62 protein-coding genes and 2 pseudogenes (2 of these 64 running past the window's edge) are annotated in these 55,147 nt (G+C 69.5%); 48 read left to right on the forward strand and 16 right to left on the reverse strand.

What is annotated here, in order from left to right; genetic code table 11:
• Together AZE13_RS34015 and AZE13_RS34020 are read right to left on the reverse strand one after the other, a co-directional pair.
• Positions 1-1,251 carry the 5' portion of a recombinase family protein gene (locus AZE13_RS34015; RefSeq protein ID WP_147264662.1) on the reverse strand. 327 nt of this gene lie to the left of the window's left edge, so only the first 1,251 of its 1,578 coding nucleotides appear in the window; its start codon is at positions 1,249-1,251; its stop codon lies beyond the left edge, outside the window.
• A 607-nt stretch (positions 1,252-1,858) separates the two neighbouring features.
• A complete protein-coding gene (locus AZE13_RS34020; RefSeq protein ID WP_079123989.1) occupies positions 1,859-2,311 on the reverse strand; it encodes a helix-turn-helix domain-containing protein in 453 nt (150 codons plus the stop codon).
• A 449-nt stretch (positions 2,312-2,760) separates the two neighbouring features.
• Between AZE13_RS34020 and AZE13_RS14425 the strand changes: the two genes are divergently transcribed.
• The 39 genes and pseudogenes from AZE13_RS14425 to AZE13_RS14605 all read left to right on the forward strand — a co-directional run bounded on the left by AZE13_RS14425 (position 2,761) and on the right by AZE13_RS14605 (position 32,572).
• Positions 2,761-2,976: a hypothetical protein gene (locus AZE13_RS14425; protein ID WP_066930987.1), complete on the forward strand. Its 216-nt coding sequence runs from the start codon at positions 2,761-2,763 to the stop codon at positions 2,974-2,976.
• A gap of 84 nt (positions 2,977-3,060) precedes the next feature.
• A complete protein-coding gene (locus AZE13_RS14430; RefSeq protein WP_079123990.1) occupies positions 3,061-4,140 on the forward strand; it encodes an ERF family protein in 1,080 nt (359 codons plus the stop codon).
• On the forward strand, positions 4,137-4,736 hold the full coding sequence (locus AZE13_RS14435) for a hypothetical protein (protein ID WP_066930989.1): 600 nt from the start codon (positions 4,137-4,139) through the stop codon (positions 4,734-4,736). Before AZE13_RS14430 ends, AZE13_RS14435 begins: the two co-directional genes overlap by 4 nt.
• 163 nt (positions 4,737-4,899) lie before the next feature.
• Entirely contained in the window at positions 4,900-5,790 is an 891-nt protein-coding gene (locus AZE13_RS14440) for a hypothetical protein (RefSeq protein WP_066930991.1), read from the forward strand.
• The gene (locus AZE13_RS14445; RefSeq protein WP_066930993.1) at positions 5,790-6,494 is read left to right on the forward strand and encodes a hypothetical protein; all 705 of its coding nucleotides are present in this window, start codon (positions 5,790-5,792) and stop codon (positions 6,492-6,494) included. Before AZE13_RS14440 ends, AZE13_RS14445 begins: the two co-directional genes overlap by 1 nt.
• Complete coding sequence (locus tag AZE13_RS14450) at positions 6,491-6,931, forward strand: hypothetical protein (protein ID WP_066930995.1); 441 nt, start codon at positions 6,491-6,493, stop codon at positions 6,929-6,931. Before AZE13_RS14445 ends, AZE13_RS14450 begins: the two co-directional genes overlap by 4 nt.
• Positions 6,928-7,119, forward strand: coding sequence for a hypothetical protein (locus AZE13_RS36340; protein WP_147264663.1), 192 nt, complete (start codon positions 6,928-6,930; stop codon positions 7,117-7,119). Before AZE13_RS14450 ends, AZE13_RS36340 begins: the two co-directional genes overlap by 4 nt.
• A 57-nt stretch (positions 7,120-7,176) precedes the next feature.
• Positions 7,177-7,596, forward strand: a pseudogene (locus AZE13_RS14455) (single-stranded DNA-binding protein); the annotation flags it as partial.
• Positions 7,597-7,724: 128 nt separating this feature from the next.
• Positions 7,725-7,982 carry a hypothetical protein gene (locus AZE13_RS14460; RefSeq protein ID WP_066930999.1) on the forward strand — a complete coding sequence of 86 codons (258 nt, stop codon included), beginning with the start codon at positions 7,725-7,727 and terminating at the stop codon, positions 7,980-7,982.
• Between the two features lie 94 nt (positions 7,983-8,076).
• A complete protein-coding gene (locus AZE13_RS14465; RefSeq protein ID WP_066931001.1) occupies positions 8,077-8,853 on the forward strand; it encodes a hypothetical protein in 777 nt (258 codons plus the stop codon).
• A gap of 144 nt (positions 8,854-8,997) precedes the next feature.
• Positions 8,998-9,405, forward strand: a complete 408-nt coding sequence (locus AZE13_RS14470) for a hypothetical protein (protein ID WP_066931003.1) — start codon at positions 8,998-9,000, stop codon at positions 9,403-9,405.
• Between the two features lie 98 nt (positions 9,406-9,503).
• Positions 9,504-10,193 carry a hypothetical protein gene (locus tag AZE13_RS14475; protein WP_066931005.1) on the forward strand — a complete coding sequence of 230 codons (690 nt, stop codon included), beginning with the start codon at positions 9,504-9,506 and terminating at the stop codon, positions 10,191-10,193.
• A 66-nt stretch (positions 10,194-10,259) separates the two neighbouring features.
• Positions 10,260-11,039: a hypothetical protein gene (locus tag AZE13_RS14480; RefSeq protein WP_066931007.1), complete on the forward strand. Its 780-nt coding sequence runs from the start codon at positions 10,260-10,262 to the stop codon at positions 11,037-11,039.
• Between the two features lie 66 nt (positions 11,040-11,105).
• Positions 11,106-12,107, forward strand: a complete 1,002-nt coding sequence (locus AZE13_RS14485) for a DUF2637 domain-containing protein (RefSeq protein ID WP_066931009.1) — start codon at positions 11,106-11,108, stop codon at positions 12,105-12,107.
• 124 nt (positions 12,108-12,231) lie between these two features.
• Positions 12,232-12,738, forward strand: a complete 507-nt coding sequence (locus tag AZE13_RS14490) for a helix-turn-helix domain-containing protein (RefSeq protein WP_066931010.1) — start codon at positions 12,232-12,234, stop codon at positions 12,736-12,738.
• Entirely contained in the window at positions 12,738-13,970 is a 1,233-nt protein-coding gene (locus AZE13_RS14495; protein WP_066931011.1) for a PBSX family phage terminase large subunit, read from the forward strand. The genes AZE13_RS14490 and AZE13_RS14495 overlap by 1 nt, the downstream gene beginning before the upstream one ends.
• 18 nt (positions 13,971-13,988) lie before the next feature.
• Entirely contained in the window at positions 13,989-15,467 is a 1,479-nt protein-coding gene (locus tag AZE13_RS14500) for a phage portal protein (protein WP_066931414.1), read from the forward strand.
• Positions 15,468-15,485: 18 nt separating this feature from the next.
• The gene (locus AZE13_RS14505; RefSeq protein WP_066931012.1) at positions 15,486-16,220 is read left to right on the forward strand and encodes a DNA-methyltransferase; all 735 of its coding nucleotides are present in this window, start codon (positions 15,486-15,488) and stop codon (positions 16,218-16,220) included.
• 28 nt (positions 16,221-16,248) lie between these two features.
• Positions 16,249-18,477 carry a phage minor capsid protein gene (locus tag AZE13_RS14510; RefSeq protein WP_079123992.1) on the forward strand — a complete coding sequence of 743 codons (2,229 nt, stop codon included), beginning with the start codon at positions 16,249-16,251 and terminating at the stop codon, positions 18,475-18,477.
• Positions 18,478-18,488: 11 nt separating this feature from the next.
• Positions 18,489-18,656: an Rmf/CrpP fold protein gene (locus AZE13_RS36880; protein WP_181690345.1), complete on the forward strand. Its 168-nt coding sequence runs from the start codon at positions 18,489-18,491 to the stop codon at positions 18,654-18,656.
• Between the two features lie 93 nt (positions 18,657-18,749).
• The gene (locus AZE13_RS14515) at positions 18,750-19,385 is read left to right on the forward strand and encodes a hypothetical protein (protein ID WP_066931016.1); all 636 of its coding nucleotides are present in this window, start codon (positions 18,750-18,752) and stop codon (positions 19,383-19,385) included.
• Between the two features lie 15 nt (positions 19,386-19,400).
• A complete protein-coding gene (locus AZE13_RS14520) occupies positions 19,401-20,315 on the forward strand; it encodes a N4-gp56 family major capsid protein (protein WP_066931018.1) in 915 nt (304 codons plus the stop codon).
• A gap of 3 nt (positions 20,316-20,318) precedes the next feature.
• Positions 20,319-20,714: a hypothetical protein gene (locus AZE13_RS14525; protein WP_066931021.1), complete on the forward strand. Its 396-nt coding sequence runs from the start codon at positions 20,319-20,321 to the stop codon at positions 20,712-20,714.
• Positions 20,708-21,031, forward strand: a complete 324-nt coding sequence (locus AZE13_RS14530) for a hypothetical protein (RefSeq protein ID WP_066931023.1) — start codon at positions 20,708-20,710, stop codon at positions 21,029-21,031. Before AZE13_RS14525 ends, AZE13_RS14530 begins: the two co-directional genes overlap by 7 nt.
• A complete protein-coding gene (locus AZE13_RS14535; RefSeq protein ID WP_066931025.1) occupies positions 21,028-21,375 on the forward strand; it encodes a hypothetical protein in 348 nt (115 codons plus the stop codon). Before AZE13_RS14530 ends, AZE13_RS14535 begins: the two co-directional genes overlap by 4 nt.
• On the forward strand, positions 21,375-21,806 hold the full coding sequence (locus AZE13_RS14540; protein ID WP_066931027.1) for a minor capsid protein: 432 nt from the start codon (positions 21,375-21,377) through the stop codon (positions 21,804-21,806). The genes AZE13_RS14535 and AZE13_RS14540 overlap by 1 nt, the downstream gene beginning before the upstream one ends.
• A 9-nt stretch (positions 21,807-21,815) precedes the next feature.
• Positions 21,816-22,334 (forward strand): phage tail tube protein, encoded by a 519-nt coding sequence (locus tag AZE13_RS14545; protein ID WP_066931029.1) that lies wholly within the window; start codon positions 21,816-21,818, stop codon positions 22,332-22,334.
• On the forward strand, positions 22,334-22,822 hold the full coding sequence (locus AZE13_RS14550) for a hypothetical protein (protein ID WP_066931031.1): 489 nt from the start codon (positions 22,334-22,336) through the stop codon (positions 22,820-22,822). The genes AZE13_RS14545 and AZE13_RS14550 overlap by 1 nt, the downstream gene beginning before the upstream one ends.
• Positions 22,823-23,049: 227 nt before the next feature.
• Entirely contained in the window at positions 23,050-25,464 is a 2,415-nt protein-coding gene (locus AZE13_RS14555) for a phage tail tape measure protein (RefSeq protein ID WP_066931033.1), read from the forward strand.
• A gap of 18 nt (positions 25,465-25,482) precedes the next feature.
• Positions 25,483-26,385 (forward strand): phage distal tail protein, encoded by a 903-nt coding sequence (locus tag AZE13_RS14560; protein ID WP_066931035.1) that lies wholly within the window; start codon positions 25,483-25,485, stop codon positions 26,383-26,385.
• A gap of 14 nt (positions 26,386-26,399) precedes the next feature.
• Complete coding sequence (locus tag AZE13_RS14565; RefSeq protein ID WP_066931037.1) at positions 26,400-27,443, forward strand: hypothetical protein; 1,044 nt, start codon at positions 26,400-26,402, stop codon at positions 27,441-27,443.
• Entirely contained in the window at positions 27,425-28,543 is a 1,119-nt protein-coding gene (locus AZE13_RS14570; RefSeq protein ID WP_309302190.1) for a hypothetical protein, read from the forward strand. The genes AZE13_RS14565 and AZE13_RS14570 overlap by 19 nt, the downstream gene beginning before the upstream one ends.
• Positions 28,543-28,791, forward strand: coding sequence for a hypothetical protein (locus AZE13_RS14575; RefSeq protein WP_066931041.1), 249 nt, complete (start codon positions 28,543-28,545; stop codon positions 28,789-28,791). The genes AZE13_RS14570 and AZE13_RS14575 overlap by 1 nt, the downstream gene beginning before the upstream one ends.
• On the forward strand, positions 28,788-29,243 hold the full coding sequence (locus AZE13_RS14580) for a hypothetical protein (protein ID WP_066931043.1): 456 nt from the start codon (positions 28,788-28,790) through the stop codon (positions 29,241-29,243). Before AZE13_RS14575 ends, AZE13_RS14580 begins: the two co-directional genes overlap by 4 nt.
• 7 nt (positions 29,244-29,250) lie before the next feature.
• The gene (locus AZE13_RS39020) at positions 29,251-30,615 is read left to right on the forward strand and encodes a collagen-like protein (RefSeq protein WP_147264664.1); all 1,365 of its coding nucleotides are present in this window, start codon (positions 29,251-29,253) and stop codon (positions 30,613-30,615) included.
• Between the two features lie 33 nt (positions 30,616-30,648).
• Positions 30,649-30,888 carry a hypothetical protein gene (locus tag AZE13_RS14590; protein ID WP_066931047.1) on the forward strand — a complete coding sequence of 80 codons (240 nt, stop codon included), beginning with the start codon at positions 30,649-30,651 and terminating at the stop codon, positions 30,886-30,888.
• A 69-nt stretch (positions 30,889-30,957) separates the two neighbouring features.
• Entirely contained in the window at positions 30,958-31,986 is a 1,029-nt protein-coding gene (locus AZE13_RS14595) for a peptidoglycan-binding protein (RefSeq protein ID WP_066931049.1), read from the forward strand.
• Between the two features lie 65 nt (positions 31,987-32,051).
• Positions 32,052-32,318 carry a hypothetical protein gene (locus AZE13_RS14600; protein WP_066931052.1) on the forward strand — a complete coding sequence of 89 codons (267 nt, stop codon included), beginning with the start codon at positions 32,052-32,054 and terminating at the stop codon, positions 32,316-32,318.
• On the forward strand, positions 32,315-32,572 hold the full coding sequence (locus tag AZE13_RS14605) for a hypothetical protein (RefSeq protein ID WP_066931054.1): 258 nt from the start codon (positions 32,315-32,317) through the stop codon (positions 32,570-32,572). Before AZE13_RS14600 ends, AZE13_RS14605 begins: the two co-directional genes overlap by 4 nt.
• A 60-nt stretch (positions 32,573-32,632) precedes the next feature.
• Here the strand turns inward: AZE13_RS14605 and AZE13_RS14610 are convergent, their stop codons facing one another.
• Complete coding sequence (locus AZE13_RS14610; RefSeq protein ID WP_066931055.1) at positions 32,633-32,848, reverse strand: DUF397 domain-containing protein; 216 nt, start codon at positions 32,846-32,848, stop codon at positions 32,633-32,635.
• Entirely contained in the window at positions 32,845-33,681 is an 837-nt protein-coding gene (locus AZE13_RS14615; protein WP_066931057.1) for a helix-turn-helix domain-containing protein, read from the reverse strand. Before AZE13_RS14615 ends, AZE13_RS14610 begins: the two co-directional genes overlap by 4 nt.
• Positions 33,682-33,786: 105 nt before the next feature.
• Between AZE13_RS14615 and AZE13_RS14620 the strand changes: the two genes are divergently transcribed.
• The 5 genes from AZE13_RS14620 to AZE13_RS14645 all read left to right on the forward strand — a co-directional run bounded on the left by AZE13_RS14620 (position 33,787) and on the right by AZE13_RS14645 (position 36,632).
• Complete coding sequence (locus AZE13_RS14620; RefSeq protein ID WP_066931059.1) at positions 33,787-33,978, forward strand: hypothetical protein; 192 nt, start codon at positions 33,787-33,789, stop codon at positions 33,976-33,978.
• A 199-nt stretch (positions 33,979-34,177) separates the two neighbouring features.
• Positions 34,178-34,402 carry a hypothetical protein gene (locus tag AZE13_RS14625; RefSeq protein WP_066931060.1) on the forward strand — a complete coding sequence of 75 codons (225 nt, stop codon included), beginning with the start codon at positions 34,178-34,180 and terminating at the stop codon, positions 34,400-34,402.
• 460 nt (positions 34,403-34,862) lie between these two features.
• On the forward strand, positions 34,863-35,072 hold the full coding sequence (locus AZE13_RS14635; RefSeq protein WP_066931064.1) for a hypothetical protein: 210 nt from the start codon (positions 34,863-34,865) through the stop codon (positions 35,070-35,072).
• Positions 35,073-35,143: 71 nt separating this feature from the next.
• Positions 35,144-36,157, forward strand: coding sequence for a radical SAM/SPASM domain-containing protein (locus AZE13_RS14640; RefSeq protein WP_066931066.1), 1,014 nt, complete (start codon positions 35,144-35,146; stop codon positions 36,155-36,157).
• A 109-nt stretch (positions 36,158-36,266) separates the two neighbouring features.
• On the forward strand, positions 36,267-36,632 hold the full coding sequence (locus AZE13_RS14645; RefSeq protein WP_147264665.1) for a hypothetical protein: 366 nt from the start codon (positions 36,267-36,269) through the stop codon (positions 36,630-36,632).
• Between the two features lie 240 nt (positions 36,633-36,872).
• On the opposite strand, the gene AZE13_RS14650 is transcribed toward AZE13_RS14645, so the two are convergent.
• On the reverse strand, positions 36,873-37,787 hold the full coding sequence (locus AZE13_RS14650; RefSeq protein WP_220127576.1) for a DMT family transporter: 915 nt from the start codon (positions 37,785-37,787) through the stop codon (positions 36,873-36,875).
• 251 nt (positions 37,788-38,038) lie between these two features.
• Here AZE13_RS14650 and rarD point away from each other — a divergent pair.
• Positions 38,039-38,773: pseudogene (gene rarD, locus AZE13_RS14655) on the forward strand (EamA family transporter RarD); the annotation flags it as partial.
• Positions 38,774-38,808: 35 nt separating this feature from the next.
• Here the strand turns inward: rarD and AZE13_RS14660 are convergent.
• The 4 genes from AZE13_RS14660 to AZE13_RS14675 all read right to left on the reverse strand — a co-directional run bounded on the left by AZE13_RS14660 (position 38,809) and on the right by AZE13_RS14675 (position 43,818).
• Positions 38,809-39,792 (reverse strand): ABC transporter permease, encoded by a 984-nt coding sequence (locus tag AZE13_RS14660; RefSeq protein ID WP_079123993.1) that lies wholly within the window; start codon positions 39,790-39,792, stop codon positions 38,809-38,811.
• Positions 39,779-40,846 carry an ATP-binding cassette domain-containing protein gene (locus AZE13_RS14665; RefSeq protein WP_079123994.1) on the reverse strand — a complete coding sequence of 356 codons (1,068 nt, stop codon included), beginning with the start codon at positions 40,844-40,846 and terminating at the stop codon, positions 39,779-39,781. Before AZE13_RS14665 ends, AZE13_RS14660 begins: the two co-directional genes overlap by 14 nt.
• A gap of 173 nt (positions 40,847-41,019) precedes the next feature.
• Positions 41,020-42,318, reverse strand: coding sequence for a LolA family protein (locus AZE13_RS14670; RefSeq protein WP_066931072.1), 1,299 nt, complete (start codon positions 42,316-42,318; stop codon positions 41,020-41,022).
• A 486-nt stretch (positions 42,319-42,804) separates the two neighbouring features.
• Positions 42,805-43,818, reverse strand: coding sequence for a polyprenyl synthetase family protein (locus tag AZE13_RS14675; RefSeq protein WP_066931074.1), 1,014 nt, complete (start codon positions 43,816-43,818; stop codon positions 42,805-42,807).
• Positions 43,819-44,732: 914 nt separating this feature from the next.
• Between AZE13_RS14675 and fahA the strand changes: the two genes are divergently transcribed.
• The 3 genes from fahA (at position 44,733) to AZE13_RS14690 (ending at position 47,637) form a co-directional block, all read left to right on the forward strand.
• Positions 44,733-45,959 carry a fumarylacetoacetase gene (fahA, locus tag AZE13_RS14680; RefSeq protein ID WP_066931075.1) on the forward strand — a complete coding sequence of 409 codons (1,227 nt, stop codon included), beginning with the start codon at positions 44,733-44,735 and terminating at the stop codon, positions 45,957-45,959.
• Positions 45,956-46,603, forward strand: a complete 648-nt coding sequence (locus AZE13_RS14685) for a GOLPH3/VPS74 family protein (RefSeq protein ID WP_066931077.1) — start codon at positions 45,956-45,958, stop codon at positions 46,601-46,603. Before fahA ends, AZE13_RS14685 begins: the two co-directional genes overlap by 4 nt.
• A gap of 548 nt (positions 46,604-47,151) precedes the next feature.
• The gene (locus AZE13_RS14690) at positions 47,152-47,637 is read left to right on the forward strand and encodes a hypothetical protein (RefSeq protein WP_066931079.1); all 486 of its coding nucleotides are present in this window, start codon (positions 47,152-47,154) and stop codon (positions 47,635-47,637) included.
• Positions 47,638-47,777: 140 nt separating this feature from the next.
• Here the strand turns inward: AZE13_RS14690 and nuoN are convergent, their stop codons facing one another.
• The 7 genes in view from nuoN to nuoH are tightly spaced (at most 12 nt apart) and all read right to left on the reverse strand, a layout consistent with a single transcriptional unit that may run on beyond the window.
• Positions 47,778-49,430: an NADH-quinone oxidoreductase subunit NuoN gene (nuoN, locus tag AZE13_RS14695; protein ID WP_066931081.1), complete on the reverse strand. Its 1,653-nt coding sequence runs from the start codon at positions 49,428-49,430 to the stop codon at positions 47,778-47,780.
• Positions 49,427-51,085: an NADH-quinone oxidoreductase subunit M gene (locus AZE13_RS14700; protein ID WP_066931083.1), complete on the reverse strand. Its 1,659-nt coding sequence runs from the start codon at positions 51,083-51,085 to the stop codon at positions 49,427-49,429. Before AZE13_RS14700 ends, nuoN begins: the two co-directional genes overlap by 4 nt.
• A 3-nt stretch (positions 51,086-51,088) precedes the next feature.
• Complete coding sequence (nuoL, locus tag AZE13_RS14705) at positions 51,089-52,972, reverse strand: NADH-quinone oxidoreductase subunit L (RefSeq protein ID WP_066931085.1); 1,884 nt, start codon at positions 52,970-52,972, stop codon at positions 51,089-51,091.
• 12 nt (positions 52,973-52,984) lie between these two features.
• On the reverse strand, positions 52,985-53,284 hold the full coding sequence (gene nuoK, locus AZE13_RS14710) for an NADH-quinone oxidoreductase subunit NuoK (RefSeq protein ID WP_066931087.1): 300 nt from the start codon (positions 53,282-53,284) through the stop codon (positions 52,985-52,987).
• Positions 53,281-54,147, reverse strand: a complete 867-nt coding sequence (locus tag AZE13_RS14715; protein WP_066931089.1) for an NADH-quinone oxidoreductase subunit J — start codon at positions 54,145-54,147, stop codon at positions 53,281-53,283. Before AZE13_RS14715 ends, nuoK begins: the two co-directional genes overlap by 4 nt.
• The gene (nuoI, locus tag AZE13_RS14720; protein WP_181690346.1) at positions 54,144-54,722 is read right to left on the reverse strand and encodes an NADH-quinone oxidoreductase subunit NuoI; all 579 of its coding nucleotides are present in this window, start codon (positions 54,720-54,722) and stop codon (positions 54,144-54,146) included. The genes AZE13_RS14715 and nuoI overlap by 4 nt, the downstream gene beginning before the upstream one ends.
• On the reverse strand, positions 54,715-55,147 hold the final stretch of the coding sequence (gene nuoH, locus AZE13_RS14725) for an NADH-quinone oxidoreductase subunit NuoH (RefSeq protein ID WP_066931093.1). The gene runs 956 nt beyond the window's last position; only the last 433 of its 1,389 coding nucleotides appear in the window; its start codon lies off the right edge, out of view; its stop codon occupies positions 54,715-54,717. The genes nuoI and nuoH overlap by 8 nt, the downstream gene beginning before the upstream one ends.

Genomic DNA, 55,147 nt, shown 5'->3' on the forward strand with positions numbered 1-55,147 from the left:
GCCGGCCTGCACCTTGAGCAGCCGCGCGTCGAGCTGGGCTTTGACTTTCTTCAGGTCTGGCTTTCCTTCCTCCACTTCCGGTAGCGGTGCAGGATTGGCGTCGACCTCGCCAGCAACGCTCTGCAACCATTCGTAGGTCTTCTCTTCCGCATACGAGCGCCGAACATAGGCACCAGTGCAGGAACGATCCCGTTCGTACGCCTTACAGCGGTACTTGTTTGACGTATCGCCAGCATTGAAAACGCCGGCCCGCGATGCCTCGCATACGCCACACCAAGTCAGCCCAGCGAGAGGGTACTTAGGTTGGCGCGCTCTTGGCGGCGTCTTCTTGGTCCGCTCGCGTGCGAGTAGGTACGCGTCCCAGATGGCTTTAGCTTCTTCGGCCTGTTCCTCTTCGCCCTTCTCCTCTCCTTCTTTGGGCAAGCCGATGAGCGGTTTGTGCGCTCCGGGTATGTGGATGTAGTGCGCCCGCTTCTTGCAGGGCTCTTCGAGCCCTTGGCAGGTGTCGGGCCGGTGGACGTGCAGCAGGCCGGCCGCAAAGCCCGAGTCCATGTACCAACGCAGCGACTCATGTGTCCAGGGCTTGCCGCGGGTGTTCTTGTACCCGTTGTGGTTGAGCCAGTTGGTGAGTGGCATGTACCCCTCGCCGTTGACGTACCGCAGGAAGAGACCGCCGTACGCTGGCCCTGCGTCGTTGGGTTCGTATCGCTCTTCTTGTGGCTTGTCGTCGGGGCCGATGCGTCGATGCCACGTGTACCCGGCACGCCGTCCGCCCGCGGCGGGCAGTCCGTGCTCGCGCCGCCAGTCGTGGGTTTCTTTCCACTGCTCGCCGGCGCGGTCGGACTCGAACGCTGCGACCTCGAACAGCATCCCGCGGTGGAACTTTCCCGCCGCCGTAGTGGCGTCGACTTCTTCGGTAGCCGATTGCAACTCGCCGCCAACGCGGTTGACTCGGGCGAGGTTGATGGCAACGCCGTGTCGTGTGCGGCCAAATCGGGAGTACTTCCAGACGGCTATTTCCCGGGCTTCTTGCTTCTCGACGGCGACGATGGCTTCCATGATCCGTCGTTTGAAGTTGCGGCCGGTCTTGTCAAGGTCGGGGATCCAACGAACGATGATCCGGTTGTGGCGGCGCGCCCATTCGAGAATGGTTTTCTTCTGTAGTTCTGGGCTGATCTTCTCCTCTCGCCAGGTTGAAACCCGTATGTACCCGATGGCGGGCACCGGTTCCTGTGAGGTGATGGTGCTCACCAGTGACAGGCGTGGTGTCAACTCGCCTTCCTCCCTTGGGGATTGAATGCGGGTAGTACCGCCGACGCTCGGCCGCGGTTCGCGGCCGGCGTCGGACGCCTTGTGTGGGGTGGGGGGAGATGTGGGGGGAAGCGCAGCTTACGAAATGGTCCAGAGGGAGGGGCCGGCGTGCTGGATGCCGAGGCGGTAGCCGTCGCGGTAGGCGCGTTCTGCTGCGTGTCGACGTTGAGTGATAGCGATAGCGGGTACCGCAGCGCACAACACGGCGAGTCCCGACCGCGTGACGTTGCGACGGGGGGTGGGCAAGCAGGCGCTGGCCCCCACCATCGCAGCGCCGACTGCTGCGGCCGTGATCGCCGCTGCTGCGACCCGCTTCTCGTTCTTCAAGTCGTCGATCCTCCCCAGATCTGTGTGTCGCTCAACCGTTGTTCCCTGGGCTGCACGAGGGGGGTGCCTCTTCGTGGACCAGGGAAGATCGAGCCGTTATCTGACCTACGCGGCGCCTTGTGGCGATCTTGGTGGGTCTGACACACAGTGTGCTGTACCGGTCTGACATCCGCGGCTGGATGTCCTGACGGCGCATCACTCGGTCTTTGCTCGGTTGGCCTTATCTGTCGTTATCCGTACTGTTTTGCGCCTCTTGACGCTGCATTTCCGTGACGAAGGTCACGAAGAGCTGTAGGCGCTGCTGGTCGGTGATGCCGAGTAGCAGCGCCGCTTCTTCGGCCGTGATCCGGCGGCCACCCTCGGCTGGCGGCGCGGTGCGGGTGAGCTCTTCCTCGGTCGCCCACCCGGAGCGCACGAGTAGCTCGCCGAGCGATACGCCGAGCGTTGGCGCCATCGCCGCGAGCACGTCGGGCCGCGGGACTGATACCTCGTTGATGATCCGGGAGACGGTTGCGGACGACACGCCGGCCCTCTTGGCAAAGTCGCCTCGGCCGCCGCTACGTGGCCCGGATACGTCGTACCCGAGGGCCGTGAGTCGATCTGAGAACCAGCGCGCGAACTCGCGCAGACCCCCCTCGGGTGTGTTCTTTCTTTCCTGTTCGTTCCTTCGCATGGATGCAATCTACCTAGCCAGAACGCAACATGCCGCATCTTGACGGATTACTAACGCGCACTTTGCTGGCCAGAAAACACCATGTTCACCTCTTCGTGGACATATGGGCAGCATACATGGGGTAGCCGGACGCGCACTGGAGATATTCGGGGATAGGTCACAGCAGCTAACTTTCTTGCCAGAACGCAATCAGTAGGGTTACGTTCCTTCTCGTCAGAACGTAAGGACGACGACCAGGGGGCACCCATGCACTACGACCATGCGCGCCTACTTGCTGCAATGAACGCAGCGGGCGACACCGACGGCGCCCGGGCCGCTCGGCGGCTGGACGTTCACCCGGCCACCGCTTGGCGGTTGCGCGTCGGGCGCAGCCAGCCCAGTACGCGCACTCTTGCCGCCATTGAGCGCGCGTACGGACTCACCGCTAGTGACCTGTTCCGGAGTGCGGCATGAGCAGTGACGCCGTTCGGATGTTCGCCATCCGTAGCGCCGCGCAGCAGCTCGCCGCCGGCGTCGCGCTGCGTGAGTCCAAGAGTCCGGCGGAGGCTGCCCGGGACGCCTGGTATCCGGGGCATCGCCTCGGGTCCGTTGAGGCCATCGAGGCGCACATACGTGCAGATCGCGCGCGCCGCCGGGCGGCCGTCGAGCCCCTGGTCGCTGCCTGAAACGTAGCTGGGGCGCCTTGACGGCGCCCGGGCGGCACACACCCACCCATTAGCTTTCTCTCAAGAAAGAAACGTCGAGGTTTCATGACTCTCGCCCTCTCTGAGCAGCCGACCACCCCCGCCGCGCTCACTCCTGCTGCCTACAGCGTTCCCACCCCCGCCGGAGCGGCGCATGTCCAATACATCCCCGCTCCGCACGGCGCGCCGGCTGACGCGCCCCGGGTGTTCACCGTGATCAACGCCGTCATGCGCGACACGGTCCCGGTCGGCAAAGACCAGGTGAACGCCCAGCAGCGGTACAAGTTCCGTGGCATCGATGACCTGATGTCGGCTGTTGCTGGGCCGATGCGCATGCACGGCTTGTTCATCCTGCCCGAGGTTGCCGAGCAGTCCGCCGAGCGTCGCGGCGAGAAGATGACCACCGTTCGGCTCACGATGCGCTACTACCTGTACGGGCCGGCCGGGGATGCGCTGGTTGCCACGGTGCCGGGTGAGGCCGCCGATTTCGCGGACAAGGCGACCAACAAGGCGATGTCGGCGTCGATGAAATATCTCCTGTTGCAGGTCCTCATGATTCCCGTGGATGCGCGCAGCATCGACGACGGCGACCGCGACCACCCCGCCGAGCCGACCGAGCAGCAGCGCGCCGAGCGGGCCGCGCAGCAGCGCCGCCGAGCCGAGCGCCAGCAGCCGCGCGGGCAGCGTTCCCAGCAGCTGCGCCGCAGCAGCCGCGCCGAGGCGGGACCGTGGGAGCAACCGCCCCAGCAGGCCCCGGTCGGCCCTCCGCGTGACTTCCTGGCCGAGGCGACCGCGGCGCCGAGCCCCGAGGCGTTTGCCACGGTGCGCGCCGCCGCCGTCGAGGCCGGCGCCCCGGCGGACTACCTTGCCCGCCTCGACGCGATCGCCGCGCAAAAGCGCACCGCCGCCCAGCAGCCGCAGCGCCCTCGCGAGCCGCAGCCGTCCAGGCCCGACCAGGAACGCGCCGCCCTGCTCGGGGAGATGTACGACGCCGCCCGGGCGGCCGGGCTGGTCGACAACGCCGAGGCCGATGAGACGTTCGCCAACCGGTACGGGCTCCAGCCCGGCGAGGCCAGTAGCGATCAGCTGCGCGAGATGCGCGATGACCTGCTCGACCACGCCCGCGCCGCCGGGGGTGCCCAGTGAACGGCGCCGAGCAGCACGTCGAGTCGTTGCGTGATCTCGCCGTCGAGGCCGCCGCGTTGAAGCTGCTGGCCGAGCGTGTTGCCGCAGCACAGAAGGACGTACGCCAGCGCACGCAACTCGCCCTTGACGCCGCCGCCGAGCGTGACGGGGTTGAGCGCGTGACCGCCACCCTGCCAACCGGTGAGACCGTCGCCACGATCGGGCTACGCAAGGGCGAGACCGGCCCCGTCGTCGTCGACGAGGACGCGTTCGCCCGATGGGTACGCGCCACGTTCCCCGATGAGCAGTGGACCGAAACGGCAATCGTGCGCCGGGTCAAGCCGTGGAAAGCGGCCGAACTGCTCGCCGAGATGGCCGCAGCTGGCGCTGCGCGCGTGGTCGTCGCCGACCAGCAGGTCGACGAGACAACCGGCGAGGTCATCGCGGATGCCGTCGCACACGACGTACCGGGCGTCGCCATCAAGCCGACCCGCGCACGCACACACGCGGTGACGTGGCGGAAGGGCGGGAAGGAAGCGACCGCCGAGGCGTGGCGCTCCGGCGCCCTCGCCCAGCAGATTGCCGCCCTTACCGCGCCGGACGACGAGGCGACATGAGCCGCGCCCACCGGTGTGCGCACTGGTCAGGGGGCGCCGGGCGGTACTGCAACGCGTCCGGCGCCCGCCGATACGTCATCGGGTGGCGCTGTCCCCGCCATACTCCGGCCGCGCTCGCCGGCCGCGACGAACCCCCTTTCACCCTTCCTGTGAGGAAAGCGCGTTGACCCTGGATGCCTCGGATTGGGTCTGGAACCGGTCCGAATCGCGTGGACTGGCCCGAACGATCCTGCTCGCCATCGCGGACAAGTGCCCCGATGCGAGCTGCACCGCCTACGCCGGTACCGCGATGCTCATGCAGCGCACCCGCGCGGCGCGCTCATCGGTCCGGGCTGCGGTCGACAAGCTGCTCGACTCCGGCGAGCTGGAGATCGTTACCGGCTTCCTCGGGCCGAACGGCGAGACCGTCTACAGGCTGCCGCACGCCGTCGGACACGTCCGCCAGCAGTCCGAGGTAGCCGACATAAGCCGGGCCGGTGACCGGCCCGGTCCGGATCCCGACCCGGGCCGGTATCAGGCCCCCGGAGGGCCGGTAACCGGCCCCGGGGGGAGCGGTAACCGGCCCGAGGGAGGACCGGAAGCCAGCCCGGGGGAGGACCGGTATCCGGCCCCGGGGGGAGCGGAAGCCAGCCCCCATAACAACAGCAGCTCTCTACTACAACAGCAGCAGCAGCAGCACGCGCCCGCGCGCACGAGCGGTTCCACGGTCATCGAGCAGTTGCGCCCCCTCGTCGGCGCGCTCGACGCCGCAGGCGTCGCGGTGCGCTGGTCGCTCGGCCTCGGCGAGCAACGCGACGTGCACCGGCTTGTCGAACGGCACGGCGTCGCCGCCCTGGTCGAACTCGCCGCACACCGCACCGCTCCCGGCGACGCCCCCAAATCGGCCCGCTACTGGCTCAAGGTCTGGTCCGACCTCAACCACGCCCCCGCCACCTCCCCCGCCGCTAGCACGAACGTCGTGCCCTTCCGCAGCCGCGCCGCCGCTCCCCCCGCCTCGACCCGCCACAACCTTCTCGCCGCCCTCGACCACATCGAATCCCGAGAGGACGCCTAATGCAGCCCCGAGAGATCGCCGCCCTACTCCACCGCATCGGCCTCAACGACAGCCGAATCGACCGACAACTCGCCGACGAAAACAGTGCCGAGCGCGCCATCACCCGATGGACCGAAGCCCTAACCAATGTCCCTGCCACGCTGCCCGACGGGTCGTGGGACGTCGGACGTGCAGTCCGCAACTACTACGAACGCAAAGGCGGCGACAACAGCGCGCAGTACCGGCCCATGGAGCCCCACGACGTCCTCGCCGCGTGGGCACCGCACCGCACCGCCCTCATGCAGCGCCACACCGACCCCGCCCCGGCCGTCGACCCGGACAACGTCGCCGCCTACCTCGCCGAGCTGCGCACGGGCCGAACCGCCGTTGCCACCGGGCAAGCCACCCCGGTCGAGCAGCGCGCCCTCACCGCCGCGCCCATCGACCCAAGGATCGCCGAGCGGCTCCACCAAATCGGCTCACCGATACCTGAGCAGGCCCGTGCCCAACTCGCCCAGTTCCGGCCGCGCGCCGCCGACCGCGAGGCCCTCGTGCGGGCCGGCGGACCCGACCCACTCGCCGTCGCCTGCACCTGGTGCCACGCCGAGCCCGGCAAGCCGTGCCGCGGCGGATGGCGCCCCAACGGCAAGGGCCGCCGCATCAAGAACAGACCGCACGACAGCCGCATAGACCTCGCCGCCCAGCAGCAAGGAGTCGCCGCATGACCCCCCGCCACGACAAAACCCGCAACCTCACCCGCTACCGGGTGACCGCTACCTGGCCGGCCCGCACGGTCACCTTCAGCAACTCCGACCGCCGCCAGGTCAACGCCAAGGCCCGCAAGTGGGCCAAGGACGGCGCCCTGGTGGTAGTCGAGCGCGCCAAGAGCTACGAGTGGCAGCACGACCGCACATTCGACGGCCCGGCCATGCTCGCCGAGCAGGAGCAGGCACGCGCCGAAGCCGAGGCCGCAGCCCACCGACGCGCCGTCGACGAGCAGCTCGCCAAGCAGACGGCACGATTCGTCGAACGCGTCCTTGCCGAGCACGCCGAAGCGGAGCACGACCGGCACGCACGGCTCATGCAGCGCCCGCCCGTTCCCCGGCGCGCCGAGGGCCGCCTCACCGCTGCGCACGTCGTTGCCGGCCGGGGCATCCGATGACCGCCCGCGCCGTCGTCGGACTGCTCGCCGGTGCTCTGCACGAGCTGCACCCGAGCCTCTATGACGCTGCCCGGCACCCGGTTGACCCTGCCGCCCGCCGTGACGCCGAGCTGCTACTCGCTGCCCTCGGCGAACAGGGCATGACGGTGACCGCTCATCCCACAAAGGGCACGCGAGTGCAGCCCTGAACGCGATAACGTTCTCTCTAGCAAGAACGTGGTTCACGCAAGAATGAAAGAGGATGCATGGCAGGCGAAACCGTCATCACGATTGCCGGCAATCTTGTCGACGACCCCGAACTACGCTTCACACCCGCCGGCGCAGCCGTCGCCCGCTTCCGCGTGGCATCCACCCCACGCACCTTCGACCGCCAGACCAACGAATGGCGCGACGGCGAACCCCTGTTCCTGAACTGCTCAGCATGGCGCCGACTCGCCGAAAACACCGCCGAGTCCCTGACCCGCGGAACCCGCGTCATCGTCACCGGCCGGCTCAAACAGCGCACGTACGACGACCGCGAGGGGAACAAGCGCACCGCCTACGAGCTCGACGCCGAGGAGATCGGCCCCAGCCTCAAGAGCGCAACCGCCACCGTCACCAAGAACGGCCGCAACAACGCCCAGCAGCCGACGCACGAGCCCGCCACCGACCCATGGGCCAACAGCCTGCAACAGCCGCAGTACGCCGCCGAACCGCCGTTCTGATCGGCGCCGAGCGACCGGTCGATGCCGCTCCCATGCGCGCGAGAACAGCCCACAGCAACCCCTCACCGTCACAGCAAAGGACACCGCCAATGACTTCCACCATGCCCCCGCGCCTCACCGAAGCCCGCGTCGTTGGTGCGCTGCCCGCCGACGGTTGGTTTGTGGAGTACCGGGAGGACGACGGCACGACGTTCTCATCGCCACTCGCCGCGTGGGCGGTACATGCCTACGGCAGCGTTGCTGACCTAGTCCCGCTCGACGTCGACCGCAACGGAACCACCGACGACCCGCGCACGTGCTCGAACTTCGTTCGCATCTATCGCCGCGATCACGAATCGACACCGTGACACGGCACACCAGGGGCGCGCCCATCTGACCAACGGTCGGGCGCGCCCCTCGTGGCCGTTTCCTGCTCCGTACCGACAACGGGAGTTGTGCACCATGCCTACCGCCGAGACTGCCCGCCGTGAGGGCGCAGCCGCGCTGCGCGCCGTACGGGAGTTGTGGGGTGAGCTGCTTGTCGCCATCGAGACCCCGCCGGCCGACGTGTGGCCGCCGCGGCAACTCGCGCACACTCTGCGTCCGGTCGCCGATAGCCCGGTCGTCGAGCGCGCCCCGCTGATACTGCGTGAGCACCCCGCCCCGCTCAACGTCACCGCCCTTGATGCTGGCATTGCCGTCGAGCAGGCGCTGTTCGACCTTGCCGACACCCTCGCCGCCGCCGTCCAGCGCGCCCCCCTCGACGACCCCCGACGCTGGAAATACCGCAGCCAGACCGCCCCCGGTAGTCGGGCGCATGGGCTGCACTGGGCCGCACTGTGGATCGAGGGCCGGCTGCTCGACGAGGACACCGAACCCGGGCAGCAGCTCGACGGAACCCTCACCGCCGCCCCCTACCTCCCCCTGCCCGAGCATCTGCTGCACGAGGCGCACCGCGTCGCGCTCACTGCCGAGGCCCGCGTGCTGCGCGCCCTCGGCCTCGACCAGCGCGAGACGCCGATACCCGACCGGCCGTGCCCCTGGTGCGGCGGCGAGCTCACCGTGCACACCGGTCCGGATGAGCCCCCAACCGTGACATGCGTCGGTGGGGCGAGTTGCAGCGCGCCCGTGGCCCTCGACCTTTGGGGCCGGCGCGTGTGGGAGTGGTCGGACCTGATGGGCCTGGCGGATGCTCTCGACGCCTCCGAGGGGCGCGGCGACATGGCGCGGGTGGCGTGATCGGTACCGGCAATTCGACTGATGTTCTTGCGGGTTGAGTCGCTTCTTCCCTCAACAGGGGGTTGTGTCCTGTGTTTATTGGGGTAATGTACTGACTACACACCGAGTTGCCGCTCGGTTCACACCTCAGACATGGAGACCCCCATGCAGCAGATGACCCTCGCCGAACGCGCCGCCGTCACATATGCCACGGTCGGCCGCGGCGCCCGCGTCCATTACTCACCGAGCAACGATGAAACGCTGTGCGGTCGTCTCGTCGGCGAGTACCTCGACGTCATAGACGCTTCCGAACTGCTCGACGAGAAGGGGCACAAGATGTGTGCCCGTTGTTGGCAGGCTGCCGAGAGGCGCGCCGAGGCTCGCCGACTCGCGCAGCAGCCCGAGCAGGACGTCGTCGAGGTCGAGCTCGCCGAGACCGTCGAGGCCATCGAGCAGGCCGACGCCGCCGAAGGGACGTGGCGCGGCGGCTGGATCCCCAGCACTCTGGCTCCGGCTGACGAGGTGCTGTTCGACGTTGTCCCGGACGTCGGGCAGGGCGCCCTCTTCGGCTGACGGTTCCCTGCCCGCCCGGGGCCGCACCCGGGCGGGCAGGTGTCAGTGCCGAGCGGAAGACTGTCGAGACCAACACCACGGCCAGGGAGCGCCAAGACATGAGCACCAACGACAAGCAGCCGCACGTCGCCCACTACACGCGCCGCAGAGAAACCCCGCCGCGTACCCAGGCGGAACAGGTCGGCGAAATCATCCGGGCCCACAAGGACGCCGCCCCGCGCGAACGCTTCCTGCACGACATGCTCAACGCCACGGCCGAGGACTCCCCGCCGGCGCCGGAGGGGCAGGCCGCCGAAATCCGCCAGAAGAGCACCCTGGCGCCACACCGCGCCAAACTCGCCCGTGCCTTGGAAAATGAGTTGGCGAGGCATGAGGCCGAGAAGGCCCGTGCCCGTCTCGCCGACGCGGGCGCTTATGAGCGTGAGGGCGGGAACGTACCGAACCTGGTGGAGGTCATCTACGAGGCGTACCTCGTAGGCGCGGTGCCCGCCTCGGAGATAGCCCGCGAATTGCATGTCACCGAGGAGTACGTGCGTGAGGTCGTTCGCACGCACGCGCCGTTCTCGTGGTTCGTCGAGGTGCGCACCGATGCCGGGAAGTGGGAGGAGCAGGACGGCTCCGAGGACCTGTGGCCGGCGGTCGATGTCGAGGAGATAGCGCGGGGCCTGCTCGCCGACTCCGTGAGTGCGGGCACTCGCGCACGTGTGCGGGTGTGGAAGGGGCACGGCCCCGCACCCGACGCCGAGCCTGTGTACGTCGCGTACACGCACGACCAGGACGCCAACTAGCCCACCCGCTACGGTTCGCCCGCCTCGGAGAATGGCCGAGGCGGGCCAGGATGGAGACAACCCAGCATGAGCACCCCCGAGCGTGCATACGGCCGGACCACGGCCAAGGCGCGCACCGTGCACCTCGTTTTGGGCGACAGGACACTCTGCGGCCGGGCCGTACGTATGGCCGTGCCCGCCGAGCAGGCTCTCGACGGCCCGTTGTGCGGCGTCTGTGAGCAGGAAGAGGCCCGCCACGCCATGACCATGCACGTCGAGGGCGCGAATATCCGCAGTGCGACCGGCCCCGGGAGCCCGGCCGCGTACGTGGCTGCGCTGCGTAGCAGCGACGACGTGCCGATGCCCGCCCCGGTCGTCGAGTGGCTGCGGCAGATCGTCGAGGCCGCGGCGCCGGCCAAGGGTACCGACGGCAAGATCACGTATGACGATGCCCGGCGTATCCGGCGCGAGGCCGTCGCCCTCGACGCGGTGCGCGACGAGCTCGTACTCGATGCCTACGTGAGTGGTACGCCCGCGCTACAGATTGCCGATGATCTGCTGCTGACCTCGGCCTACGTGCACCGCATCGTCAAGAACAACCCTTGGTCGGCCGTGTGGCGCGCTGAGCGGCTCGACGGTGAGCAGTGGGTGCTGCTCGGCGATGAGGAGCGCGGCGCCATCGAGCGGCCGACGGGGAATGCAGCGCGTGTGGCCGAGAGGCTGCTGCCGCCGATCATTGCTAAGGGCTTTACCGGCGTACCGCTGCGCGTACTCGTGTGGCGTGACGTCGAGGGCGCCGTCGATGAGGCGCGCGCCGTTGCTGAGTACAACCCGGGTGCCTTTCCGTCACACCCCGGGCGCCAATAGAAAGCGGGCCCGGAGCGATTGCCGTCGCTGACCGGGCCCTGGCCACAGACAGGAGACCCCCCTGCCATGGCGTATGCCAACCGTACCGCCGCCGGCTCCGTGCCGGCTCCCCCCTCGTGGCTGGCCCGCTGGGCACCGATATTCGCCTCGGTGCTCGTCACGGGCCTAGTCGCCTACTGCGCCTTTCGCCTGAGTTTCGAGGCACTGACCGCCCTTGCCGAGGCGCACGGCGTCGAGGCCGACGTCGTGTGGATGTTCGCCGCCCTGGTCGATGGCGGCGCCGTCATGGGAACCGTGGGCGTCGTGGTGGCCCGATGGAACGGCCGCAAGACGTGGCCGTACTGGCTCACGATCGCCGGTTTCGCCGCAACATCGCTCGGCTTCAACGTCGCGCACTCCGACGGTACCGCCGCCGGTATCGCTATCGCAGTGACGCCGCCCGTGGCGCAGCTCGTCGCGACCGAACTGCTTGTGCGGATGCTGCCGGCGCCGGAGACCGGCACAGTGTCGCCCGTCGCCGTCGTACCGTCGGTCACTGCCGCCGAGGCTGCCGCCCGTCGCGCCGAGAGTGCCGCCCGGAGTGTTGCCGACACCGTGACTGTCGCTGTTGGTGACGCCACCGACGCCGCCCGCGCCTATGCGGCCGAGGCGAGCGCCGCCGCCGAGCGGGCCGCGCAGATCAGCGCGGGCGACACTGCCGCCGCCATTCCGGTCGAGCAGCTCGACCTCGCCGCCCTGGTCGCCGCCGTTGACAGCGAGCCGCCGTTCACCGCCGACGACACCGTCACCTCCGTGCCGGGACCGTTGCCGCACTCGGCGACGTTCGCCGCCCCGCCGCCGCTTGTCGCCGAGGCTGCCGCCGCCGGCGGTGACGCTGTGCTGCTTGTCGATGGCGAGGTGCCGCGGCGGTGGATCGAGGCGTACCGGCGCGTCGAGCAGGTGACCGGTAAGCGGCCGACGGCCGAGCGACTCGGCGCTGCGCTCGGGCTCAAGCGGACCCGCGGCGGCGAGATCCGCGAGCTAGTCGAGGCCGTTCTCGAACCGGCTTGCGCCGTTATGGTTTCGTGACCTAATGTTGGGGGCGCTTCCGGCGTGCCCGGAAACACCCCCAACAACTCCACAAACCCGAGCGCCCTGCCCCGCACCCCCGACGCGGCAGGGCGCTCGCCTATGCCCGCCGGGAGGTGATGCCATGCAGCGCCGCCCCGTCACCGACAACGAGCGCGACGAGATCCGCCGCCGCCACACTGCCGGCGAGACCCGCAACCAGATCGCCCGCGCCCTCGGCCGCAGCGCCTCGACCGTCTCGCGCATCGCCGCCGACCTTGGGCTGCGCTTCGAGGGCGGCGCCCGCACCGCAGCAGCCACCGAGGCCCGGCGCCTCGACCTTGCTGCACTGCGCCGGGACCTCGTCGAGCGGCTCTACCTACGCGCCGCGGCCAACCTTGACCGTGTCGAGGCCGACGCCTATGTGCGCGTCGAGCTGCTCCCCAACGGCCGCACGGTGCGCATAGTCACCGACGCACCACCCGCGCAGGACGAGCGCCACCACTCGCACGCCATCGGTTCGTACGTGACCAGCGCGCAGCGCCTCGCCGACGTCGACGCCGAGGGCGAGAGCAGGGGCGCATCGATGCTCGACCGGCTCGCCGACGTCTTCCTCGGCCCGACCAACGGTGGTGATGACGAGGGGGGTTGATGGCTTCGCCCGCCCCTCTGACCGTCAAGCAGGAACGTTCGATCCGCGAGTCGGTCGACGTCCGCATCGCGCTTTGGCACGGGGCCGTACGGTCCGGAAAGACGTACGCGAGCCTGCTCGCCTTCCTCATGCACCTACGGCGCGCTCCGGCCTCGGGACTGCTGCTGATCTGCGGCAGGTCCTTGCAGACCATCGAGCGCAACATCATCGAACCCCTACAAGACCCTGCCCTGTTTGACCCGGACATTGCTGCCGCAGTGCGTCACACCCGCGGGGCGACAACGGCGAGCATCTTCGGCCGCACTGTGCACCTGATCGGCGCCAGCGACGCGCGCGCCGAGGGCAGGCTGCGCGGCTTGACGGCCGCGCTCGCGTACGTCGACGAGGCGACGCTGCTGCCCGAGGCGTTCTTCGTGCAGTTGCTTGCCCGACTGTCCGTGCCTGGCGCGAAGTTGCTCGCGACCACGAACCCCGACTCGCCCCGGCACTGGCTCAAGACCGGGTATCTCGACCGCGAGGGCGAACTCGACCTGCGCGCGTGGCATTTCCGTCTCGCCGACAACCCGTCGTTGTCCGAGGCGTACGTCGACGCGCTGCGCGCCGAGTATGTCGGTCTGTGGCGTCGCCGGATGATCGACGGCGCGTGGGTGGTGGCCGAGGGTTCCGTCTACGACATGTGGGATGAGCAGCGGCACGTCGTCGACTCCCTGCCCGCGATGCGCCGCTACTGGGCTGCGGTCGACTACGGCACCACCAATCCGTTTTCCGCGCTCCTCGTCGGTCTGGGAGACGATGACCGGCTGTATGTGGTGAACGAGTGGCGCCACGACTCGCGCGCCGCCCGCCGCCAGATGACCGACGCGCAATACAGCCGCGCCGTCCGTGAATGGCTAGCCGAGCACGGCATCGAGCCAGATTGGATCTTCGTCGACCCATCGGCCGCATCGTTTTCCACACAGCTGTGGACAGACGGCCACCCGGGCGTCACCCGCGCTCGAAACGACGTCCTCGACGGCATCCGGTCCGTGTCGACCGCGCTCGACTCCGGGCTACTGCGCGTGCACTCCTCATGTACCGGGCTGCTGTCCGAACTTCCCGGCTACGCATGGGACCCCGCCGCGTCCGACAAGGGCGAAGACCGGCCGATCAAGCGTGATGACCACTCGTGCGACGCGCTGCGCTACGCCCTGCACTCCACCGTCCACGAGTGGCGACACCTGTTGACCACGTGAGCAGCCCGGGAGGTGACCGTGTCGCTTCCCGAGAACGGCGCGCCGTGGCCGCCGCGCGAGTGGTCCACCGCCTACCGTGAGATCCGCGTCGATGATGCGTGGTATTCCGGAGACCGCACGCGGCTCGCTGACGTCTATCGGCACGCCCCGCGGCGCGAGGACGGCCGGCGGCGCCTGTGGGCGCGCCACCGTCACCACCAGCCTGGCCAGCGCGACACGCGCCTGCATATCCCGCTCGCCGCCGACATCGCGACCACCTCGGCCGACCTGCTGTTCAGTGAGCCGCCGGTATTCACCGTGGACACCCCGGCGACACAGTGTCGGCTGGATGAGCTCACCGAGGCCGGCGGTATCGCGAACACCCTCCTGGAGGCCGCGGAGGTCGGCGCCGCCCTGGGCGGTGTGTTCCTGCGCGTCACGTGGGATGCGTCGCTGGTCGAGCGCCCGCTGCTGACCGTCATGCACCCCGACACCGCCGCGCCGGAATTTCGGTTCGGCATGCTCACCGCAGTAACGTTCTGGCGCAAGCTGACCGGCGACGACACCACGGCGACCGTGTGGCGCCACCTGGAGCGCCACGAACCCGGCCGCATCGTCCACGGCCTCTACCGCGGCACCGACAATCAGCTCGGCACCCGCGTACCGCTCACAGAGCACCCCGCAACGGTCTCCCTGGTCGACTCCCTCGGCCCCGACGGCGACACCATCGCCACCGGAATCGACGCCCTCACCGCCGCCTACGTCCCCAACATCCGGCCGAACCGCCGGCACCGCGGCTCCCCCCTGGGCCGGTCTGACTTCCAAGGCGGCGTACACGACCTGTTCGACGCCCTCGACGAAACGTGGACATCGTGGCTGCGCGACATCCGTCTCGCGCGGGCGCGGCTGATCGTCCCGGATGGCTACCTGCGCGACCACGGCCCCGGCCGCGGCGCGTCGTTCGACGACGACCGGGAAATCTGGCAGTCGCTGAACATCCCGCCCACCGAGGCCGCCGGCATCACCCTTTCTCAGTTCGCGATCCGGGTTGCCGAGCACCAGTCGACCGCCGATGCCATCGTGCAGCAGGCCGTACGGTCCGCCGGCTACAGCGTCCAGTCTTTCGGCCTGGGCGACGTTGCTGCGGCGACCGCGACTGAGGTGACCGCGCGTGAGCGCCGCTCGATGATCACTCGGGATAAGAAGAGCCGTTACTGGCAGGCGCCACTGGCCGACATGCTGCATGTCCTGCTCATGCTCGACCGGGCCCTATTCACGCCGTCCGTAGTCCCGGAGCGCCCTCGCGTGGTGTTCGGGGACTCCGTCTCGGAGGACCCGCAGTCCGTCGCGCAGACGCTCTCCCTGCTCCAGCAGGCGCAGGCCGTCAGCACCGATACGAAAGTACGGCTGCTGCATCCGGATTGGGATGACACGGCCGTGCAGGCCGAGGTCGACCGCATCCTCGCCGAGACCGGGCAAGCCGTACCCGACCCCATGCAGGCCGGCACCCTCGACTAACACCATGGAGAACCCCCTGTGTCCGCACCTTGGACTCTGCACAACGGCGATGCCATGGGCTGGCTTGCCACACTCGAAACTGATTCCGCCGCCGCAGTGATCACCGACCCTCCGTACAGCAGCGGCGGCATGCTGCGCTCAGACCGCACCGGCGACACCCGCGCCAAGTACAGCGGGCTGAAGAACCGCCATCACATCTCGAACTTTTCCGGCGACAACCGCGACGGCCGATCGTGGGGCTATTGGATGGCGCTATGGCTCGGTGAGGCAGCGCGCGTGGTGCGCCCTGGTGGCGTACTGGCGATGTGCACCGACTGGCGCCAGCTCCCTGCCGCCACCGACGCGCTACAAGCCGGCGGCTGGGTGTGGCGGGGCATCGTGCCGTGGATCAAGCCGGATGCCCGCCCGCAGCGCGGACGGTTCACGCAGAACGCGGAATTCTTGGTGTGGGGGACGAACGGACCGCGCCCGTTCGGGGGCGAGTGCCTGCCCGGGTACTACCTGGCCCGCGCCCCGCGGAACAACGACCGCGGCGCGCATCAACGACGCCACCTCACCCAAAAGCCACTCGATGTCATGCGCTCACTGGTGCAGATCGTCGAGCCTGGCGAGCTCATCCTCGACCCGTTCGCCGGCGCCGGCACCACGCTGCTTGCCGCCGCGCTAGAGGGCCGGCGCGCTGCGGGATGCGAATTGCACCCCGCCCATGCGGCCAGCGCACGCGCCCGCCTCGACGAGGCCCTGCAGACGTAGCGGCCAATCTGACCGCGGGGGGTGCTCTGTGCCGATCCACCCCGCCATGGTCGAGGACCTTTCGGCCGGCGTCCGGGACCTGTACGCGGACGCCGAGGCGCGGCTGCTGGGGATCATCGCGCGACAGCTCGCCGACGGGTACGAGGCGCCCGGATGGGCCACGACCAAACTCCGCGACGTGCAAGCCCTACGCCGAGGGGCGCAGGACGTCGTCAATTCCCTTTCGACTGCAATGCAGTTGGAGGTGTTCGACGCGGTAGCCGAGGCATACAACGCCGGTTCCCGCGCCGGACTGGTCGAGTTGGGCACGCTGCGGGACGAGGACGCCCGGCGGATCGCCGAGGCCACCCCCAACGCCCGCGCGGTCGACCGCCTCGCGCACGAAACCATCGACCTCGTAACCGCGACGCACCGCGGCATCTTGCGCGGCGCGGAGGACGGATACCGGCAGGTGATCTCCGAGGTATCCGCCACGCCCCTGCTCGGCATCGACACCCGCCGCCAGGCCACCCAACGCGCCATGGAACGTTTCGCCGACCGTGGTCTGCGGACGTTCGTCGACAAAGGCGGGCGCGCCTGGTCCATGACCTCATACGCCGAGATGGCCGTGCGGACGGCCGTCGGCCGCGCTGCCGTCGAGGCGCATGGCGACCGGCTGCGCGCCGCCGGCGTGTCCCTGGTGATCGTCTCCAACGCGCCGCACGAGTGCCCGCTGTGCAAGCCGTACGAGGGCCGTGTGCTGGCCCTGGACGGGCCGGACGGCGCCCGTACGGTTGAGGTCGAGCACGCCATCGAGGATGGCCACACGATCCGTGTGCAGATCGCCGGATCGCTGGATGAGGCGCGCCGCGCCGGTCTTCAGCATCCCAACTGTCGTCACTCGACCTCGGCCTACCTGCCCGGTGTCACCCGGGCCCCCGTCGAGCACTCCGCCGACCCGGCCGGCTACGAGGCCACCCAGCGGCAGCGCGCCATCGAGCGCGGCATCCGCCGATGGAAGAACCGCGCCGCCGCGGCCGTGACCCCCGAGGGTCGGCGGGCGGCCGAGGCCCGTGTGCGGCAGTGGCAAGCCCGGATGCGCGCCCACCTGGACGAGCACCCCGAACTCATCCGCCGCCGCGAGCGCGAGCGTCTCGGCGCCGGCAACCTGCCCTCCACCGCGCCCCGCCCGCCGCAGGACGTCATCGAAGCTGCGCGCGTACGCTCCGGCGACGCGCGCACCCTGCCCGAGATGGCCGACGAGCAGCTCGGCGCCGCGCTGCGCCCCGGCGTCCTCGACGAGCACGACCGGCACCGGATCGCGGCCGAAGCCGACCGGCGCGATGTGCAGGCGCTGCTCGACCGCGTCCGCCCCGGCGGGCGGATGGTCGATGCCCTCACGCAGTTCTCCGACGAGGAACTCGCCCGCGTCTACAGCCGCTTGCCAGACGACGGCATGCTGCGGGTCATGGCGGAGATGGACCGGCGCGACCTCGACGCCGCTCTGCCCGGCGCCCGCCGGGACCTGATTGGCCTTTCTGACCGCCAGCTCGCCGACCGCGCCCGCCGCGCCGAGGGCGACGAACTCGCCGCCCTGGCCGCCGAGGCCGACCGCCGCCGTTTGCTAGCCGAGGTGTTCCCCGGCGGGCGCCTGGCCGCGGATCTCTCGGCCGTCGACGACGAGGTACTCGGGTGGGCCATGCGCTATGGCACCGAGGGGGATGTCGCGCGGATCGCCGACGAACTCGACCGCCGTTACCCGCCCGCCCCGGCGCCGGCCGCGGAGGGTGCGCACACCGTCGAGGGTCAGCTCGCCGACCGCGCCGCCCTCGACGAGGCCCTCTCACCGGCTACCAATCCGGACGGCTGGGCACACCTTGCCCTCGATGGCGACGACCGGTATGCCGGACTGTCCGCCACCGAGCGATGGATCGCCGAACGGGAAGAAGAGGCCGCCGCCCGCCGCGGGAACCACACCCGCGAGCAGATACGCGAGATGCACCGCGAGCACGTCTACGCCCAGTGGTCTAAGGCTGAGGACGAGTTGCGCGGCGTGCTGCTCTCCCGTGAGGCCGAACGCGCCGGCGTCGATCCGATCGCCTTGTTTGGTGGGCCCGCGCACGTCGCGTACGCGCGTGCCTCGGAGGAACTGAAACGATGGTGGGCTGATCATCCGCGCACTACCCTTGCGGAGTACACCGAACAGATCACCGGTGAGCGCAACGCCGCCGCGGACACCGCCCGCAAGGCCCGCAACGACCGGCAGAACAAGCTCTAGAAGGGAGCGCGATGGGGACCCGAGGCGATCTGGTACGGGCGATCAGTGCCGGCGCCGAGGCCGGCCGCCAGCGCCGCCCGGTGACCGACTGCCCATACCCGCAGGGCGATCTGCGCCGTAGCGCATGGATCCGCGGCTATGCCAAGGCACGGCCGCTCCCCGACGAAACCGACGAATAGCCGCTCGCTCCTTCCCTCACCCTCTTCTTTCGGACCCGCCCTCTTGGCGGGTCCTTTTTCATGCCCGCACCACCGCCCGGAGGTTCCTTCCTCATGTCCGACTCCACCGCCCTAGCCACGGACACCGCGGCCCCCGCACCGGCGGAGGCCACCGTGCCGCCGGCCGCCGCTGCGGCGCCGCCCGCGCCTGACCTGGCCTCCGAGCAGCAGCTCGCCGACGCCGAGAAGACTGCACAACACGCCACGGCTGAGCGCGACGAGCTGCTCGCCGCACTCCGTAAGGTGCTCGACCCGTCCGGCGCGGCGGGCGAGCAGGCCCCGGCCGCCCTCGCCGAGCAGGCCACCGTCGAGCGGGATGCCGCCCTCGCCGAGGCGCGCCGGCTGCGCGTAGAGCTGGCCGCTCACCAGGCCGCGCACAAGTCGGGGGCCGATCCCGCGCGGCTGCTCGACTCCCGCAGCGTCGAAAGGCAGCTCGCCGAACTCGACCCGTCCGCCCAGAAGTTCGGCGAGCGGCTCGACGCCGTGATCGCCGCGGCGGTCGAAGCGAACCCCCTGCTGCGCGCCGAGCAGGCCCCGACCGGGCCGGCCAAGGGCGGCGCCGATTTCACCCCCGGTGCCGCGCCGGTGCCGACCGCTGAGCAGTTCGCGCGCATGAGCTACGGCGAACGCGTCGAACTGCACCAGTCCGACCCCGACCTGTACGCGCGGCTGTCCGCCGCATCCCAGTAAGAAGGAGGGCGCCGCATGGCGACCGGAAAGACCACGTCGGCACAGATGATCGTGCCGGACGTCTGGGCCGACCTGGTCCAGGCGAAGTTCAAGGGAAAGCTTGTCATCGGCTCCCTTGCCATGGACGACAACACCCTCGTAGGCAAGCCCGGTGACTCGGTGCGTTTCCCCAAGTGGCGTGCCCTGGGGGAGGCTGAGGAGCTCGACGAGGGCACGCCGATGACCCCCGAGCAGCTCGCCACCAACCCGGGTGCCTCTGCCACGATCAAGGAAGCGGGAAAGGCCGTCGAGCTGACGGACAAGTCGCGCCTGGTGGCGTTCGGCGACCCGTATGCGGAGACGCAGCGGCAGCTCGGTGTCCTGATCGCGCGGAAGATCGATAAGGACCTGATCGCGGCGGCCGAGGCGCCCGGCGGAATCACCGTCGACGCCTCCGACAAGCCCCTGTCGTGGAAGGTCATGGTCGAGGGGATCGCGCAGTTTCGGGATGAGTGGGAGCCGGAGAACATGGCCGGCATCGTCATTCACTCCCTCCAGCGCGCCAGCCTGCTGGCAGACCCCAACTTCATCAGCGCCGACAAGTTCGGCACCGGGGCCGTGATCCCGCGCGGCGTGATCGGTCAGATCGGCGGCGTGAACATCTACGTCTCCGACCGCGTCACCACCACCCCCGGCGCCGAAGGCAAGCCGGACACCTACAACGCACTGATGATCCGGCGTGGTTCGCTCGGCCTGCTCTACAAGCGCCGGCCGATCGTGGAGAACGACCGCGACATCCTCGCCCGCACCACGCGGATCACCACCAACGTGCACTACGCCACCCACCGCATGGACGACGAGGGAATCGTCGTCCTGCGCACCGCGGCCGGCCAGCCCGACGCGGAGAGCAGAAACGATTCTGCGCCCAAGCAGCGCACCACGAAGGCGTAAGCCATGGGGCGCGTCTACGCCACCCCCGAGCAGCTCGCTGCCTGGACCGGTCAGCCGACCCCCGAGGACGCCGAGCGACTCCTCGCCCGCGCGTCCGAGGACATCGACTCGGCCCTGCTGACCGCCGTCTACCCGGTCGATGACGACGGCGACCCGACCGCGGCGACGATCGCCGCCGCGCTCGCCGACGCCACATGCGCGCAGGTCGAATACTGGCTCGCTACCGGGGACGACGGCACCGGCGCGGCCGGCCACTGGGACTCTGTCTCGATCGGCCCGGTGTCCCTGTCCGGGCGCAGCAGTGCCCCGCCGGCCGCGTCCGGCGTCGAGCTCGCCCCGCGGGCGGCTCGGGCGCTGCGGCGCGCGGGTCTTGTGCCCGGGGTGGTGTGGACATGGTGACCCGCGTGCCGCGCGTACTGCTGCGCCATCGCGTCACCGTCGAGCCGTATGCCGGGGAGAGCGCGTATGGGCCTCAGTACCGCCACGCTATCCCCGAGGTTCCTGCCCTGGTCGATGCCACGCCGCGCATGGTGCGCGCCCCCGACGGTCGCCAGGTCGTCGCCTCGGCAACGGTGATCGCCGACCCGGCGCTCGACTGCCCGCCCGGGAGTCGGATCACCCTGCCCGACGGGCGCACCACCACCGCCATCACGGTGGGCCATCACACCGCGCCCGGTCTTCCGGTTCCTGCCTGTACGGAGGTGATGTGCGAATGAGCCGCGCCCGCCTCCAGTGGAACGGCGCGGAGGTCACCGGGGCACTGCGGCAGGCCGCCGCCCGCGGCGCGCTGCTGGGCGCCGAACACGTCCTGCAGAGCAGTCGGCAGCGTGTGCCGATCGCCGAGGGCGCCCTCGAACGCTCCGGCGCCGCGAGTGTGGACGAGCAGCACCTCACCGCCGCAGTCTCCTATGACACCCCGTACGCCCGTCGGGTGCATGAGGACCTCAACGCCCGGCATTCTCCGGGCCGTTCGGCCAAATTCCTGGAATCGGTATTGCCGCAAGAGGCGGACACGGTACAGGCGTTGATCGCTGCGCAGATTCGGCGGGCGCTGCGCTGATGTCCTACACCGTCGACCTGCTCGACGGTCTCGCCCGCCTGCTCGACTCCGCCGGTGTCGGCACCTACCGCCCCGACGGCGTATACGAGGCCAGCGAGACCGCGATCACCATCGCCGCTACCCCACCCGCCCCCGACCGGTGCATCTGCCTCTCCGCCTACCCGGTCACCGACTCCCCCGTGCTCACCGACACCACCACCGGGATCCAGGTGCGTACCCGCGCCGGCCCGGATCCGCGTGAGGTCGACGCCCTCGACGACGCCGTTTTCGACGTGCTGCACGGCGCCGGCCCCTACCAGTGGGGCGCGGCATGGGTGCAGCTGATCTTTCGCGCCTCGGCCGTTCCGATCGGTGCCGATGACAGCGGGCGCGCGGAGCGCACCAGCAACTACTACGCCCGCGCCCACCGCGCGGCCCGACACCTCGAATAGGAGGCGCTCTTGAGCACCCCGACGCCGCCGGCCGAGACCGTGACCGCGCTCGCCCGCCGCTACCGGCTGGAGCTGGACATGGGCAAGGACGGCACCCCCGCCTGGACGCTGATACCCGGCATTACCGAGTTCACCCCCAAGATCGAACCGACACAGAAGGAGATCACGCCGTACGAGGCTGAGGGCTGGAAAGAGCAAGTACTGACCATGCTCGAGTGGTCCGTCGAGGTCACCCTCGCCCACCGCGCCCACCCCGTGACCAGCGTGTTCAACGCCGCCCAAGAGGCACTGCGCCGGGCGTCCATGTCCTTCGGTGCCGCCTCGTATGTGCGGGTGCGCTACTACGACCGCAACGGCGCCCCCGACGCGCAGGAAGGCACGGCCCTGGTCACCTGGGAGCCCGAGGGCGGCGGCCCGGACGAAGTCGACACGATCAAGGTGACCCTTACCGGGAGCGGCCCGCTTACGGAGATCGCCAACCCGGTATCTGGCACTCCGGCCCCCGTGAACAAGCGGGGTGATGCGTAGTGGCGTTCGAGGCTCTCGACGAGCTGCTCGACGAAACGATTCAGCTCCCCATCCGGGGCACCGTCTACACCGTTCCGGCTCCCTCCGCCGAGGTCGGTCTGCGCACGCAGGCCCTGCTCAACGCCGCGGCGGTGGCGGCCGATGGTGGGCGGGTCGATGAGCAGGTACTCAGCGATGCTGCCGAGCGTGACCTGTACCGCGAGGTACTCGGCACCGCGCACGCGCAGATGGTCGCCGACGCCGTGCCCTGGCCGGCCCTCAAACACGCCGCGTTGACTGCCATGGTGTGGATCACGCAGGACAAGGCCGCGGCAGAGACGTTCTGGAATGCGGGCGGCGACCCAAATCGAGCGGCCCCGAATCGGCAGACGCGCCGGGCCCGATCGGGCGCGGCGAGGTCGACCCCGAGTCGGGGCTCTACGAGTGGTACGAGTGGCCCGAAGGCACCCCCCGCCCGCGCCCGGGGCAAGGGCAACCGCCCGCGCTGACCTGGCCCAAGATCCTTGGGCACTGGCCGTTGATCGAGGCTGACCTGCACGAGCTTTACGGCGTCGACCTCGGCGACCGGGCGCTGCTGCGTGTCCGGTCCTGGCGGTGGCTGCGCGTGCGCATCCTCGCCCTGTTGTCTGCCGAGTCCCGACTCGCCCGCGTGCTCACACCCCCGCCCACCGCCCCCGCACCTCCGGGAGGCACAACCCCCCGGAGGTGATGCGCCGTGGCGCTACGCGTTGGTGAACTTGCCGCCACGATCACGGTTGACGCCTCCGGTGCTACCCAAGGCGTTGCCCGAGCCCGGGCTGCCATGCAGTCCGGCGGCGATCAGATCGCCGCTACCGCTGACCGGGCCGGACGGCAGGCCGGCAACAACCTCGGCAACGGCGTGACCGAGGGGGCCGACCGTGGCGGCAACCGCGCCGCGGAAGCCCTCCAAAAGGGGCTCAAGAAGCTTGGCGCCCTCGCGGTCGGCCTGGCCATCGGTACCGCCCTGGTCGGCGGGATCGGCCAGGCCCTCGAACAGTCCAAAGTTCCCGGCCAGTTGCAGGCGCAGCTCGGCACCAGCGGCCCCGTGGCCGCTAAGTACGGCAAGGTTGCCGGTCAGCTGTACTCGGGTGCGGTGGTCGATTCCGTCCAGGACGGCGCCGAGGTCCTCAAAGGCATCGCGCGCAATGGGCTGTTGCCTCCGGAGGCGACCGAGCAGCAGATCAGCACCATGGGCCGGCGGGTCGCCGACACCGCCGCCGTGATGGGTGAGGACGTCTCGGCCGTCACGCGCTCTGTGGGGCAGATGATGCGCACCGGTCTCGCCCAGAGCGCGGATGAGGCCATGGACGTACTTGTCCGCGGCACGCAGCGCGGCGGGAACGCTGCCGAGGACCTGCTCGACACGTTCACCGAGTACAGCACCCAATTCCGGAACATGGGCCTGTCCGGACAGCAGGCTATGGGCCTGATTCAGCAGGGCCTCAAGGGCGGCGCCCGCGATGCGGATGTCGTCGCCGACGCGATCAAAGAATTCAGCATCGAGGCGGTCAAGGGCGGCGACGGAGTCCGTAAGGGGCTCGAAGAACTCAAGTTGCCGGCCGACGACTTGTTCGAGGCATTCGGCAAAGGCGGAACTGAGGCGTTCCAGGCGTTCGACACGGTCACGGACAAGCTCCGCGCGGTCCGCGATCCCGTCGAGCGCAACGCGATCGCCATGGACCTCTTCGGCACGAAGAGCGAAGACCTGGCGAGGGCCCTTTACACCCTTGATCCGTCCAGCGCCGTCAAGGCGCTGGGCGACGTCAGAGGCGCTGCCGATGGCGCGGGAAACGCCATGCGGGACAACGCCGCCACCAAGGTCGAGATGTTCAAACGACGGCTCATGCAGGGCGTCGTCGAAGTCCTCGGCACCTACGTCGTCCCCGCGATCGAAACGCTCGTGAACTGGCTCGGCGACGGGGGCCTCGGCCGCGCCTTCAAGGCCACTAGCGGTTTCATCTCCGAGCACTCCACCGCGCTCAGCATCGGCGCCGGCGTGATCACCACACTCATGCTCCCCACCCTGGTCACACTTGCCACGCAGGCCACCACGACCGGCGCGGCGGTAGTGACAAGCTGGGCCACGCAAACCGCCGCCGGCGCCACCGCAGGTGCGCGGTTCGTCGTCACCAACGCCACCATCCTCGCCGGATGGGCGGCACAGGGCGGCGCCGCCGTAGCCACCGGGGCACGTGTGGTGGGGGCGTGGGTCCTCATGGGCGCACAGAGCCTCATTCAGGCCGCACGGATGGCCGCAGCCTGGGTAATGGCCATGGGCCCCGTCGGCTGGATCATCACCGCCGTCGTGGGCCTGGTCGCGCTCATCATCGCCAAATGGGACACGATCAAAAGCGCCACCGCCGCCGCCTGGGACTGGATCTGGGGAAAGATCAAGGGCGTCGCCCAATTCCTGGTAGACCTGTTCCTGAACTTCACATTGGTCGGGATCATCATTAAGCATTGGGATTCCATCAAGGCGGGCACTGCGCGCGTATGGAACGCCATCGTTGATTGGGTAAAGGGGATTCCGCAGCACATCGTCGACTTCTTTTTGAATTGGACATTGGTCGGGCTGATCATCAAACATTGGTCGGCGATCAAGGACGGCACGAAGCGCAAGGCCAGCGAAATGCTCGACTGGGTGCGCGGCCTTCCCGGGCGCATCGTCGGATACTTCGGCGACTTCGGATCCATGCTGTACGGCAAGGGAAAAGACCTGATCATGGGCCTGTGGAATGGCATTAAGGCCATGGGCTCATGGCTGCGTAGCACCCTTATGGGGTGGGCAAGGGACCTGATTCCGGGGCCGATTGCCCGCGCGCTGGGTATTCACTCCCCGTCACGTGTCATGCGGGATCAGATCGGCCGGCACATTCCGTCGGGCATCGTCGAGGGCATCAAGGCGGGCGCCCCCGCCGTCGACCGCACCATGCGGAACCTTGTCGCGGTGCCCTCCGCCCCGCAGTTCGCCACGGCCGGCAGCACGCCGGCCGGTGCAGCGTTCGCTGCTCCGTCGCCCGCGGTGCACATCGAGAACTGGCACGCCGGATCAGCAACCGCAGAACAGACCGCCGCCGCCCTCGCCTGGCACGCCAAGGGCAGGGGGTGAACCAAGGGGGGTGATCGGATGGCCGCCGGTGATCTGGTCACCCTCCCCGGTCACGTCCAGTACGGCGAGCTGCTGCTCGGCCCCGGCACAGCAGTGAAGTGGAAAGAAGCCCCCGGCTGGGAGGACTCCCCCGGCGTCGACTCCGGCACCGTCCCCCGCTCCGGCGCCCATGGGGCATTCCCCGGCCGGCTGTTGGCGCAGGCCCGCACCATCACGCTCGATGGTGTCGTACTGCGTACCGAACCCGGCGCGATGTCCGCCGCGGTGCGGGCCCTGTCGGCGCACCTGGCGCTGCGCGAGGACGAGATACCGCTGGTGATCAAACTCGACAATGCCGAACCGCTGATGTGTTTCGCGCGCTGCGTGCGGCACTCCATCCCCGTGGACACTGACTACCGCATGGGCACGGTGACCGGCGGCGCCATCCAGTTCGAGGCGACCGACCCGCGCCGCTACTCCCTGACCGAGCAGCACGTCGCCACCCGGCTGCCCATGCCCGAACCTGGGCTCGACTGGCATCTCGCCCCCGGCCCCGAGGGGCTGCAATGGCCCCTGAATTTCGGCGCCCCCGGATCCACCGGCGCGCTCGTCGCAGTGAACCAAGGGGACGCCCCCGCACACCCGGTGATCTCGTTCCGCGGGCCTGTCGACCGTCCCTCACTGACCAACCTGGGCACCGGCGACGCGATCGAGTACGACCTCACCCTCGCCGCCGACGACGAGCTGCTCGTCGACACCGCGAACGGCACGGTCACGCTCAACGGGACCGCCTCACGGCTCTACACCGTCACCGCCCGATCGGCTCCAGAGGAAACGTTCACTCTGCTCCCCGGTACCACCAACTACCTCTTCCGGGCCGCACCCGGATCATCCGACCCCCGCGCCACCTGCTCCGTCAGGTGGCGCTCCGCTTTCTGGTGACAGGAGGTGCCACCGTGACCGTTCGCGCCGCGTGGCTGCTGCCCACCGGGCAGACCCGAGAAGACACCCGTCTAGCCCCCGTCGGGCCCATGACGCCCGAGGGCGAACTACGGTCACGCGACGGGGTGATCGCCGGAGGCGACCCGCTCAAGGCGGCCGGTGTCGCCTCCATGCAGGTCCAAATCAGCACCGGCCGCGCTCTGGTCCAAGGCACCGACGCCCAAGGCGCCTACCCCATCGCGGTAACAGCCCCCGAAACCCTCACCCTCGCCGACGGCGACGCGCAGCACCCGCGGGTCGACTCCGTCGTGCTGCGCGTGCTCGACCCGCTGTACGACACCAGCGACCAACCCGTCGCCACGCTGGAGATCGTCCAGGGCGCGCCCTCGGCCACCCCCGCGCCACCCCGCTTGCCGGGTGCGTGTCTGCGGCTATGGGACATCACCGTTCCCGCCGGCGCCTCCGCCGGCGTCGGTGGGATCAACTGGGCCTCGGCACTGGCCGACCGGCGCCGCTATACCGCGGCGGCCGGCGGGATCATCCCCCGCGGCTGGGGACTGTCGTTCCCTGGTGCCTACCCGGGCCAGTACCGCGACAACGGCACCGGGCTGGACCGCTGGGACGGCAACGACTGGCGCAGCGTGGCCGAGCGTCATTACGTCGCCGTCCGCAAGGACGAGTCATACAGCCTTGCGGCGAACCGCTACACCAACGTGTGGTGGACCGGCACGGATGCGCGTACGGATGCATCGATGTGGACGCCGGCGAACCCGACCCGCCTGGTCGCCCCCGTCTCAGGGCTTTACACCGTTTACGCGCAACAGACCTGGCCTGGTGGCGCCGAGCAGGCCCGCGTCCTGGTCGTCAAGAACGGCGTCCGGGAATGGCATGTGTCCTTTGTCGCCCGGTCCAATGGTGGGCAGGGGCACGCTGCTGCCCTTCCTGTCGTGCTGAAGGCCGGCGACTACATCGAGGTACGCCTCTACACGGCGACCGCGGTGGACAACGTCCCCGGGACGTATAGCTACGCCGCGCTGCGGTGGGAGGGCCCGGCATGATCCCTGCCTCCTACCGGGTGCTGCTGTGCGATCTGCGTACCGATCAGCTGCTCGACGTCCTGCCGTTGCAGGGCGTCGCGCTCGACGACTACCTCGGCAAGACCGGCACCGCTTCGGGCACGATCCCGATTCCGAACGCCGAGATCGCCGCGCGGGTGCGCGCCGCCGTGGTCCCGGGCCGGACGGCCCTGTGGGTTGAGCGGGGGCGCGAGATCTGGTGGGGCGGGATCGTGTGGACTGCCGCGGTGCAGTCCACCGACCGCGGGTTTTTGTCCATGCAGGTGCAGGCCGGCACCTTCGACAGCTACCTCGACCACCGGCGCTTGTTCGACACGTTCGAGGCCCGGGGCGTCGATCAGTACGACATCGTCCGGGGCCTGATCGACTACGCGCAGCAGACTGCCGGCGGCGATATCGGCATCGAGTACGGCGCGGACGTTTCAGGGATGCTGCGTGACCGGACCTACAGCCGGTACGACGTGCCCTCGATACGCGACCTGATCGAGCAACTCGGCGCCGTGGAGAAGGGTTTCGAGTGGCGCATAGCGGCTCACCGTGACCCAGTAAGCGGCCGGCGCATCAAGCGACTACAGATGGGGTCGCCGGTGATCCGGTCCGGGACCAGTGAGATCGTGCTCGACCACCCCGGCCCGGTCATGTCCTACACGTGGCCGGTCGACGCCAGCGTGCTGGCCAACGCCTGGCAGTCCCGCGGCGCCAGCGACAACCAAAACCAAGCCGCAGAATCCGTGCCCCTGTTGTCCGATCTGCTGGTCGATGATCAGGCGATAGCCGCGGGCTGGCCTCGCCTCGACGGCACCTCGGACTACTCCACCGTCATCGAGAAACGAACGCTCGACACTCACGCGGTCGCCGACTGGAACACCGCCCGCCAGCCACGCACGATCCCCGAGGTCACCGTGCACATGGGCCGAACGCCCCTCTCGCCCGCCCTGCTCGGCGCCACCATCCGGCTTCGAATACGTGATCTGTGGTGGCCTGACGGCCTCGACGAGCGATACCGCATCGTCGGCATGGCGCTCACGCCGCCGGAGCGCGGCCGGCCCGAAACCGCGAAACTCTTCCTGGAGGCCCCGTAATGGCCGCGATCCCCCTCGACCTGCTCGACCGCATCCGCACCCTGGAACGGCAGGTGCGCGAACTCGCCGGCCGCGCCCACATGCGCCCCGCCCTGAACCAGATCAACCACGGTGCCGTCCGGATCGGCGAGGGCGGCAGCCTCGACGTCCGCGCCCCCAACGGGACCCAGGTCCTGGGCGTGGGTCAGAAGACGGTACCGGTGTCGCGCTGGAGATCGGCGGCAATGCCGACACTTCTGCCCAGATGATCCGACTGTTCGCGCGCGGGGGCTATCCGGCGCCGATCGTGATGGACGACGCGTACGCCGACGGCTACCTCGGCCGCCCCTGGATCCCCATCCCCTGCGCCCCCTATAAGGACTTCACCAGCAGCGAGGAAATCGCCCTGTTTTCCGGGGATATGCTCACCCAACACAAGGTGCTCCGGGTCAATCTCCAGCTCTCCGGCCCCACCGGCACATCCGCGGAAGTCGTGATGCGGATCGGCGGCACGCAGTACGGACCGACATGGACCCTCAGCAGCGCCGCCAAGGTGCGAGACGTCAACGAGCGCATCGCACTCCCTGCCGGCGAATTCCCGTACGGCACGGGCGCCTCGGTGGTCATGTGGGCGCGCCGCACCGGCGGCAGCGGTACCTGCTCCCTCCGCGTCCGCGGCATCTGGGGCCTGAACACCATCAACGCCAGCGAAGCCACCTAGGAGACGCGTGCTTCCCGACGCCATACCCGTTGTGACCGTCACCGGCCGTTTCCTCAGCCCGGACGGCCGCCCCCTGTCCGGCAGCGTCACTTTCCGCGCGCCGGCGCAGCTCACGTTCCCAGACGCCGACGTGATCCTCGGCGGGCCGGTCGTCGCCGCCCTCGACGCACAAGGGCAGATCACCGCGACCCTGCCGGCAACCGACGCCCCGCACATGGATCCGGCCGGCTGGTCGTACACCGTGACCGAGCAGCTCGCCGGCATCCCCAACGGCCGCTCGTATCAGGTGCTCCTGCCTGCCGAGGCGCCGCACGTCGACCTCGCCGGCATTGCCCCCACCGACCCGAGCAAGCCCAACTACGTTGCCGTACGCGGTGCCAGCGCCTACAAGGTAGCCCTCGCCGAGGGTTTCGACGGCACCCCGGCCGACTGGCTCACGTCCCTCACCGGCCCAGCCGGGCCGAAGGGGGAGTCCGGGCCGGCGGGGCCACGCGGCGAGCAGGGACCGCCCGGGGCCGACAGCACCGTTCCCGGCCCTCCGGGTGAGACAGGACCGCGGGGCGCACTGGGGCCACGGGGTGAGCGCGGGGAGCAGGGTCCGCCCGGCGCGCCCGGAAGCGATGGTGCCCCCGGTCTGGTGCAGTCCGTCAACGGCCACGCTGCGGCCGAGATCACCCTCGACGCCGCCGACGTCGGCGCGATTCCCGCTACCGCAGCCGGCGCCGCGGGCGGTGTCGCCCAGCTCGACGCCACCGGCCGCGTCCCCGCCGCGCAGCTCCCGCCCACCGCCGCGCCCGTGCTTCCTGGCACGTGGATGCCGGACGACTACGGACTGACGTCCTGGGCGTACGACCTCGGCGCAGGGTCCCGCACCCCCGGTGACATGCCCTCCGAGGCCGGCCGGCTCTACCTCGTGGGCGTGCCCCTCCGCACGGCCGCCCGGATTACCAAGGCGGCCATTCACGTCATGGGCTACGACAAGCCCAACGGCACCGTGTCAGCCGCGTACCTCGGCATCTACGACAAGAGCCTGAAACGGGTCGCGGCTACCGGCAACATCGCGTCTCAACTCCCCGAAACCCACAACATCGGTGGACAGCTCGCCACGTTCGCACTGTCCGCCCCGGTCAACCTTGCGGCCGGCAGCTACTACGTAGCGATTCTGATCAAGGGCACCGGCACCGCGGTGCCGTACCTCGCTGCCACCAACTGGGGCGCCACCTCGACCACGTCCGGCGCCAAGCCGGTCGACGTGAACGGCGTCTACCGGTGGCTACAGACCACTTCCAGCACCCTCACCAGCCTGCCCGCCACGCTCACGCTCGGCGGCATGGCCGAGGGCACCACCTGCTATTGGGCCGGCATCGGCTAGCCCGACCATCTCACCAGGAAGGCACACCATCACATGCATGAAGCACACGGCACGCTCGCCATCTCTGTTGGCGACCACGCACAGCCCACCCTGCGCGTCTCCATGCTGACGTCCCCCGAAACCCTCCCAGGAAACGAAAGCCTGACCTCAGACGAGCACACCGCGCTCGTGCGCGCTGCGCTGGATGCCGCCTATGCCGCCGTTCCTGAGCGGTTTCAGACCGCCACGCTCGCCGTGACCACCGAGAACACCGAGGTCACAGAACTCCGCTGAACGACCCGCACCCACCTGCCCCGTCCGGATACTCCGGGCGGGGCCTTCGCATCTCTGGAGACATTGCCCATGGCATCCCCACTGTCCGCCGACCGCCTGCTCGCCGCGCTGCGCGCCGAGGGTGTCAACGTCATTGAGTACGGCAACTGGCGTTCCCACAACCGCAATCACAAGGGAGCGTTCGGCCCGGTCAACGGCGTGATGATTCACCACACGGTTTCCAGTGGTACCGACTCCTCGGTACGCCTGTGCTACGACGGCTACAGCGAACTGCCCGGCCCTCTGTGCCATGGCGTGATCGCCAAGAACGGCGCCGTCTATCTGACCAGTTCCGGCCGCGCCAACCACGCCGGGAAGGGCGACTCCGACGTGCTGCGCGCCGTCGTCGCCGAGCGCGCCCTGCCGGCCACCACCGACAACGATACCGACGGCAACAGCCACTTCTACGGATTCGAGTGCATCAACCTCGGCGACGGCGATGACCCGTGGCCCGAGGCGCAGCTCGACGCGATCGAGCGTGTGGGCGCTGCGATCTGCCGTGCCTATGGCTGGTCGGCCGCGTCCGTGATCGGGCACAAGGAGTGGACGAACACCAAGATCGACCCGCGGGGGTTCTCCATGGGCGACATGCGCGCCCGGATCGAGCGTCGGCTCGGCGGCAAGCCGCAGCCCAAGCCCGACGGTGGCAGCAGCGGGACCTCGTACACCGTGAAGGCCGGCGACACCCTTTCGGCCGTCGGGCGGGCGCACGGTGTGCCGTGGAAGGAGATCGCCGCCGCCAACGGCATTGGCGCGCCTTACACGATCAAGCCCGGTCAGCGGCTCACGCTCCCCGGCACGTCCGGCCCGCGATTCGAGCCGTTCCCCGGCGCCGACTGGTTCAAGAACGCACCGCACTCCCCGATCGTGACTGCCATGGGACGACGCCTCGTCGAGGTCGGTTGCTCGGCCTACGGATCCGGCCCCGGCCCGCAGTGGACCACCGCCGACCGCGAAAGCTTCCGCCAGTGGCAGATGCACCTCGGCGACGACCCCGAGTACTGCGATGGCTGGCCCGGCCGCCGCCAGTGGGACGCGCTGAAGGTCCCCAAGGTCTAACCCGCCCCGCGCCGCCCGCACTCCGCGGGCGGCGCCACCGCCCCCATAGAAAGAGGTACTGCCCCATGACCGACGCCACCCGGCGCACCATACGCACCGTTGTGCAGACCACCATCGCACTGGCCGTACTGCTGCCCGCCATCGTCGACGCCTCCGGCATCCCCGCCACCCTGCCGTGGGTCGCCGGCGCCCTCGCCGTCGCCGGCGGACTCGCCCGCGTCATGGCCCTGCCCGGAGTCCAGGCGCTCATGCCCGCATGGCTGCGCACCCACCCGCCGGCCGACGCCGAGCTGCGCGCCCTCACCCGCAAGAACGACCGGGGCGGCGCGTGACCGACCGCGACCCCGGCGACGTTGCCCTCGAACTCGAACGCCTGAGAGGCGCCGTCGAGGCCGGGTTCGCCCGCGTCGACGGCGCCCTCGCCCTACTCGTACAACGGTCCGACCAGACCGACCGGCAACTCGCCGACCACGAGCAACGCCTCGACGCCATCGAGCGTCGCCGCTGGCCCCTGCCCAGCATCGCCGCCCTGGTCGCCGTCGCCGGACTGCTGCTGACCCTCTGGCAGGCCACCACCGCCCATTAACACAACAGCGCCCCCACCTCCGGCTATGCCGGTCGTGGGGGCGCCTTCGTCATTGGTGACTCAGACAGGGAACTTCACGCCCTTAACGGCGTCGACGAACGACGACCAGGACGACGCCGGGAAAGCCAGCGCCGGGCCGTGCGGGTCCTTGGAGTCACGGACAGGGACGACGCCGCGCGAGGCGACGAGGTTAGCGGCTACCTCCACACAGGTGCCGCCGTTGTCGCTGTAGGAGGACTTGAACCAACGGGGAGATTCGGGGGACTCGGTCGTCACGGGGTGCCCTTTCGCAACTGCTCGATCATGGCCACAGACGCCGCCTGGGACAGCGATTCGGCCTGTAATTGATGGTAAGCCGTCAGCATGGGCATCACGGAGGCGCTGTCTCGGTCTAGGTGTCCCTGAGCTTGAGACTCGGCGTAAAAGATCAAGGACCGGTCCGGCATCATCAAGAGGTTGACGGGCAGGTTGAGCGTACGGCGCGCCCCTATCTCGTACGGCGCCACCTGTAGCAGCGTGTTCGGCATCTCCGCAAACTCGATCAGACGCGCCAACTGAGCGTCCATGACAGAAGGGCCGCCGACCGGCCGACGGATGCAGCTCTCATCCATGGTCACAAACACCATGGGTGGCCGGGACCGCACCAGCACCGCTTGCCGCTCCGCTAGGAACGAAATGCTTTCCTCCGCCTGTTCAGGCGTGATGGCACCCCGCCGTACGGCGCTGTCCGCCAGCTCTCGTGCGTACTCCGGCGTCTGCAACAGCCCGGGGATGATGCCAATCTCAAACTGTCGGATCTCCACCGCCCGACCCTCGTACTTGACGTACTCCGGGAAGCCTTCCAGCAGGCTGCCGTGTTTGATCTCGCGGTACTCACGCTCGAAGGCGTCGGCTGTGCCGACGAGTCCGAACGCTACGTCTACGGCTTTTGAAAAGCGGGAAGTTGGAAACTTTTTGCCATTTTCGACGCCTGAGATGTGCACGGACGAGTAGCCCATGCGTTCGGCTAGATCCGCTTGGGTCCAGCCACGTTCCTTGCGCAGCCTGCGTAAGCGCGCTCCGTAGGCTGCCTGCGGTGATGCGTCCGGGTTCAATTCGTTCTGGTTCATCGCCTCTCCGTCAACTTAGCTTCCATAGCTAGGACGTTGATTCATCCCCAGGATGCCGCCACTCTGAACCTCCCCGGTAGTGGAAGCACTACGGAGAGGAGCCCCATGCTGCCACGGAACCTTGAACAACAGCGCAAGCCCGGACCCGCCGCGCAGCTCCCCCCGGCGGAGTGCGACGTGTGCCGATCGCTGGTGCACGAACGGCAGTTGGCCGAGGCGCGCGGGGACTGGCACAAGGTCTCTGACCTCAACACCGAACTCAAGAACCACCCGCACGTGAAGCGGGGACAGCAGTGATCGCCCCATGGGTGCCGTCCCCGGGCGTGCTGGTCAAAGACACGCGTAGCGGCCGGGTCGGTGAGGCGGTGGGCTGGGAGGCCGGAACGGTGGCGCTGCGCCCGCTGGTAGGCGGGGACACGTGGTACACGGACGAGTACCGGCCGCCGAATGAGCTGGACCGAGTTCGCGCCCGCGTGGCCGGACGGAGGCGTCGAGCATGAGCGGCTACCAGGAACGGCCCGTAGAGCTGCCGTTGCCGTACCGCGAGAAGGACCTCGACCCTGCCCCGGTCCCCGGCTGCAAGACGTGCGCAGCAGAGGCTGAGGAACGCTACCAGGCCCGTGCGAAGAAGGAATTCGGGTTAGCCGCCATCTCCAGTATGAAGATCGCTGAGCATGTGCGGTTCGGCTCCCACAACGACACCCCCGAGACACCCGGCTAGCCCATGGCCGGGTGCGCTCCCCATAGAGGGCCCAACCATCCTCCCGGCCCCATGAGGAGCGCGAACGGTCGCCCAGTACTCATGGTCCGTGTACTGGGCGACCGCCACACCCCCGTCCCCTTCCGAGTGTTCCCCCTGACCCGGCAAGGGGGCGGGTCCCACCACCAAGTGAGGAGAGTTGCGATGCCACGGCGCGCGTCTGAGGAAACGAGGAGGGCCAGAGAATCCGTGATTGCGGAGAGAGGCCACGTGATCCAGCAGTACCGTCAGGGCGCGTCCATGGCCCAGATTCACCGTGCCTACGGCCACCCCGGCGAGCACTGGCTTGCGCGACAGTTCGACGAGTGGCAGGAGCCGAGAGGGACGGCCATCGGTCGCGGACCGGTGACCAGAAAGGGCGACCAGTGACAGGACGTGGGGCTCCAACACATCACTGTGCCCCCGCCGTCCAACAGGTCACATGAGCCACGACAGCCCAGAACACAAGATCACCGCGTGCCACCGATGCAACGCCGACGCGCACGAGAAGGCCGAGAAGGAGCGCGAGGAACAGCAGCGGCGCGAAGAGGACGCCTTATCCGCCCGTCTTTTCGTGGCAAAGGTTGCTGTTGGCCTGGTCGTGCTCATCATCTGGGCTCTCCTGATGGCGGTGTTGTCGCGCATCGGCTGAGCCCGGAACCCTAGCCCCCGTCCCAACAAGGGGCGGTAAGCAAGTGCCGAAACTCACTCCATGGAGGAGCCATGAACGCGTTAGCCCTTCGGCCGGTGTTCGTTTGGCTGGAGATCACGGGACTCTGCAACCTGAAATGCCGCCACTGCTACGCCGACTCGTCCCCGCAGGGTGATCACGGTGACATGACAGATGGCGACTGGTTCCGGGTCATGGACGAGCTGAAAGTCCTAGGCGTCCGGGATGTGCAGTTCATCGGCGGGGAACCGACCCTCCACCCAGGACTGCCCGCTTTCATCCGGCACGCCCTCAAGTGCGGCATGCGGGTTGAGGTCTTCTCGAACATGACCCACATCCGGGACGAGGTCTGGGAAGTCCTCCAACTACCCAATGTACGGGTGGCATTCAGCTACTACAGCGACACGCCCGAGGATCACGACGACGTGACGGAGAATCGCGGGTCTCACGCCCGTACGCGCGCCAACGTCGACAAAGCGCGGGAACTGGGCATCGAGATGCGCGGCAGCGTGATCAACGTCCTACAGGCGCAGCGGGGGGACTACGCGTCACACGAGCTGTTGCAGCTCGGCATTCGCGATGTGCGAACAGACGGCATCCGTCCCTTCGGCAGGGGCGCACAAGGGGCGACCCCATCGTTAGGGCGGTTGTGCGGACGCTGCGGACGGGGAAAGTTCGCGATCTCCCCGCGCGGAGAGGTATGGCCGTGCGTGTTCGCCCGCTGGATGCCCGTCGGCAACGTCCACACTCAAAGCCTCACGGACATCTACGACGGCGACGAAATGCGCAACGTGCGTGGTGTGCTCGAAGAGGCGTTCCCGCACACAAAGGCGCAGCCCAGTAGCTGTCTGCCCGACATGTGCACACCGAACTGCAATCCCTCCTTCGAAACCTGCAACCCGCAACTAGCCTGCGTGCCTGACGCTCAGTGCGGCCCCACCGGCAGCAACGGGGATGGAGACGGCGGAGAGGGGAGCGGGAAACGCATCACTGCGCAGCCAGTACGAATGTCGCCACGCCGATCCGTCAGGTACCACAATCCCGGCGTCTCAGATACCGACTGCTGACGCTCGCACCCACTCCTGCCAGTGATTCCCGCCCGTACGCCAGTGATCAAGGTGTACGGGCGGGTAGCGTGACGGCGCCCAATCAGCACGCACCACGGGAGCACCGCGCATGAACGACTCAGCCGTGATCACGCTCTATCTCGCCCGGCGCGACGCGTACGCCGCATTCCTCAACGCTGTGGACGAGGAGCGGACCGTGATCTGGCACCGCGAAGCCGGACGGTACGAGACCGACGCGGCAGCCATTGCTGCTATCGACCGGGTCTATGACGTGACCCGCGCCCGGTTTAACGTCATCGACCTTGAAGGCGTGGGCCCGGTGAAGGAGGGGCGCGCGCTCGTGGAGCGTCTAGCCGACATGGAGAAGGGCGACCCCAAGCAGCCGGCCTGGGCCGACTTCAAAAAGGCCCGGGAGGATTTCGTGAGCGCGGCAAGCCGGTATCTCCAGGGCCTCATCCCTGAAGCTCGAAGCTGACCTCTCCAGGCTGGCCTACCGGCGAGCACCGCCCCGGTACTGCCCCGCGGCGACACCTCACCGAGGCACTCACTCTGAAGAATTCCATGGGTTGTGACCCATCCGGGTTACTCAGCGTAATCTGTACGGGTCCGTCCGGGCCTGTTCCTTCGCATTACACGGCCCGGTCGGACAACCCATAGGGGGCGCCCCGCCGGCCAGCAGAGGGCGCCCCCCTTCTATCTCAAGAGCCCTACACCGCTATCCCACACTCTCCTCCGCCCCAGCAACGCCCGACGTCGACCGCGCCTGACCTCCCGACGCCACCACCGTCGACGCCGCGCCCGCCCTCCTGCGAGACCGGGACACGGCAACACCAGCCAAACAGAGCAGACCGCCAAGCAGCGTCAGCCAGCCCGGCACCTCACCCAGGAACACCCACGACATCACGACCACCAAACCCGGAGCCGCGTAGGTAGTCGCGCCCATCTTCCCCGCCGTCGTCCGCGACAGCGCAAAGGCCCACGTGCTAAACGCGATGGCCGTCGGAAAGACCCCGAGATATACAACGTTCAACGTCGCCGACACCGGTGCCTGAGTCATCTGCGAGACGAACTGACCGGAAAAGGGGAGGCAGACCAAAAGACCAACAAGGCAACCAAACGTCGTCACCTGCAACGGCGACGCATGCCGAAGAGCCGTCTTTTGAAGCACCACGCCCACCGCGTACGTCACAGCAGCCAGCAGGCACAGCAAAACCCCCAGCAGCGTGGCAGCCCCGCCGCCGGTCATAGACAGCCCGACCACCACAGCACCGGCGAATGACACCGACATGCCCGCCATCAATCGAGGCGGGAACCCTTCTCTAAGAAGCCATCCGCCGAGCAGCGCAATCAGAATCGGCCCCACATTGACCAGCATCGCCGCCGTGCCCGCGTCGACCTCATGCTCACCCCAATTCAGAGCGATCATGTACGCGCCGAACCAGAGCACACCACAGCCGACGATGCCCGGCCACGCCTTACGGGGCGGAATGCCGCCCCGCCGAACAAGAAGCACGACACTCAGTACCACCGCAGCCGCAAGCAGACGCCCGAACGCCAATGCGCCCGGCCCGAAATACTCAGCTGAGCTGCGGATCGATACGAACGCCGATGCCCACAGCACCACGGTCACAGACGCAGCCACGAGGGCCGGAACGTCAACTCCGCCCGCTGCCGGCCCTCGCCCGAAACGTCGCTTCACGGCGACTCCCCTCACAAAGCACGGTGACGCCCGCGGCCGAGCGTCTCGTCGACCGTAAGCAGACCAGGGGATCACGTCACCCCCGTTTCCACATTTTGGTACTGACCAGGCTGGGCGTGATGCGGGGCCGCTCCCATCCTCACCCCTTCTGACCTGCAAATATGCCCGTGTGTCCTTTAGGGGAGGAGCTCCTCGGCTATTTCATCAACCCGCTGGTCAGCATCGCCTTCGGCGTCCTCGTACTGCGTGAGCGGCTGCGGCCGCTGCAGTGGACGGCAGTGGGCATCGGCACGCTGGCCGTTGTCGTGATGACCGTCGCGTACGGCAAGGTGCCCTGGATCGCGCTCGGACTGGCCCTCTCGTTCGCGACATACGGACTGGCCAAGAAGGGCATCAAGCTCGACGGCATCGAGGGCTTCAGCGCCGAGACGGCCCTCCAGCTGCTGCCCGCACTGGGCTACTTGATCTTCCTCGGTGTGCGCGGCGAGTCGAGCTTCCTCAGCGGCGGGGTGGACCAGGCACTGCTGCTCGCGGGCTGCGGGGTCGCCACGGCGATACCGCTGATCTGCTTCGGTGCCTCGGCCATGCGGCTGCCGCTGACCGTGCTCGGGATGATGCAGTATCTGGCGCCGACGTTCCAGTTCGTGCTGGGGCTCACGGTCTTCCACGAGCGGATGCCGCCGGAGCGCTGGGCCGGCTTCGCACTGGTCTGGATGGGCCTGGCGGTGCTGACCTGGGACGCGCTGCGCACCACGCGGCGGGCACGGGCGGAGCTGGCCGAGGCCGCAGCCCGCGCGAACGAGGCGACCGCGGCAGCTACGACAGCGAACGGGCCGGGCCGGGCCGCCGAGACGGTAGGGGCCGCCGAAGCGGCCGTACCCGCCGCCGAGACCGGGGCGCGCCGCCTTACGCCGTGATGTCCCGGGTGGTTGCGCCGTGACGTCCCGGGTGGCTACGCCGTGATGTCCCGGGTGGTGAACCGCGCCCAGGCCGCCGAGCCGAACACCACCGCGTAGAGCGCCTGAAGGCCCACGTTCTTCTGCAGCTGATCCCAGTAGACGGGGTCGCGAAGCAGATCCGCGAAGGACAGCCAGTAATGCGGGAAGAGGTAGGGCTGTACGGCTTCCAGCTGCGGGATGGTGTCCAGGATCTGCACCGTGATCAGCAGCCCGACCGTGGTCGCCATAGCGGCGGTCCCGCTGGTCGTCAGGGTGGAGACGAACAGGCCGACGGCGGCCACTCCGATCAGCGAGAGGGCCACCACGCCCGCGATGGCCAGCGCCCGCAGCAGCCCCTCGCCGAAGGGTATGGACGTGCCGGAGAGCAGGGTGATGTCGCCGAGGGGGAAGAGCAGCGCGCCGGTCGTCAGCGCGGAGAGCGCCACGACGAGGGTGCCCGCCAGGCAGAACGTCAGGGTCGTGGCGTACTTGACCAGTAGGAGCCGGGTCCGGCCGGCGGGGGCCACCAGGAGATAGCGCAGCGTTCCGCCCTGCGCCTCGCCGGCTATGGAGTCGCCCGCGATCAGGCCGGTGGCCATCGGCAGGAAGAACGGCAGGGTCACCGCGAGTGAGGCGAAGACCAGGAAGAGGCCGTTGTGGGCGACCTGGGAGAGGAACGCCGGGCCGCCTTCGCCCCCGTCGTGGCCCGCCGCCCCGCCGTCGCCCGTCTGGATCTTGACGGCGATCCCGACCAGGACCGGTACGCCCGCGAGCACCGCCAGCAGCGCCAGGGTGCGCCAGCGCCGGAAGGTCATGGCGACCTCGCTGCGCAGCAGCCCCAGCGACCGCGCCGCTCGGAACCAACCGGACCGCCCGCCCTGACCGGACCGACCGGGCCGCCCTCCCCGACCGGGCCGACCGGGCCGCCCTCCCCGACCGGGCCGACCGGGCCGACCTCCCTGGCCGGGCCAACCGGACGCTGTCTCAGCCTGCGACATCGAAGCCCTCCCCGGTCAACTGGACGAAGATGTCCTCCAGCGAGGCGCGTTCGGTTCCGAAGGCACGGACCCGCACGCCGGCGTGCACCAGCGCGGCGTTGAGGTCCGCCAGCTCCGGTGCCCCCGCACCGTCCGGCCCGCCGCCCGGCAGTTCACCCGTCACCCGGTCGTCGGTGGCCTGAAGGCCGGTCACCCCCTGTTCCTTCAGCACCCGGACCGCGTCCGCGGCGTCCGGAGTGGTCACCGTCAGCCTGGCCGCGCCCCGCGGGCCCAGCACCGTGGCGGAGAGGTCGGCGACCGTGCCCTGGGTGATCAGCCGGCCGCGGGCCATCACCGCGGCATGGGTGCATACCTGCTCGATCTCGTCGAGGAGATGGGAGGAGAGGAAGACGGTGGTGCCGTCCGCCGCCAGCTCACGGACCAGGGCGCGGATCTCCCGCATGCCCTGCGGGTCCAGGCCGTTGGTCGGCTCGTCGAGCACCAGCAGCTCACGGGGCTGGAGCAGGGCCGCGGCCAGGCCGAGCCGCTGCTTCATGCCGAGGGAGTACGCCCGCGCCTTCTTGCCGGCCGCAGCGGCCAGGCCCACCCGCTCCAGGGCGCGGCCGACCCGTTCCTCACGAGTGCGGGGGTCGGCGACCGGGTCGGCGGCGTCGAATCGCCGCAGGTTGTCGCGCCCGCTGAGGAATCCGTAGAGCGCCGGGCCCTCGATGAGCGCGCCCACCTCGGGGAGCACCCGGCGCCCGGCCGCGGGCATCGGCCGGCCGAGCACCCGGGCGCTGCCGGCGGTCGCGTCGATCAGGCCCATCAGCATGCGGATGGTGGTGGTCTTGCCGGAGCCGTTGGGGCCGAGGAATCCGAAGACGCTGCCGCGCGGGACGACCAGATCGAGGCCGTCCACGGCGAGCCGACCGCCGCGGTAGGCCTTGGTCAGGCCTACCGTCTCGATCGCCCGGTCGCCGAGGGGCGTACCGCCGGTGCCCTCAAGGCGCGGGGGAGGCTGTCCGGGCGCGGGCGGGCGCGTGCCGTCGGGCCCGGAGACGGGCGGCTGTGGCATCGGCTCCCCCATGTCGTACGGATGAACAGCCCGCGGTCCCACGGGGGAGTGGCCCCGCGGGTGGTGCCGCGCCGCCCGGGGCAGGGCGACGCGGCAGCCCCTGGCCTACCGCTGCCTCCGGTGTACCGCTGGCCCACTGCGGTGACCCGTTGCTCGGCGGCTTGCTTGACGGCCTACTTGGCGGCGTTGGCCGCGTCGATCAGGGCCTGCTTGTCGACGGCGCCGACGTAGACGGTGCCGTTGTCCGTTATCAGGGCGTTGACCAGGCGGGTGCTGAAGATCCGGCCGGTGCCGAAGGAGCCGCTGGCCTTCTCACCGAGGCTGTCCAGGAACGCGCCCGCGTCACCGCCGGCGGCCTTGTCCTTGCCGGTGGGCAGGCCGGAGCCGGCGCCCTTGATCGTGGCGATGGACGTCCAGCCCTCGCCGATGACGTTCAGCCCGCCCAGGTTCTTCGCCGGCCCCTTCTGTCCCTTCTCGAACTCCTTCACGTCCTTCTGTCCGGCGGCGTCCTTGCCGTGTGCGCGCTCGGCCTTCGCCCGCTCCTCGTCGGCGTCGACGACCTTGGCGCCCTTGGGCGGAGTGAAGGAGAACGTGCTCGCGGCGGGCTTGGCGAAGTCGACGCTGGTGAAACCGACGTCGATGGCGGCCGGGCCACCACTCTTCGGGGTCAGGGTGAACTTCAGCGGCGTCCCGTTGGCGGCGTCGACCGCCACCCGGATCGAGCCGACCGTCGAGCCGGCCTGCTTCGGCTTGATCAGCAGCTGGTAGGCGTCCCGTCCGGCGACCTTGGCGGTGCCGTCGACGGTGACCGAGGTCGTGTCACCGGCCGCCTTCAGAGCCTGCTTCGTCAGGTCCTGCGGGGTGGCGTTCTTCAGGTCTTCGGGGAGGCCCCGGGGCTTCCCGCGCTCGCCGTGCCGGCCTGCGTCGGGCGCGGTGCTGTGGACAGCGGTGTTGCTGCCGCTGTCATACGCCCAGACCTCGCTGCCGCTGTGGACGAGGCTGTACTCGGCGGCCTTGTCGACGATGGACACCCGTTGTTTGTCGGGACCGTCGGCGGCGACGCGGAGCGTGTGCGTACCGGACGCCAGCTCCATCAGCTTCTTCCCGGGCGACACGGACGCGCCGTCCCCGTCCTTCTCGCCGCCGCCCGCGCCGCCCTGGCCACCGCCGAAGCCGCCGGCCCCGCCGCCGAGCCCGTCCGGCAGGGACGGCAGGCCGAGGTCCGTGGTGACCCGCACCGTGCCGGAGAGCTGCTGGACGTCCGACGTGGCGATCTTGGCTATCAGGTCCGCTGCGGAGATCTTCGGCAGATCCGGGGAACCGGAGCCGGCGAACGCCGGAACCAGCCCGATCGTGGCCGCCGCAACTCCCGCCACCGCGACCGGCACGGCGTACCGCACCGTCTTACGGCGCTTCGACGCGCGCTCCCCGTCCCATGCGTCGGTGAACTCGGTCGGTTCGTTCCGTGGCATCTGCCTACCTCCGTCGTCTGCGGCGGTTGCTGCGCTGTCCTCGCGCCCCCCCTGGAGCTGCTGGTGGCTCGTTCGCCGCGCTGTGGTGCTCTCCATCTCACCAAAGCACCCGGCACAAAGCGTCAGCCCGCGGGTCCAACTCGTCGTACTGCTGAGGTATGACAACCGGTCACCGCGCAGCGGAACACATACAACAGGAGTCGGACCCACCCCCTAAGGGCTCCCCCTCACCTCTCCGAGGACTGCCTCTCACCTCCCCAAGGACCGCCTCCCCAACCACGGCGAGAACCACGCCGAGAACCACGGCGAGCTGCGGGGAATATCCCCCGCCCTCAGCCGGTTGTAGGCCCGCAGGGGGCGCTCACGACCCTTAGGGGATCTGTTCGAAAACCCCTAGGGGACCCAGCGTTCGAAAGCCCCCAGGGACCCAGCGGCCAGCCCCTGATCGCCACTCGGTACCCCGCCCCGGCTTCCCTCGTCCCGACTTCACCCGGCCCGGTGGACCACCGCGTCGCACAGGCCCTCGAGAGCCGACTTGGCCATGCACTCGGGCAGCGGCGCCAGCGTGGCGCGCGCCTCCTCCGCGTACCGCACGGTGTCCCGGCGGGCCTCTTCGAGTGCCGGGTGGGCGCGCAGCCGGACCAGCGCCTCGGCGTGCCGGGCGTCATCGGTGAGATCGCCCGCCAGCAGCTCGCACAGCGCCCGGTCCTCGGGCGTGCCGGAGCTGCTCTCTGCCCGCGCCCGCAGACGCAGCACGGGCAGCGTCGGAATGCCCTCACGCAGGTCGGTTCCGGGCGTTTTGCCGGACTCGTGCGAGTCGCTGGCGATGTCCAGCACGTCGTCCGCCAGCTGGAACGCGGTGCCCAGCCGCTCGCCGTACTGAGTGAGGATGTTGGCCGTCGACTCATCAGCGCCCGACATCATGGCGCCGAAACGGCAGGCGACGGCGACCAGCGACCCGGTCTTGCCCGCGAGGACGTCCAGATAGTGATCGACGGGGTCGCGGCCGTCACGTGGGCCGGCGGTCTCCAGAATCTGCCCCGTCACCAGGCGCTCGAACGCCTCGGCCTGGATACGGACCGCCTCGGGCCCGAGGTCGGCGAGGATGTGGCTGGCGCGGGCGAAGAGGAAGTCGCCGGTCAGCACCGCGACGGAGTTGCCCCAGCGGGCGTTGGCGCTGGCCACGCCGCGGCGCACATCGGCCTCGTCCATCACGTCGTCGTGGTACAGCGTCGCCAGGTGCGTCAGCTCCACGACCACCGCGGCGGGCACCACACCCGGGCTGTGGGGGTCACCGAACTGGGCCGCGAGCATCACCAGCAGCGGCCGGAACCGCTTGCCGCCCGCGCGCACGAGGTGCTGCGCGGCTTCGGTGATGAACGGCACGTCGCTCTTGGTGGCCTCCAGCAGGCCCTCCTCGACAGCCGCCAACCCGGCCTGGACATCGGCCTCAAGAGCCTGGTCCCGCACGCTCAGCCCGAAGGGCCCGACGACGGTCACGAGGGGTACTCCTGTCTGCTGACGATCAAACTGAATGTCGATCTGTCGCTGTCTCCACCATTGGCCAGCGTATCCGGTCCCAGTTCGATCACCGTGAGCGCCCGCCCCCTGAGCCGCCCGGGAAGCATGACGACCCCCGGGTGGCATGGCATGGATCACATTGTGCTGGGTTTTTTGACGTCGCGGAGCGGCGACAGCGACGGCCCTCACATTCCCGGCCGCCCCAGGAACCACAGCTGTGACCGGAAGGCCGATATACCGCGCCGGCCACAGGCCCCTCGGCCATCTTCCCAGGACCGGTCCCCCGGCGGGGCCGGCCGACCCACGCGGCCGGGTGAGCGCGACACCGTGAGCGACGGGGCCGCGCGGGCTGCGGGGGACTCGGCGGCCGCGGGGAGTGAAGGAGTGAAACGGTCTTGTGTGGCGGCGCACGCGGGAAGCCAGAACCGAATTGCGCCGTCCGGCAAGGGTTTTCCGGACATTGCCGAGTCCCGGGACGCACGTGCGGTGCCGCACGGTCGTATATGCGGTGCCGCGGGGAGTGCGTCCGGTGCGGGGGGGGAGGGAGTACGTCTGGTGCGGTAGGGAGTACGTGCGGTGTCACGGCCGGTCGTGTTCGTACGCGCTCGGCTCCCTTCGCCGCGGCGGCTGTGGAGAGCCGACGCCTCCGGCCCCGCCCCGGCGTGGCCAGGGCCGACGGGCACTCACCCGACCGCACCCCGGCCGGAGGGCGGGCGTCCCTCACCCGCCCGGACCGCCTCCTCACGCGAGTTATCCACAGGCCTCATCACCGCGGCTTGCCCGGCCGTACTCTGATCGACAGAGCCGCCGGGCCGGGGATTCATCAGCCCCTGATCAGCCCCCCTGACCGGTCAGGCCGGCCCCACTGGCGACGACGAACGCGAGGAGCTGTCATGCCCGAGCAGAGCCCGTTCGACCTGGCGGAAGGCGACCCCTTCGGCCCGCACAACCTCCCCTACGGCGTCTTCAGTACCGCCGACGCGCCCGACCAGCACCGCCTCGGTGTCCGCTACGGCAGCTACGTCCTCGATCTGAGCGCCCTGCCCAGCGCGCTGCCCGCCGCCATCCATCCGCACGCCGAACTGCTCGCAGCGCCGACCCTCAACCCGCTGATGGCCGCGGGCCGCCCCGTCTGGCGGCAGATCCGCACGGCCGTCCACAGCGCGGTGACCGACCGGACGCACCGCGACGAAGTGGCACCGCTGCTCCATCGGTTGGGCGAGGTCACCCTGCACCTCCCCTTCGAGGTCGCGGACTACGTCGACTTCTACTCCAGCGAGCACCACGCCACCAACGCCGGACGGATCTTCCGCCCGAACGGCGCGGCTCTCCCCGCCAACTGGAAGCATCTGCCGATCGGTTACCACGGCCGGGCGGGCACGGTCGTCGCCACGGGAACCCCGGTCGTACGGCCCAACGGCCAGCGCAAGACGCCCACCGACGAGACACCGGCCTTCGGCCCGTCCACCCGCCTCGACATCGAGGCCGAGGTCGGCTTCGTCGTCGGCACACCGTCCACGCTGCACGAACCGGTCGGACTCGACTCCTTCCGCGATCACGTCTTCGGCGTCTGCCTGCTCAACGACTGGTCCGCGCGGGACATCCAGGCCTGGGAGTACGTACCGCTCGGCCCGTTCCTGGGAAAGTCCTTCGCCACGTCCGTCTCCGCCTGGATCACCCCGCTCGACGCCCTCGACACGGCCCGTACGGCACCGCCCGCCCGGGACCTGCCGCTGCTTCCCTACCTCGACGACGCGACCGCCGAACCGGGCGGCATCGACATCCGCATCGAGGTCCGCATCAACGGCGAGACCGTCTCCCGGCCCCCGTTCTCCACGATGTACTGGACCGCGGCCCAGCAACTGGCCCATATGACCGTCAACGGCGCATCCCTGCGCACCGGTGACCTCTTCGCGTCCGGCACCGTCTCCGGACCCGAGCCGGACCAGCTCGGCTGCCTGCTCGAACTCACCCAGGGCAAGGGCCCGTACCTCCAGGACGGCGACGAGGTCACCCTCACGGCCTGGGCGCCGGGCCCCGACGGCGCCCGGATCGGCTTCGGCGAGGTCACCGGCCGCATCCTGCCCGCTCCTGCTTCCCCGGGCCGCGAGACGACATGACCGGCAATCCCCTCACGCTCCCCGAGGAGTTACTCCTTCTCGCCCTCGACCCGGTCCGCGGCCGTCTCCTGAACAACCCCACGTACCTCCGTTACGGGCTGGCCGGCGCGGCGCTGGCCGACTTGGAGGCGGCCGGCCGGATCACTGTCGACCACGGCGACCGCATCACCGTGACCAAACCGCTGCCGCTGGGCGATCCCGTACTCGACCACGCCCTGACGGCGCTCCGCGCGCCGGTCAAGGGCGGCAACGGCATCAAGGCGCACCGCTGGGTACGCGGCTCCGGCCGGTCCGTCCAGGAGTTGTGCCTGCGCCGGCTGGAGGAACGCGGCGCTCTGCGCAGAGAGCCCCACCGGGCCCTGGGTCTCTTCCCGTACGACCGGTTCCCGGCCGGCCCGGTGGATCTGGCGGCCCCGGCCCGCGCCCGCTTCACAGCGGCTGCCGATGCCCGGTTCCCCGACCGGCGCGGCCGTCTGCTGGCCGCCTACGCCTCGGCAACCGGTCTGGACGCCGGGCTCCTGCCGGGTGGCGCCCATCGCCCCCTGCGGCGCGACCTGCGGCGTCTGGCCAAGGAGGAGTGGACCGCGTACGCCGCGTTCCGCGCCGTCCAGCACGACAAGAGCGCGGCGGGTGGAGGCGCCTAGGAGACTCAGGAGGGAGTACGTCAGGCTGCCCCGGCCGTAGGCGGATCGCAGGTTGACCGGGGAGAGGCTGGGAGAGGCCTCGGCTTCCGGCGGCAGAGGGCGGTGCGGGGCTCGGCTCCGCGGGCGCCGATGCCGTGGGGCTCGTGGCCGTCATGCGCGGGGCTCATTGCCGTCATGAGCGTTGTCGGTGTGCCGAGCATCGGCGGCTAGTGGGGGTGCGGGGAGGTGGAGGGGGCGGGGGGAGGGGGAGCCCCCCCGGGGCGGAGGGACGGTGAGCCGGACCCCGTTGGACCGCCCCCTCCACCCCGCCCCACCTCCCCGCGCTCCCTCCCCGCGCGCCCCCTCTCCGCCCCGCCCGCTTTACCCCTCCGCCCCGCCCGCTTCATCCCCTTCGCCCGGCACCGCCGCCTTTCCTGTCACAGCCTCACACCAAGTCCGTACCGGCGCAGCCGCAATCCGGGCGAGGGGCCGGACGGGGTCGGGGGCCGCTGCTAGCCTCACGTCTCCCTGTTCCACAACGGACCTGTCCCACAACGGAGGAGACGTACGTGCGCAAGGCAGCGCAGATCGCCGGGGCGGCAGCCATCGCCGCGACGCTGCTCAGCGGCTGCGGAAGCAGCGGCGACAACGGCAGCGACAGCAAGCCGGGCAAGAAGCCGGAGGCCGCGCCGTCAACTCCGGGAGGCGCGGACAAGCCCGCGAGCCCCGAGGCGGTCGAGGGCGCGTGGAAGGCAGGATCGGACAGCAGCCCGCTGGTCCTCGTGATCACCAAGGGAACGGTCGCCTTCAGCAACGGCCACAAGGCAGCCTGCCTGGGCAAGGTCCAGGAGATGGCCGGGATGACCATGGCCGCGCTGAAGTGCACCGACGGGGACACCACCCGCACCATGGGCACCCTCAAGCCCGGGGCGGACGGCAAGACCCTGACCGTGGAGTGGAAGAACGGCCCCACCGACAAGTACACCAAGTCCGGGGACGGCAGCGTGAAGATCCCCGAGATGCCGGAGCTGCCGAGCGGCCTGCCCAAGAGCTGACCGGGACGACCGGCCCGTTGCGTAATGGGCCCGTCCGCAGCGTAACGGCTGGTCCCGGTCCGTAGCGTAATGGCCGCCGTCCGGCCCCAAAGGGGCTCCGGGCGGCGGCCATTACGGTACGGAGGCGCAGGCGCGGATGTTCAGCGCACGAAGGTCGCCGCCTGGCCGGCCAGGTCGAGGAAGTACTGCGGCGCCAGGCCCAGCACCAGTGTGGCCGTGACCCCGATGGTGATGGCCATGGTCGTCAGGGGGCTGGGCACCGCGACAGTCGGGCCTTCCGCCTTGGGCTCGTTGAAGAACATCAGCACGATGACGCGGATGTAGAAGAACGCGGCGATGGCGGACGCGAGGACGCCGACCACCACCAGCCAGCCCGCGCCGCTCTGCGCGGCCGCCTTGAACACCGCGAACTTCCCGGCGAAGCCGGAGGTCAGCGGGATACCCGCGAAGGCCAGCAGGAAGACGGCGAACACCGCGGCCACGAGTGGCGAACGGCGGCCGAGCCCGGCCCACTTGGACAGCTGGGTCGCCTCGCCGCCGGCGTCCCGGACCAGCGTGACGACGGCGAAAGCACCGAGCGTCACAAAGGAGTAGGCGCCCAGGTAGAAGAGCACCGAGGAGATCCCGTCCTCGCTGGTGGCGATGGTGCCGGCGAGGATGAATCCGGCGTGGGCGATGGAGGAGTAGGCCAGAAGCCGCTTGATGTCCGTCTGGGTGATGGCGAGGATCGCCCCGCCCAACATGGTGATGATGGCGACGCCCCACATCACCGGCCGCCAGTCCCAGCGCATGCCGGGCAGGACGACGTACAGCAGCCGGAGCAGCGCGCCGAAGGCCGCGACCTTGGTGGCGGCCGCCATGAAGCCGGTGACCGGGGTGGGGGCGCCTTGGTAGACGTCCGGCGTCCACATGTGGAACGGGACCGCGCCGACCTTGAACAGCAGCCCCATCAGCACCAGTGCCCCGCCGATCAACAGCAGCGCGTCACTGCCCATCGAACCGGCCAGGGCCGGGTCGATCTGCTTGGCGCCGTCCGAGATCACCTCGGCGATTCCGGCGTAGGTCACCGTGCCCGCGTAGCCGTAGAGCAGGGCGATGCCGAACAGGAGGAAGGCGGAGGAGAAGGCGCCGAGGAGGAAGTACTTCATCGCGGACTCCTGGGACAGCAGCCGCTGACGGCGGGCCAGCGCGCACAGGATGTACAGCGGGAGGGAGAACACCTCCAGCGCGATGAAGAGCGTCAGCAGGTCGTTGGCGGCGGGGAACACCAGCATCCCGCCGACCGCGAAGAGCAGGATCGGGAAGACTTCGGTGGTGGTGAACCCGGCCTTGACCGCGGCCTGTTCGGCCGGGCCGCCGGGGACGGCGGCGGGCTGGGCCGCGAAGGAGTCCACGCGGTTGCCGTGTGCCGCCGGGTCGAGCCGCCGCTCGGCGAAGGTGAAGACGGCGACCAGGGACACCAGGAGGATGGTGCCCTGGAGGAACAGCGCCGGACCGTCGACGGCGATGGCGCCCATCGCCGCGATATGCGCCTTGGACGAGCCGAAGCCGGCGGCCGCCAGACCGATCACCGCGGCGAACGCGGCGGCCAGCGCCACCAGGGACAGCAGCAGCTGGACGGCGTGGCGGTGGCGGCGCGGGACCACCGCTTCGATAAGGATGCCGGCGACCGCCGCGCCGAAGACGATCAGGGCCGGCGACAGCTGGGCGTACTCGATGTGCGGCGCCGGGATTTTGCCCGGTGCGCCGGCCGCCACCGTCCACAGGCTGTGGACACTTGCCACGGAACTCACTTCGCGGCCTCCGCATCTCGATCATTCACGGTCCGGCCGTCCCGGTCTCCACCGGGTACGGCGTTCACCCGCACCGTGGGCTGGGGGTCCTGCTCGTCGACGACGGACAGGGTGTGCTGGACCGCCGGGTTGACGATGTCGGTGAGCGGCTTCGGATACACCCCGAGGCAGATCAGCAGCGCGACCAGCGGCGCCACCACCACCAGCTCCCGGACCCGCAGGTCGGGCATGCTCTTCACCTCGGCCTTCACGGGCCCGGTCATCGTCCGCTGGTAGAGGACCAGGACGTAGAGGGCGGCGAGGACGATGCCGACGGTGGCGATGACGCCGATCACCGGATAGCGGCTGAAGGTGCCGACCAGGACCAGGAATTCGCTGATGAACGGGGCCAGGCCGGGCAGCGACAGGGTGGCGAGCCCGCCGATGAGCAAGGTGCCGGCGAGGAGCGGGGCGACCTTCTGGACGCCGCCGAAGTCCGTGATCATCCGCGAGCCGCGGCGGCTGATCAGGAAGCCGGCCACCAGCATCAGGGCCGCGGTGGAGAGGCCGTGGTTGACCATGTAGAGCGTGGCGCCGCCCTGGCCCTGGGACGTCATCGCGAAGATGCCCAGGATGATGAAGCCGAAGTGGGAGATCGAGGCGTAGGCGATCAGGCGCTTGATGTCCCGTTGGGCGACCGCGAGCAGCGCGCCGTAGACGATACTGATCAGCGCGAGGACCAGGATGGCCGGGGTGGCCCAGGCGCTGGCCTCCGGGAAGAGCTGGAGGCAGAAGCGGAGCATCGCGAACGTGCCGACCTTGTCGACCACTGCGGTGATCAGCACGGCGACCGGCGCGGTCGACTCGCCCATGGCGCCGGGCAGCCAGGTGTGCAGCGGCCACAGCGGCGCCTTCACCGCGAAGGCGAAGAAGAAGCCGAGGAACAGCAGCCGTTCGGTGCCGGCGGCCATGTCCAGCTCGCCGGCCGCCCGCGCCTCGACGATCTGCTGCAGGGAGAAGGCGCCGGTGCCGAGCTGGTCGGCGGTGACGGCGTAGAGCCCGATCACCGCGGCCAGCATGATCAGCCCGCCGGCGAGGTTGTAGAGCAGGAACTTCACCGCGGCGTACGAGCGCCGGCCGGCGGCCCGCTCCTCGCCGTCCGGTCCCGCGCGGTCCCCGAAGCCGCCGATGAGGAAGTACATCGGGATCAGCATGGCTTCGAAGAAGATGTAGAAGAGGAAGACGTCGGTGGCCTCGAAGGAGAGCACCACCATCGCCTCGACGGCCAGGATCAGCGCGAAGAAGCCCTGGGTGGGCCGCCAGCGCCGGTCGGGTGTGGCCGACTCGAGGGGATCGGCGTCATGCCAGCCGGCCAGGATGACGAACGGGATCAGCACGGCGGTCAGGGCGATCAGGGCGACGGCGATACCGTCCACGCCCAGTTCGTAGCGGACGCCGAAGTCCCGGATCCAGGCGTGTGATTCGGTGAGCTGGTACGGCCCCTCGGCGGCGGGGTCGAAGCGTACGGCGATGACCAGGGCCAGTACCAGGGTGGCCAGCGAGAAGAGCAGCGCGAGCCATTTGGCGGCGGTGCGCTTGGCGGCGGGCAGTGCGGCGGTGGCGATCGCACCGATCGCCGGCACCGCGGCCGCCGCCGTCAGCAGGGGAAACGACATGGCTCAGACACCCCTCATCAGCAGGGTCGCGGCGACGAGAACGGCGGCCCCGCCCAGCATCTGGACCGCGTACGAGCGGACGAAGCCGCTCTGCAACTGGCGCAGCAGGCCGGAGAGTCCGCCCATCGAGGCCGCCGTGCCGTTGACCGCGCCGTCCACCAGCGAGCGGTCGAGCTGGACGAGTGTGCCGGTGACCTGGCTGCCGCCGCGGACGAAGACGATGTGGTTGAAGTCGTCCTGGAGCAGATCGCGGCGGGCGGCCCGGGTCAGCAGCGAGCCGCGCGGGGCGCGCGCCGGGACCGGTTTGCGGCCGTACATCAGCCAGGCGATGCCGACACCGACGAGCAGCACGACCATCGTCGAGGCGGTGACCGTGGTGGCGCCGACCGGGGAGTGGCCGTGGGAGAAGGAGGTGACCGGCTCCAGCCACGTCACGAAGGCTTCGTTCACGCTGAACAGCCCGCCCGCGAAGACCGATCCGACGGCCAGCAGGATCATCGGGATCGTCATGACCTTCGGCGACTCGTGCGGATGGGTCTCGGCTGGGTCCCAGCGCTTCTCGCCGAAGAACGTCATCAGCATCACCCGGGTCATGTAGAACGCGGTGATCGCGGCGCCCAGGAGAGCCGCGCCGCCGAGGATCCAGCCCTCGGTGCCGCCCTTGGCGAACGCCGCCTCGATGATCCTGTCCTTGGAGAAGAAGCCGGACAGACCGGGGAAGCCGATGATCGCCAGATAGCCGAGGCCGAACGTGACGAACGTGACCGGCATGTACTTCCGCAGGCCGCCGTAACGGCGCATGTCCACCTCGTCGTTCATCCCGTGCATCACGGAGCCCGCGCCGAGGAAGAGGCCCGCCTTGAAGAAGCCGTGGGTGACCAGGTGCATGATCGCGAAGGCGTAGCCGACGGGGCCGAGCCCGGCGGCCAGGATCATGTAGCCGATCTGCGACATCGTGGAGCCGGCCAGCGCCTTCTTGATGTCGTCCTTGGCGCAACCGACGATGGCACCGAAGAGGAGAGTGACCGCGCCGACCACGACGACCGCCAGCTGGGCGTCCGGCGCGGCGTTGAAGATCGCCCCGGAGCGGGTGATCAGATACACGCCGGCGGTGACCATCGTGGCGGCGTGGATCAGGGCCGACACCGGGGTCGGGCCCTCCATGGCGTCACCGAGCCAGGACTGCAGCGGCACCTGCGCCGACTTGCCGCAGGCGGCCAGCAGCAGCAACAGCCCGATCGCGGTCAGGGTGCCCTGGGATGTGTCGCCGGTGGCACCGAGCACCGGGCCGAAGGTGAACGTCCCGAACGTCGTGAACATCACCATCACCGCGATGGACAGGCCCATATCGCCGACGCGGTTGACCAGGAACGCCTTCTTGGCGGCGGTGGCCGCGCTGGGCTTGTGCTGCCAGAACCCGATCAGGAGGTACGAGGCGAGGCCGACGCCCTCCCACCCGACGTACAGCAGAAGGTAGTTGTCGGCGAGGACGAGCAGCAGCATCGCCGCGAGGAAGAGGTTGAGGTAGCCGAAGAAGCGGCGGCGCCGCTCGTCGTGCTCCATATAGCCGATCGAGTAGATGTGGATCAGCGATCCGACTCCGGTGATCAGCAGGACGAAGGTCATCGACAGCTGATCGAGCTGGAAGGCGACGTCGGCCCGGAAGCCGCCGACGGGGATCCAGCTGAACAGATGCTGGTGCAGGGTGCGGTGCTCGGGGCTCCGGCCGAGCAGGTCGGCGAAGAGCACCGCACCGACGGCGAACGACACCACCGCGAGCAGCGAGCCGATCCAGTGGCCGGTGCGGTCGAGCCGGGTGCCGCCGCACAGCAGCAGAGCCGCACCGGCCAGCGGTGCCGCTACCAGCAGCGCGATCAAGTTCTCCACTTTGTCGACCCCTTACAGCTTCATCAGGCTGGCGTCGTCGACCGAGGCCGTATGACGGGTGCGGAAGATCGTCACGATGATCGCCAGGCCGACCACGACCTCGGCCGCGGCGACGACCATCGTGAAGAAGGCGATGATCTGGCCGTTGAGATTCCCGTGCATCCGGGAGAAGGTGACGAAGGCGAGGTTGCAGGCGTTGAGCATCAGCTCGATACACATGAACACCACGATGGCGTTCCGCCTGATCAGCACCCCGGCCGCACCGATGGTGAACAACAGGGCGGCGAGATAGAGGTAGTTGACCGGGTTCACTTCGTGGCCCCCTCGGTGTGCTCGTTCCGCGGCGCGCCACCGGACGGACCGGGCCCGGGCTCGTCCTCCGGGCCGCGCCCCAGCCAGTTCTCGGAGCGCCGCTCCAGCGCCTTGAGTTCGGCGAGCGACTCGGCGGAGACGTCACGGATCTGGCCGCGCTCCCGCAGGGTCTTGTTGACGGTCAGCTCGGACGGGGTGCCGTCGGGCAGCAGGCCGGGGATATCCACGGCGTTGTGCCGGGCGTAGACGCCGGGGGCAGGGAGCGGCGGGATCTGTGTGCCCTCGCGGATCCGCGCCTCGGACTGCTCGCGCTGCGTCCTGGCGCGCTGCGTGCGCTCCCGGTGGGTGAGCACCATCGCGCCGACGACCGCCGCGATCAGCAGGGCGCCGGTGAGCTCGAAGGCGTAGACGTACTTGGTGAAGACGAGCGCGGCCAGGCCCTGCACATTGCCGCCGGCGTTCGCCTCGCCCAGACCGTTGAACTCCTTGAGGGAGGCGTTGCCGATACCGGCGATCAGCAGGACGCCGAAGCCGACGCCCAGGCCGGCGGCGAACCAGCGCTGGCCCTTGAGCGTCTCCTTGAGGGAGTCCGCGGCGGTGACACCGACCAGCATGACGACGAACAGGAACAGCATCATGACCGCGCCCGTGTAGACGACGATCTGGACGGCGCCGAGGAAGTACGCGCCGTTGGCGAGGTAGAAGACCGCCAGGACGATCATGGTGCCGGCCAGCGAGAGGGCGCTGTGCACCGCCCGCTTCATCAGGATCGTGCACAGCGCGCCGAGGACGGCGACGGTGCCCAGGATCCAGAACTGGACGGCCTCTCCCGTGGAGGTCACGGAGGCGGCGAGGCCGGTCATGCCTGCACCCCCTCGTCGGCGGTCTGTTCACCATTGGAGACGGCGGCCTGGCGGGCCGTTCCCGGCGCGGCCTCGGTGACCAGCCCGTTGTAGTAGTCCTTCTCCGTCATGCCGGGGTAAATCGCATGCGGGGTGTCGACCATGGTGTCCTCCAGGCCGGCGAGCAGCTCCTGTTTGGTGTAGATGAGCGATTCGCGGGACCGGTCGGCGAGTTCGTACTCATTGGTCATCGTGAGCGCGCGAGTCGGGCAGGCCTCCACGCACAGGCCGCACAGGATGCAGCGGAGGTAGTTGATCTGGTAGACGCGGCCGTAGCGCTCACCGGGCGAGTAGCGCTCCTCGTCGGTGTTGTCCGCGCCCTCGACATAGATCGCGTCCGCCGGGCAGGCCCACGCGCACAGCTCGCAGCCGATGCACTTCTCCAGCCCGTCGGGATGGCGGTTGAGCTGATGGCGGCCGTGGAATCGCGGCGCCGTCGGCTTCTTCTCCTCCGGGTACTGCTCGGTCAGCCGCTTCTTGAACATGGCCTTGAAGGTCACGCCGAAGCCGGCCACGGGGTTCTGGAACTCAGGCACCGTCGCCCCCCTTTCCGTCGGTGGCATTCACGTCACTGGCAGTGTCCACCCGACCACTGACAATCAACTCGCGTGGCCGGCGCGGGCGTCGGCGCGGCACGGGCGGGAGGCTCTGTCCGGGCAGCGGCGGTACGGGGAAACCGCCCGCCAGGGGGTCGAAGGCCTCCCCGTCGCCGTCCGTCGCCGGCTCCTCCTCGGCGCGCCGGAAGAAGTCCACGAGGAGCGAGATCAGCAGCAGGGCGACCGCCCCGCCGCCGACGTACAGCACGATCTGGGAGAAGTCGTAGCCCTCGTTCTTCAGCGCCCGGACGGTGGCGACCAGCAGCAGCCAGACCAGCGACACCGGGATGAGGATCTTCCAGCCCAGCCTCATCAGCTGGTCGTAGCGCACCCGGGGGAGCGTGCCCCGCAGCCAGATGAAGAAG

The sequence above is a fragment of the Streptomyces sp. NBRC 110611 genome, from assembly GCF_001590865.1.
Taxonomy (GTDB): domain Bacteria; phylum Actinomycetota; class Actinomycetes; order Streptomycetales; family Streptomycetaceae; genus Streptomyces.

What these genes read in the sequence shown, in the direction of transcription:
- AZE13_RS14490 (WP_066931010.1), top strand. Translation starts at nt 12,232, where the DNA reads ATGCAGCGCCGCCCCGTCACCGACAACGAGCGCGACGAGATCCGCCGC.
- AZE13_RS14590 (WP_066931047.1), top strand. Translation starts at nt 30,649, where the DNA reads ATGCATGAAGCACACGGCACGCTCGCCATCTCTGTTGGCGACCACGCA.
- AZE13_RS14665 (WP_079123994.1), bottom strand. Translation starts at nt 40,846, where the DNA reads ATGCCACAGCCGCCCGTCTCCGGGCCCGACGGCACGCGCCCGCCCGCG.
- AZE13_RS14460 (WP_066930999.1), top strand. Translation starts at nt 7,725, where the DNA reads ATGACTTCCACCATGCCCCCGCGCCTCACCGAAGCCCGCGTCGTTGGT.
- AZE13_RS14595 (WP_066931049.1), top strand. Translation starts at nt 30,958, where the DNA reads ATGGCATCCCCACTGTCCGCCGACCGCCTGCTCGCCGCGCTGCGCGCC.
- AZE13_RS14520 (WP_066931018.1), top strand. Translation starts at nt 19,401, where the DNA reads ATGGCGACCGGAAAGACCACGTCGGCACAGATGATCGTGCCGGACGTC.
- AZE13_RS14685 (WP_066931077.1), top strand. Translation starts at nt 45,956, where the DNA reads ATGACCGGCAATCCCCTCACGCTCCCCGAGGAGTTACTCCTTCTCGCC.
- AZE13_RS34020 (WP_079123989.1), bottom strand. Translation starts at nt 2,311, where the DNA reads ATGCGAAGGAACGAACAGGAAAGAAAGAACACACCCGAGGGGGGTCTG.
- AZE13_RS14575 (WP_066931041.1), top strand. Translation starts at nt 28,543, where the DNA reads ATGGCCGCGATCCCCCTCGACCTGCTCGACCGCATCCGCACCCTGGAA.
- AZE13_RS14645 (WP_147264665.1), top strand. Translation starts at nt 36,267, where the DNA reads ATGAACGACTCAGCCGTGATCACGCTCTATCTCGCCCGGCGCGACGCG.
- AZE13_RS14620 (WP_066931059.1), top strand. Translation starts at nt 33,787, where the DNA reads ATGCTGCCACGGAACCTTGAACAACAGCGCAAGCCCGGACCCGCCGCG.
- AZE13_RS14670 (WP_066931072.1), bottom strand. Translation starts at nt 42,318, where the DNA reads ATGCCACGGAACGAACCGACCGAGTTCACCGACGCATGGGACGGGGAG.
- AZE13_RS14700 (WP_066931083.1), bottom strand. Translation starts at nt 51,085, where the DNA reads ATGTCGTTTCCCCTGCTGACGGCGGCGGCCGCGGTGCCGGCGATCGGT.
- AZE13_RS14475 (WP_066931005.1), top strand. Translation starts at nt 9,504, where the DNA reads ATGAGCACCAACGACAAGCAGCCGCACGTCGCCCACTACACGCGCCGC.
- AZE13_RS14540 (WP_066931027.1), top strand. Translation starts at nt 21,375, where the DNA reads ATGTCCTACACCGTCGACCTGCTCGACGGTCTCGCCCGCCTGCTCGAC.
- AZE13_RS14660 (WP_079123993.1), bottom strand. Translation starts at nt 39,792, where the DNA reads ATGTCGCAGGCTGAGACAGCGTCCGGTTGGCCCGGCCAGGGAGGTCGG.
- AZE13_RS14530 (WP_066931023.1), top strand. Translation starts at nt 20,708, where the DNA reads ATGGTGACCCGCGTGCCGCGCGTACTGCTGCGCCATCGCGTCACCGTC.
- AZE13_RS14615 (WP_066931057.1), bottom strand. Translation starts at nt 33,681, where the DNA reads ATGAACCAGAACGAATTGAACCCGGACGCATCACCGCAGGCAGCCTAC.
- fahA (WP_066931075.1), top strand. Translation starts at nt 44,733, where the DNA reads ATGCCCGAGCAGAGCCCGTTCGACCTGGCGGAAGGCGACCCCTTCGGC.
- AZE13_RS14715 (WP_066931089.1), bottom strand. Translation starts at nt 54,147, where the DNA reads ATGACCGGCCTCGCCGCCTCCGTGACCTCCACGGGAGAGGCCGTCCAG.
- AZE13_RS14625 (WP_066931060.1), top strand. Translation starts at nt 34,178, where the DNA reads ATGAGCGGCTACCAGGAACGGCCCGTAGAGCTGCCGTTGCCGTACCGC.
- AZE13_RS14480 (WP_066931007.1), top strand. Translation starts at nt 10,260, where the DNA reads ATGAGCACCCCCGAGCGTGCATACGGCCGGACCACGGCCAAGGCGCGC.
- AZE13_RS14560 (WP_066931035.1), top strand. Translation starts at nt 25,483, where the DNA reads ATGGCCGCCGGTGATCTGGTCACCCTCCCCGGTCACGTCCAGTACGGC.
- AZE13_RS14485 (WP_066931009.1), top strand. Translation starts at nt 11,106, where the DNA reads ATGGCGTATGCCAACCGTACCGCCGCCGGCTCCGTGCCGGCTCCCCCC.
- AZE13_RS14450 (WP_066930995.1), top strand. Translation starts at nt 6,491, where the DNA reads ATGACCCCCCGCCACGACAAAACCCGCAACCTCACCCGCTACCGGGTG.
- AZE13_RS36340 (WP_147264663.1), top strand. Translation starts at nt 6,928, where the DNA reads ATGACCGCCCGCGCCGTCGTCGGACTGCTCGCCGGTGCTCTGCACGAG.
- AZE13_RS14635 (WP_066931064.1), top strand. Translation starts at nt 34,863, where the DNA reads ATGAGCCACGACAGCCCAGAACACAAGATCACCGCGTGCCACCGATGC.
- AZE13_RS14445 (WP_066930993.1), top strand. Translation starts at nt 5,790, where the DNA reads ATGCAGCCCCGAGAGATCGCCGCCCTACTCCACCGCATCGGCCTCAAC.
- AZE13_RS14470 (WP_066931003.1), top strand. Translation starts at nt 8,998, where the DNA reads ATGCAGCAGATGACCCTCGCCGAACGCGCCGCCGTCACATATGCCACG.
- AZE13_RS14425 (WP_066930987.1), top strand. Translation starts at nt 2,761, where the DNA reads ATGAGCAGTGACGCCGTTCGGATGTTCGCCATCCGTAGCGCCGCGCAG.
- AZE13_RS14535 (WP_066931025.1), top strand. Translation starts at nt 21,028, where the DNA reads ATGAGCCGCGCCCGCCTCCAGTGGAACGGCGCGGAGGTCACCGGGGCA.
- AZE13_RS14465 (WP_066931001.1), top strand. Translation starts at nt 8,077, where the DNA reads ATGCCTACCGCCGAGACTGCCCGCCGTGAGGGCGCAGCCGCGCTGCGC.
- AZE13_RS14525 (WP_066931021.1), top strand. Translation starts at nt 20,319, where the DNA reads ATGGGGCGCGTCTACGCCACCCCCGAGCAGCTCGCTGCCTGGACCGGT.
- AZE13_RS36880 (WP_181690345.1), top strand. Translation starts at nt 18,489, where the DNA reads ATGGGGACCCGAGGCGATCTGGTACGGGCGATCAGTGCCGGCGCCGAG.
- AZE13_RS14600 (WP_066931052.1), top strand. Translation starts at nt 32,052, where the DNA reads ATGACCGACGCCACCCGGCGCACCATACGCACCGTTGTGCAGACCACC.
- AZE13_RS14640 (WP_066931066.1), top strand. Translation starts at nt 35,144, where the DNA reads ATGAACGCGTTAGCCCTTCGGCCGGTGTTCGTTTGGCTGGAGATCACG.
- AZE13_RS14515 (WP_066931016.1), top strand. Translation starts at nt 18,750, where the DNA reads ATGTCCGACTCCACCGCCCTAGCCACGGACACCGCGGCCCCCGCACCG.
- AZE13_RS14580 (WP_066931043.1), top strand. Translation starts at nt 28,788, where the DNA reads ATGATCCGACTGTTCGCGCGCGGGGGCTATCCGGCGCCGATCGTGATG.
- AZE13_RS14495 (WP_066931011.1), top strand. Translation starts at nt 12,738, where the DNA reads ATGGCTTCGCCCGCCCCTCTGACCGTCAAGCAGGAACGTTCGATCCGC.
- AZE13_RS14430 (WP_079123990.1), top strand. Translation starts at nt 3,061, where the DNA reads ATGACTCTCGCCCTCTCTGAGCAGCCGACCACCCCCGCCGCGCTCACT.